Origin of the sequence: Mesobacillus maritimus (assembly GCF_023715205.1) — a bacterium.
Classification (GTDB): domain Bacteria; phylum Bacillota; class Bacilli; order Bacillales; family Cytobacillaceae; genus Mesobacillus_B; species Mesobacillus_B maritimus_C.
Genome location: NZ_JAMBNR010000013.1, coordinates 115,343 through 164,447, shown reverse-complemented (window position 1 = coordinate 164,447; position 49,105 = coordinate 115,343). Strand labels below are relative to the sequence as shown.

Below are 49,105 nucleotides of genomic sequence, written 5' to 3'. Positions count from 1 at the left end.
TGTAAGTGTGGTGTGGTAACTTCATTTTACTAAAAAGGACGATTTTTTTTTGTATTTTTTTTCGAAAAAATACAAAAAGGGGCTCCAAAAAAACCAGCTTTCACTGACTTTTTGGACAGCCCCTTTTAATATTACAATTGCATTTTTATGTTTTATATCAGGTATCGGAACTTATACGATTAGGGACGCTTTTTTTTTATTAAATATTCCTGACCTTCTTCTGTCTCGATTAGCTTCTTACGACAGTTTTTAGAAAGACCTAAAAACACCATAGACATAATTAAAAATACAAAAGAAGTGATAACTGCTATATTCTGATTTATTATGATTTGTCCATCATTAGGGATAATGCTACCAATAAAGAAGAACGCACCAACAGCTAGTAAAACCATTCCAAACTGACGATAATCGATCATATTCTCGTAGATCTTTTTTATAATCAAGTTAATCACCCCTACTAACTCACAAACTATTTTTCTACAATAATAAATGTATCATACTATCCTAGCCTCTTCTTCATGTAAATTGTGGTGAATAAGGAAATGTAAGTTGTCGTCGGCATCATTCTTTATCGGATAGAAAAAAAACACACGAAATTTCTTCGTGTGTTTCAACTCAATCCAAATTCTAAGACAAAACAATGCTTTAATTCTTATCTAATTTAGCTATTATTTTCATAACCATCGTTGCAGAGTTTACCGCTGCTGTTTCTAGAAATTGGTCAAATGAGATATTGGATTCTTTTCCAGCAATATCTGAAAGAGAGCGAATAATCACAAACGGTATACCAAATTGGAAGGCAACCTGTGCGATAGCAGCAGCTTCCATCTCAACCGCTTGTAGATCGTTAAACTTGGAGAGAATGAACTCTGCCTGCTCTGGTTTACTAATAAAGGAATCCCCAGTAGTGATTAGTCCTTTAACTACCTGAATCCCGTTAATTTCTTTCGCACATGTTTCTGCCACTTCAACAAGGCTTGCCTCAGCCTCTAAAGCAGCAGGTAACTGCGGTACCTGTCCATACTCATAACCAAAAGCCGTTACATCAACATCATGATGTCGGACTTCTGTCGAAATAACTACATCGCCTACATTCAATTCAGGATTTAAACCGCCTGCTGACCCGGTATTAATCACATAGTCAGGTTTAAAACGGTCTAAAAGGATAGCAGTCGACATTGCCGCATTTACTTTCCCAATTCCAGAACGTAGAAGAACAACATCTGCACCTTCAAGTGTCCCCGATGTAAATTCGAAACCTGCAATCGTTTCTTGCTCTTTATTGTCAATTTTCTCTCTTAGTAAAGTTACTTCTTCGTCCATTGCACCAATAATTGCGATTCTCATGTTAAAATCCTTTCTTTTGAAGACATCATCTATTGTTTGCAGCCTTTTAATTTGCTAACTCTTCCATTTTAACAGGCTTCCAACCTTCGCCGTCAACCCATTCAATTGCAACACGATAGGTTGTCGAACCTCCTTTTTCAGAAACAGTTCCAATTGCATGCTGTGGACTACCGTTGTTCCCTAAACGCCATACAGTCATGTTATTAACATCAATATTGGTTGCATAAGAAATGGCTTTTAGCATTTCTTGCCAATCAACTGATGAATCATCATATACAGCAGCATGCTCACCCGTTTGTGTTGTTCCAACTGGTTTCCAGTTCGGATCAACAATCGTTTGCTTCACATCTGGACTGTCTCCACCTTCTGTTACAATCAGCTCGCCATCTTCTTCCTGTTCAGGTTCAGGTTCAGCTTCTTCTTCATCTGAACTTGAATTTTCCTCTTTTTGTTCTTGTTTTCCCTCGTTTTCTTTGTTTGTTCCAGCGGTTGATTCCTTTTGTTCATCCGTATTTTCGGCGACTGTAGCAGCTGTTTCTGATTCATTCTGATCACTTTGGCTATCACTAAAAAAAATCCTTACCGTAACAAAGACAATTAATACTAAAACAATCGTAATTAAACCATTTAAGATGAGGTTTGTTTTTCTTCTTTTGGCAAGCTTTTGTGCTCTAGAAGCATCGTTGTCAACTTCATGACCCATTTATTATCACTCCTCAAAATAACATCGTTTACCCTCGATTGAGGTGAGCCTCATGATAAGACTGACAACATTCTACCATGACTTTTTGGAAACATGAAGGATTTTATCTAGATGTGAGGTGGAACAAAGGGTTAATCCGTTTTTTCTTCGGTTTTATCATGAGCGGATACTTCCTTAACCATGTCCGCGAATAAGGGATTAACTCCACCTTCATCCCCGTGAACCCCTAAATTAACAGTGACAAGCGCATATTTCGGATTCTCGTAAGGGAAATAACCTGCAAACCATTTATTATAAGTCTGCTCTCCTTCTTTCATAATACCGGTTTCAGCTGTCCCGGACTTTCCAGCAACAGCATAAGGAAGCTCTTGGAACCACCTTCCAGTTCCTTCTTCATTCACAATAACCTCTCGCAATAACTTTTGAAGTTTCTGAGCTGTAAAAGGAGAAACCGTTTCCCCAGTCAACTTTTTCTCGTTAAACCCAAAGACCTTTGATCCATTCTGATACTCTACTGACTCCACAACACGTACCATTTGCTTGTCCCCCCCTCGGGCAATCGTCGCCATCATATTGGCAACAGCAAGGGGAGTGACTCTTACTTCATGCTGACCAATTGCTGAAAGGGCCACATAGTTATCATCTTTTTTAGCTTCCTCATTATGGAAGACACGACCGGAATCTTCATCTGCCATTTGCTCAAAATCTTCCGTATGAAAAACGGAACCTGTCCATCCCACTTTACCTGTTAACGAAAGCTTTTCTGCATATGCTTCGATAATTCCCTCATCCTTGTCCTTAAGTTCTTTTGCTAAATCCGCAAAAGTACGATTGCAACTTCTAGCGAAACTTTCCGTAAAATCGAGGATCCCGTGCTGATAATTCGGATCTTCTTTGCCATAGATGTTTTGATTACAATCAAATGTTCTCGAAGGAGGCTGTAATCCGTAATCAATGGCTGCTGCAGCTACCACTGTTTTAAAAACGGAACCAGGAATCTGCTGTTTCAACATTTGATTTTGGACGCCTTTATCTCCAAAAGGTTGGGAACGATTCAAATGCGGTCGAGAAACCATTGCAAGTACGGTATTCGTTTCAATATCTAACAGTACTAATCCACCGTTTTTAATTTGATGCTGATCCACAAGTTTTTCCGCCTTCTCCTGTAGATCCTTATCAAGTGTAGTTTTAACATTTAGCGGATAAAAAGGATTAGCAGGTTCGGTGTATTTTACATTAATCCCAAATAAGGGGGAGCCAACACCATCTACATGATAAACAAGCTTCGACTTCCCTTCTCCTACTAAAAATTCATCAAAGCTTTTTTCAAGCCCTGACAATCCGACAAGAGTTCGTGGTGCAAATTCCTTCTCCCCATACCTATCTTTAAGAAGAGTAGAATTTTCACCCGTAATTCCAATTAATTGCTCTGCATTGATATCGGATAGAGGATATTTCTTTTCGACTGCAAACACACCCGGTATTTTAAGTTTGTTAATAGCTTCCATTTGGCTTTCAGAGAGCCTAAATGGTTTTGGGCTCCCAAATGCGATTGGGTTTTTCGCCTTATTTAATGACCGAAGTAACGCTTCATCTCTTACACCAATTGCAGCTGCAACCTCTTCAACAGGCCAATCTAGGTGATTTAAAAAAGGGAATAAAATAAGGACAGGAACTTTTTTGTAAATAAGTGGTTCACCTGATTGATCAAGAAAATTCCCTCTTCCGTTATCAATCACCATTTCCTGTGTTCGCTGAGCAACGCTTTTTTCTAGCAAGTTGACTCCATATTTCGAGAAAGATTCCGTAGAAATCAGCTGAATTTGCGCTAACCTTCCTACTAAAATAACCATGCCTATAATGGCTATTGCTAACCAAATCTTAATTCTTCGCCTGTGCATAAAAAAACACCTCGTCAAAAGTGTTGACGAGGATGTGCTATTTCAAACAATGAGAATGGATAATTACTTAATAGATGTAATTTTAACTACCATTTCGCCGCCAGGAGTTTGAACGACTACTTCTTCGCCAACCTTTCGGCCAAGAAGACTTTTGGCGATAGGTGAATCATTCGAGATTTTCCCTTCAAAAGGATCTGCTTCTGCACTCCCAACAATGCTATAAGACTCTTCTTCACCATCTGGTAATTCAATAAATGTGACTGTACGACCAAGAGATACCTCGTCAATACTTGTCTCATCTTCATTGATGATTTTCGCATTGCGAATCATATTCTCAATCGTTGTGATACGCCCCTCAACGAAGGCCTGTTCTTCTTTAGCTGAATCGTATTCAGAGTTTTCGGAGAGGTCTCCGAAACTACGAGCGATTTTAATTCTTTCAACTACTTCTTTACGCTTAACCGTTTTCAAATGTTCTAATTCTTGTTCTAGTTTTTGTTTACCGGCAAGTGTCATTGGATATTCTTTCTCTGCTGCCATCATGCTTCCTCCTTCTAATCTTCACAAATTCCCCAATCGTTTGATTTATTATGTAGGGTACTTTTTAAAATATACAGTAGCGCGTCCTTTTGAAAAGGGCGCGCACTAGTAACAAATATATTATCTTTTATTTATCCCACATTCTTGAGTGGAAAACCGACTAAATCGTGACAAATCTTTAACAATTATTGGTTATGAGCCACTCGTAAATGTCTGATAGAAAAAGTAGAATGATGTCCTAAGCATCATCCTGAGTAGTGTGAACACTACGATAAGGAAAAGTACCCCTCATGCATGCTCTTTTCACTTTATGCTATTGTGTCACAAAAATGATTTTTGTTCAAGAATTGTTTGGATTTTTGTAACCATTAAATCAATCGCTACGTAATTATGCCCACCCTCAGGGATAATGATGTCTGCATAACGCTTTGTTGGTTCAATAAACTGATTATGCATTGGCCGAACCACGTTAACATACTGTTCAATCACGGAGTCCATTGAACGTCCCCGCTCTTTAATATCACGCAGCAACCTACGAATAATTCGCAAATCCGCATCCGTGTCGACAAAAAGTTTGATATCCATTAACTCTCGAAGCCTCTCATCCTCAAGTACGAGTATCCCTTCAAGGATGATTACATCCTTAGGTTCCACATGGATGGTTTCACTAGAACGTGTATGGATTGAATAATCATATACTGGTTTTTCAATTGCTTCTGAGCGTAGGAGCTTATTTAAGTGTTCAATTAATAAATCATTATCAAAGGCAAGTGGATGGTCATAATTTGTTTTTAACCGTTCCTCTAGCGGTAGATGGCTCTGGTCTTTATAATAATAATCTTGTTCTAGCATTAGAATTGAGTGCCCTTTAAACGTATCATAAATTGATTTTGTTACACTCGTTTTTCCAGAACCCGATCCCCCGGCCACCCCGATTACAACAGGTTTGCGTGTCATTATTTTCTAGTTCTCCTTTCGCATCATGTTGTAAGGGTACACAGGCTTATCCATTTTAAATTTGACGATTTGCAATGGATGACGAGCCGCATCCAGTTCATTTCCTTCTTCATCCCAAATTTTCTCAATGACATATGAGAAGTTTTCAATCTCTGGGCCAAAAAATTCTATTTCGTCGCCTGGTTTAAAATAGTTGCGCTGTTGAAGTGTGACGATTTGATTCTCTGCATCATAATCAAGCACCATTCCAACGAAATCATAAGTTGTCTTTTTGCTATGGTTTCCAAACATTTGCTCTTTATACCCTGGAACTCCTTCAAAGAATGCAGGAGCAGTATCACGATTTGCACATTTGTCTAGTTCATCAAGCCATTCTTGCTTAATTTTAAAGTTGTCAGGATCCGCACAATACGCATCAATAACCTTTCGATAGACACTTATAACGGTCGCAATATAGTGAATGGACTTCATTCGTCCTTCAACTTTCAAGCTATCAATCCCAATCTCAATCATTCTTGGAATGGATTCAATTAACTTTAAGTCTTTTGGACTCATCGCAAACGGAGCATCTTGTTCCCCTGTTAGTGGATTCTCTGCCCCACCCTCAAGTTCAAATAAGTCATAATCCCAGCGACAAGACTGACAGCAGCCACCACGGTTCGAATCTCGGGCTGTCATATGGTTACTTAATGTACAGCGACCAGAATAAGCAATACACATAGCACCATGGACAAATGTCTCAATTTCAATATCTACTTTTTCTTTCATTTCCTTAATTTCTTCAGCACTTGTTTCACGAGCAAGAACGACACGCTCTAAACCTTCTTCTTTCCAGAATTGTACAGCCTTCCAGTTTGAGAGGGATTGTTGCGTACTTAAATGAACTTCAATCTCTGGTGCAACCCTACGGCATGTTTCAATAATCAATGGGTCCGCAACAATAATGCCGTGAACTCCCGCTTCTTTTAGACCCAATAGATAGTCTTCTAAACCATCGATATTTTCATTATGAGCAAATATATTGGTTGTAACATAAATTTTCGCCCCGTATTTAGCAGCGAATTCAACGCCTTCTTTCATTTCTTCAAACGTAAAATTATCTGCATTTGAGCGTAAGCCATATTCTTGACCGCCAATGAAAACGGCATCTGCACCGTAACGAACAGCAATCTTAAGTTTTTCAAGATTTCCAGCTGGCGCTAACAACTCCGGTTTTTTTACAATCACACGTTTTCCATTCACGATCTGTGAAATCGGTTCTTTCACGACTGTCATCCCGTTTTCCTCCTTTTAATAAGCATTCCATTCTCAATCTCTGTTGCTGCGTACAAATTTAATTGCTCTATAAATTTGGTGAAAAGCAACAAACTTTGAGAAATTAGCCTAAATTAATAACATCTACTTTTCCTTAATAGACAGTTTCTTTAAAGAAGAATCCAGTGTCTAATGAACGATGCTCTGGTTGGATTTCTTCTGCTTTTTCAAGAAGCTCATCTTTGATTTCTTCGTACTTGTCAGCATCTTCAACAGCTAAATCAATTGCTTGGCGATATAACGCTGTAACCGCGACTAAATAATCAGTATCTTTTAAAATACCGTCAATTTTGAAAGAATCTACACCAGCTTCGACCATTTCTTGTAGCTCATCAATGATGCATAAATCATTTGGGCTCATGATGTGCGTACCGTTCTCATCTTCAAAAATTGGGTATTTGTTGCCACGATCTTTATCATGTAAAAACATATTTTTCTGTTGTTTACGATTTTCAATTTCCATTGCTTTTCCTTGATATTCAAAGTAATTCCCTAGCAATGACCGTTTTGATTGGAACATACAGAGCATTCCATGGACTTGTACCTCAATTTCTACTTCTGCATGCTCTTTTATCTCGACAACTGCGTCCATACTGATTTCACGAGCAAGTACAGCACGCTTTGCGCCTTTTCTTCCCCAGTAGTTGCAGGTATACCAGTTGGTAGCGGTTGTTTCCGTATTCCAATGCAACTTCATCTCAGGCGCTGTTTCACGAGCAGCCATCAATACTGCCGGGTCCCCGAAAAGGATAGCGTCAGCATCAACTTCTTTAAGAAATTGAATATAATCACTCAATAGTTCAATTTTTTCGTTATGAAAAATGGCGTTCATAGCAACATAAACTTTTTTCCCTTTTGAATGAGCTAAGTCTATTGCTCTCTTTACATCTTCTCTTTTAAACTCTCCGGCCAATCTAAGTCCGAATTTTTGCTCGCCAATAACAAATGCATCAGCACCAGCTTCTATTAATGGTAAAATATCATCCACATTCGTTGGTGTTACTAACAATTCTGGTTTATTCATTTTCTTCACCTCGTTTTACACTAATTGCTACACCATCTCCTACAGGTAATATGACCGTGTCATAATCGGGATGGTTCGTAAGCCAATGGTTGAAATGATCAATTTTTTTTACCAAATTTTGAATTCGTTTTGTCGGGCTATCCTGAGTCGCTACAAGGCCTTTAAATAGTACATTGTCTGTGACGACAATTCCACCAGGCTTTAAAAAAGCGGAATATAGTTCAAAGAACCGCTGATATTGACCTTTTGCGGCATCAATAAATAAAACGTCGAAAGGCCCTAAAGAGCCAGCTTGGTCGACCACTTCTAGCGCATCTCCAAAGACGGTCGTAATTTGATCTTCTTTTTCTGCTCTTTGAATATACTCTTTCGCTTTTGAAAAGCGTTCTTTGTCCCGCTCAATTGTGACAATTTTCGACTTCGGAAGAGCAAAAGCCATTCTCAAAGCGGAATAGCCAATCGCTGTCCCAACCTCTAGGATTGTCTCAGCTTGTTTCATTCTTAATATTTGCAACATCGTTTCAATCCCTGTTGCCTCCATAATTGGGACACGATGCTCATCGGCATATGTCTCCATTTCCGCAAGGATTCCTTGGCGGGGAGGAATCAGTGATTCAATATATTTTTGCAGCTTGTCTTCTTTCACGCTGCAACTCACCTCTATTCATAGGGCATTCTAAAACGGGATTATTACTTAACCGGTAACACCGTCGGCATGACGAATCACCAGTTGGAACGCAACTCCTCACTGATGACATTCTTGTCCTATTCGATTGAGAGAATAAGCAGGTAAGCACCCGTTCAGGTTCTCCAGAAATGGAGCCCATCTCCTGAGTAATAGTTTATCTGGGCTCAGTTTTCTGATTAGAAAACGGATAGTATGTTGGTTAAGTGAATGAGCTTTATTACAAGAAAAAATAGCGTTAACAGATGGAGGAAGAACTCATTTGCAATTCATTGCTCTGGCAAGGTTCTTCAGCACTGTAAAATACGCTATCCCTACATCTATAAAAAACACTTGGACTATTTTAACACAAAAGAAGGAGAAATGCTATTCCTATGCATCTCTCCTTTCCTTGTTAATTATTGGTTTGTTATATGTTCTGCTTTTCGACGATTATGTTCTTCAAGAGTTTTCGAGAACAATACTTCCCCCTCAGGTGTTGCAAGGAAATAGAGGTCGTCAATATCTGCTGGAGCAACTGCTGCCTCAATCGACATGATCCCTGCATTGGCAATTGGTCCGGGAGGAAGGCCATAATGTTGATACGTATTATAAGGGGAATCAATCTCTAAGTCCTTATAATAGACGCGGTCCTTATGTTCTCCATGGGCATACAACACTGTTGGGTCTGTTTGTAGCTTCATTCCGGTTTCCATCCGATTATAGAATACACTCGAGATTTTATCGCGATCTACTTTTGCTGTCGCTTCTTCTTCGATTAACGAAGACATGGTCATTAATTCATGCACACTTAAGCCCTTTTCCTCAGCCAAAGGTAAATAATCCATAACCACTGATTTAGTTTTATCAAGCATGGCGGTAACAATCTCTTCTAGTGGCGGATTCTCCTCATAGAACGGATAGGTTGCCGGGAATAGATACCCTTCAAGTGGGTATTTAATTTGACTATCCAAGATTTTATCCGTCAAGATTTCCGGATACTTCTTCATCAGTTCCTGTATAAAATCTTCATCGTTTAATTGTGCGAAAACATCTTTATAGTCTTTATTTGACTTCTCGGAGATAATCTCGGCAATTTGTGTTAGTTGCTTTCCTTCTGGAATCGTAATTTTCATTACGACTTCTTGCATCATGCTACCCGTTTTTATTGTTTCAATTACAGTTTTTAAATTCATTGAAGGACTTAAAGTATATTCCCCTGCCATAAACCCTGATTCGTTTCTAAACTTCACATAATATTTAAACACGGTAGCATCACGAATTATTCCATTCTCCTCAAGAATTTGTCCAATCCCCGTTGAGGTAGAACCAATTGGAATCTCGACAACTAATTCTTCCTTATTCTCTTCGTCAACTGGCTTTAAGGCATTGCTTATGTAAAAGTAACCACCTACCACAATAATAGCTACCAACAACACCAAAGCAATGGCTAAAACCGAAACTATTTTACGCACTACCTTCGCCTCGTTTTGTTGTTCGGTCATCTTTTCAGCGATATATTGTTTTTTTTCACCAATCTCCAACTTTTTGCTGTTGTTCTTGTTCTTTTTCTCCTTCGCCATCGTTTCCCCCCTGGCTGACTTTAGCTAATAGGAAAAAGAAGATCAAAGATCTTTCACTCTCTCGAACTAAATTAAATCTCCATCAGCTAGTTTCTTTATTTAGGTTATTTTCGTAAAGATTGCTGTTTAAAACCTTTTGCTCTGTTAAACGCTGCTGTCGAATTATGCTCCAGGCACTTCACTTCAATCAACCTGCAACAAATCCACATTAAATTTTAACACAGCCAAAACTTAAAGGTTAGACTAGACTCCAAGCAGTTTCGAAAACAAAAAATAGCAATAGTCACTACGAAAACAACCTTAAATTAATGTAATTTCTCGAATCATTATACTATATTTCCATAATCAAGTCGCAATAAATCTCAAATTTCGTCAAAATTCTCCCGAAAAGCGGAAGCGGCTTTCCAGCGACGTATGGCCTGGAGCTCTCCTACTGAGGCTAAATTTTACATACAATAAAGCTAAACGATTAGAAACTAGTCAGCGGTTTGCCTTCTTTTGTTTCCTGAACAAAAAAAACCAGGATTTTCCTCCTGGTTTTTTTGGTTCATTTTATGTTTGTTTTAATATTTTATTCTTCGTCTTGCTCAGCAAGGAAAGTTTCTAGCATTTCTTCAATCATATCCCACTCTTCGTCGGATTCAATTGGCATTAACTCTCCATCTTGTCCATCTTCTGTTGGAGTGAAAGAAGAAGCGTGAATCTCAATCTCTTCTTCGTCATCCTCTTCTGCACCTATTGGATAATACAGTACATAAGACTTGCCAAACTCTTCAGAGTCAAATGTAAAAAGTACTTCGCAAAGCTGTTCGTTTCCGTTTTCATCTACTACTGTAATATTGTTTTCACCGTGATCCATTCTATTCACCTCATTAAACTATTAAGATAACCTTGTAAAATCATAACAGCGGCCATCTTATCAATCACTTTCTTTCGTTTTTTTCGACTGACATCCGCTTCAAGTAAAACTCTTTCCGCGGCCATCGTTGTTAAGCGCTCGTCCCAAAGGACAGCAGATACACCAAAAAGTTTTTCGACTTCCTCTGCATATCTCTGAGAGGCTTCGCCACGCGGGCCAATCGTACCGTTCATGTTTTTCGGGAGCCCAATAACGACTTTATCTACATTATACTCTTTTATGAGATTCCCTAACCGCTCAAAACCATACTCATTTTCCGCTTCATTAATCTTTAGTGTCTCTAAACCTTGCGCTGTCCAACCAAGTTCATCACTTAGTGCAATGCCGACCGTCTTCGAGCCGACATCTAATCCCATTATGCGCATTATTGACCCTCACGTGAACGTTTCAAATATGATTTCACTAATTCTTCAATGATTTCATCCCGTTCTAACTTTCTGATAATGTTTCGGGCATCACGATGACGAGGAATGTACGCTGGATCTCCAGAAAGAAGATACCCAACAATCTGGTTAATCGGGTTGTAGCCTTTTTCCTGAAGTGCTTCGTATACCTCGAAAAGCACGTCATTCACATTATGCTCAAACGGCTCTTCAGGGAAATTAAATTTCATCGTTTTGTCGAAAGAGCTCATCGAATGCACCTCACTTTTTCTTTAAAGGGAAATTTTTCTTTAATTCACCTTTATTCTACACTACTTTCCCTTTATATCAAATTGATTTTACCCATTCTTCAACAAATTGCAGAGCATTGTCGAGTTTTGACGGATCTTTCCCACCAGCTTGGGCCATATCTGGGCGGCCTCCGCCACCACCTCCACAGATGCTAGCAGCTTCTTTTACTAAATTCCCTGCATGATATCCTTTATCAATTAAATCTTTTGTTACCCCAGCGATTAAGTTTACTTTGCCGTTATCCGCACTACCAAGCAAAATCACAACGGTGCCAAGTTTTTGTTTCAAGTCATCTGCCATATTTCTCAAACTGTTCATATCCGCTGCTTGTACCTTGGCAGCAAGAACTGGTACGCCGTCCACATCTTTCACCTGCGAAGCTAGGCTTCCTGCTTCAATATTACCCAATTTAGCAGCTAATGATTCATTTTCACGTTGTAACTGTTTGTTTTCAGCTAAAAGTACATCAACACGAGAGGCAACTTCCTTAGGTGCTGTTTTCAACTTAGCAGCAGCAGTTTTCAAAATCGCAAGTTGATCATTTAGTGCTTTGTATGCAGCCTCCCCTGTAAGAGCTTCAATTCTTCGTGTACCAGCGCCAATTCCACTCTCAGAAGCAATTTTGAATAAGCCAATTACTGAAGTATTTGGAACATGGCAACCTCCGCAAAGTTCAAGACTATAATTTCCAACTTGAACAACGCGAACGATATCGCCATATTTTTCACCGAAGAGAGCCATTGCACCCATTGCTTTTGCCTCTGCAATTGGTTTAAAGTCGGTTTCAACTGAAATACTGTTCCAGATTTTTTCGTTTACAATCGCCTCGATTTTCTCCAGTTCCTCCTGAGTAATCTGGCCGAAGTGTGAGAAATCAAAACGTAGACGATCAGGTTCTACTAAGGAACCTGCCTGATTAACGTGTGTTCCAAGAACATCTTTTAACGCTTGGTGAAGTAAGTGGGTCGCTGTATGATTCTTAACAATTTGGGACCGTTTTTTATAGTCCACTTTTGCTTGAACTTTCGATTCGTTCTTGAGCGTTCCCTCTTCCACGACTGCATGATGGAGGTTCTGTCCATTTGGCGCTTTTTGAACATCCTTAACAGAGACTTTCACGCCTTCTGCAAAAAGAATTCCTTGGTCTGCAATTTGTCCACCACTCTCAGCATAGAATGGAGTCACATCAAGGATGAAATGGAATTCGTCCCCTGAAGAAACAGCCTCAACCACTTCGCCGTCTTTCACAATCGCAACGACCTTTGCTTCTGTTTCCAAGTTATCATAACCTACGAATTGGCTGTCAACAGTAATGTCACCTAGGACTCCACCCTGTACTTGCATCGAGCCGACATCTTGTCGAGCAGATCGAGCTCGTTCACGTTGTAGCTCCATTTCAGCTTCAAAGCCATCATGGTCCACTTTCATTCCTTCGTCTTCTGCGTATTCTTCTGTTAATTCAACAGGGAATCCATAAGTATCGTATAGGCGGAATACATCGGCACCTTGAATGGTGTCACTGCCCTTTTGTTTTTGTTCCTTAATTAACTCAGATAAGATGGCTAAACCTTCGTTAAGCGTTTCGTGGAAACGATCTTCTTCATTTTTAATCACTTTGGCGATAAACTCAGCATTATCTTTCACTTGTGGGTAAAAGTCATGCATGATTTCTCCTACTACAGGAACTAATTCAAACATGAACGGACGATGAATATTTATTTTCTTCGCATAGCGAACAGCTCGACGAAGCAATCTTCTAAGAACATATCCACGGCCTTCATTGGATGGCAGCGCACCGTCACCCACAGCGAAAGCAACCGTACGAATATGATCAGCTACCACTTTAAACGCGGTATCCTTCTCATTTGTCACACGATATTTTTCACCAGAAATTTCTTCTGTTGCTTTAATAATCGGCATAAACAAATCAGTATCAAAGTTTGTTGGCACTTCTTGAACAACGGAAGCCATTCGTTCTAAGCCCATTCCAGTATCAATGTTTTTCTTAGGAAGCGGCGTATATGTACCGTCAGGGTTATGGTTAAATTCAGAGAAAACAAGGTTCCATACTTCTAGATAACGATCATTTTCTCCACCAGGGTATAGCTCTGGATCTTCCGGATTATCTCCGTACTCAGGTCCTCGGTCGTAGAAAATCTCTGTATTTGGACCACTTGGTCCTTCTCCGATATCCCAGAAGTTTCCTTCTAAACGAATAATTCTTTCTTCCGGAACCCCAATCTTTTTACTCCAAATTTCATATGCTTCTTCATCTTCTGGATGAATTGTCACAGAAAGTTTTTCTTTGTCAAAGCCCATCCATTTTTCATCTGTTAAAAACTCCCAAGCCCAATCAATTGCTTCTACTTTAAAGTAATCTCCAATTGAAAAGTTACCAAGCATTTCAAAAAACGTATGGTGACGTGCCGTTTTTCCAACATTCTCAATATCGTTGGTCCGAATCGATTTTTGTGCATTGGTAATGCGAGGGTTCTCTGGAATAACGCGGCCATCAAAATATTTTTTTAAGGTTGCCACGCCGCTATTTATCCAAAGCAATGACGGATCATCATGCGGAACGAGCGGTGCACTAGGCTCCACAGCATGTCCCTTCTCTTTGAAAAACTCTAAAAACAATCTACGGATTTCTGAACCAGTTTGTTGTTTCATCAAGTGCCTCCTCCTTTTAATAAAAGAAATAAAGTTTTGAGAAAATATTTAAGCTTTACTAGACGCTAACGTAGAATCGAGTACAGTAAGCAGGTTGTCCAAAACATAGGATTCCTAAAAACACAAAAAAGCCCCCATCCCTGGACAGGGACGAGAGCTAACTCGCGGTACCACCCTGATTATGAATGCGTCAGAAGAACATTCATCTCTCATAATGCCTTAACGCGGCATGACGGCAGTGTTTAGCTGCACTCCAGATTAGCCTTCTGCTACCCTTCACAGAGAATTTCTTTCAGCCATGGAAATTCCTCTCTTATCAGTGGTCTGTAACATACTCGATCTTTCAACATTTTCTTCAATTTCAAGCTATAGCCGAATTATATATAAGCACGAATCCTTTTGTCAAATCCGAATTATTGCGCGGGCTTTCTTCTCATCCGTATAAGATGCTCTTTGGCATGAAGAATCGCCGTTTTTATTACGACAAGTACAGGTACGGCTAGAACTAAGCCGATAACACCACCAATCTCTCCGCCCGCAAGTAAGGCAAACATGATCACAAGAGGATGCATGCGTAAACTTCTCCCAACAATAATTGGAGAAAGAATATTTCCTTCAAGAAATTGAAGTGAGAAAACAATGATTATACAAATAACCACCATCTTCCCCGAGATCGTAGCAGCGATGATAACTGCCGGAATGGCCCCAATAATCGGTCCAAAATAAGGGATGACATTGGTGATTCCAACAATGATGCCCAATAGCAGTGAATACGGCATCCCCGCAAGGAAAAACAACAAAGTAGATAAAACGCCAATAACGAGACAAACAAGCAATTGGCCACGGATGTAATTTCCTAACGAACGGTCGATATCGCGCAAAAATAACTTTCCTTGTTCACGCCAACGTGATGGAGTAATATACCATACAGCCCTTTTCATGACATTAAAGTCTTTTAGCATATAAAAAGCAATAAACGGTATGATGGCAAGCGTAACAACCGAATTTAGGAATCCTTTTAAAAAGTTTAAAATACCAGATAAGACTCCCTCTAAATACGACTCAACCGCTATTATGGAATCATCGATTCGATTCTTAACCGCAGGTGGCCAGCGCGAGGTTTCATCCTGGATCCCATCTACCCATTCTTGATAATAAGCTGCAAAAACTGGTGTATTTTCCGCAAGATCATGAAGCTGATTCACAAAGGCCGGCATCCCTTTATAAATGCCGAAGCCTACGCCGCCAAAAAACAAAGAATAGATAATAAACACCGCTATCCCTCTATGAAGCCCCCGGTTATGAAGGTTCTCAATCACAGGATGTAAAAGATAGGTGATGAACGCACCGACCGCAAACGGAATAAATAGTGTCATGAATATTTCTAAGAATGGCGCCCAGACCTGTTGTAGTTTAAGAAAAACATAAATAACAATGAATAATAGTAGCAAAAAGCCTAAACGGTAAAACCAACTCATCCGGATATCCATTCTTTCACCACCTTATGTTTATTTTTAAACGTTAGGTAGAGATTATTCATAAGAAAACGGAAGAATTCGTTAGCTACAGTTACTTTTAGTGAGAGTTGGTATAAGGTCCCATGAATTCCTTGTATTTCAAAAGTCCCCTGTTAGAAACAGGGGACCCACAGATTAGAGAATGGCTTTCGTAATCCTTTTTTGAAGTTTTTTCATTTGGCGTTTGTCCATCATATCGTTTTTCTGCATATAACCATATGCCGCCATTCCGGCACCAAAGACCAATGCTGAGGTTAACATTCTATTCATATCGCTTCACCTCTTGTTTTTATTTCCAATGGCTACCAGCATCAAACACCAAACATACGCTCATCCTCGTCAAATAAATCGTCAAGGGAGCTTAAGGAGCCGTCTTCTTCCACCTGATGAGTATGAATGATTCCCTTAGACAGGGTTAGTTCAATGAAGCAATTCCAACAATAGTATTGATTGATACCAATTTTACCGATATCTTTACTCTGGCAGTTGGGGCATGTTAACATCAATGCTCACCTCGTTAACTTGATTCTCTACGTTAACTATGATGGCATCATTTCTGATTGCAGGAGGTGCAACGGGTTGAACCACACGCTTTCCTTCTGTAATATCGGAAAAAAAGCCATCCGTTAATTCGTACCCTACAATCGTGCCCAATTCTTCCAGAAAATATACATCTTGTAAAAGCCCCAATTCTTCCCCATCTTGAGAATACATCATCCTCCCATTCAATGGTTCACGATGTTCGAAAGTGAAATCAGGTGGAGTCGTTATAGGCTCAATAACGTCCTGAGAGTCAATCAAAACCTCATCCGCTTGATAAGAATGGATATTCTCTACCTTTATCAGGTAGGTCTTTTTAAAGAGTTTGCCTTTTTTTAAAAGCAAACCTTCCACTTTTCCCTCATGCGATACACTCACGTCAGAGACTTCACCAAGCTTGGTTCCACTTTTGAAGTCGATTACCGGAAGACCCTTTAATAGAGAAAATGTCCGCAAAGCGAGCCCACCTTTCCGAACATTTTTAGTTTCCGCTTTCCTCCATAAAATCATAAGGGGTAAGGTTTTCCATTCCAATCATCGGATCAACGGTCATGAGTTGCTCAACTGAATCAAAATCCTCCTTCTTTCCAGATGGTGATTGTATTTCAGCGTTTTGAACTGTATCTTGATCTTTTGTTTCATTATTTCTTATTGGTGATAAAGTTTCGCTTAATTTTTCAGCAAGCGTCGTATTTCGCCTTGTGTCATCCACGCGATCAATGCCTAATCGAAAGGCTTCTTCTTCGCCACACAGAATTAAAAACTGTTGACTCCTTGTGATTGCGGTATAAAGTAAGTTACGACGAAGCATGCGGAAATAACTTTTTACGACAGGCAAAATTACAATCGGAAACTCACTACCTTGAGATTTATGGACCGAACAACAATAAGCATGAGTAATTTGCGACAAGTCTGGACGTGTATAAGTGACTTCATTGCCTTCGTACGAGACCACAACTTGATCTTGCTTTTCGGTATTTTCTTTCGCGTAAAAAATGGCAACAACTTCTCCCATATCACCATTAAAGACATTTGCTTCTGGTTGATTCACTAACTGTAAGACTTTATCTCCAACACGGTATTTGACATCTCCAAACGCAATTTCCTTCCTACTACCATCCTTGTTGGGGTTGAAAATTTCCTGCATTAGTAAATTTAAACGATCAATCCCAGCCGGACCACGATACATTGGGGCTAGCACCTGGATGTCTTTTGACGTAAATCCTTTCTTCTTTGCGTTTAACACTACTTTTTCCACCACTTGGGCAATCTGCCCTGAGGCACAGCGAATGAAGGAACGGTCTGCTTGCTGGGCAACAAGATCTGTTGGCAAGGTCCCTTTTTTGATTTGGTGTGCAAGTTCAATGATAGAAGACCCCTCAGCTTGTCGATAGATATCAGTTAGTCGCACAGTTGGAATACGATTAGAATCTAATAAGTCTTTAAGTACTTGTCCAGGCCCTACAGACGGAAGCTGATCTTCATCGCCAACCAGAATTACTTGAAGGTGATCTGGCAATGCTTTAAACAATTGATGGGCAAGCCAAATATCAACCATTGAGGACTCGTCGACAATTAAAATTTTCCCTTCTAGCTGTCGGTCTTCATCATGATCAAATCCATCGGCCCCGTTCCAACGTAACAATCGGTGGATAGTGACTGCCGGCATGCCTGTCGATTCAGTCATTCGCTTTGCAGCCCGGCCCGTTGGTGCACATAGGATAAATGGGAAAGGTTCATCTTTTTTATAATCATTAACATCGAGTGAACACCCATGGAGCTCTGCATAAAGTTCAACAATTCCTTTGATAACGGTCGTTTTTCCTGTCCCGGGGCCACCAGTCAAGATCATCATTGGTGACATTAATGCGGTTTGAATTGCTTCCTTTTGTGTAGGACCGTATTGAACACCTAAACGCTCCTCAAGGTTTCCCAATGCAAGAAGAAATTCCGATTCAGGAAATTGGTTTTCATATTCTGTCTGTTTGAGAATCCGTCCAATATTATTTACGAGCCCTTTTTCAGAGAAGTAAAGCGATGGAAGATAAATCTTTTGGTCCTCGACAATAATTTTCCCTTCTTCACCTAGCTTGATAATTTCATTCGAAATCTCACTAAACTGAATTTCTTGTGGTTCATTTTGCTCTAATAAGCTTTTCACTTCAGGCAATAAATTCTCTGCTTCAAGGTACACATGCCCACCTTGAACACTAGAGGATTCCAATACATAAAGACAAGCCGCTTTGATTCGGTCTGGATGACTTCCCTTCATCCCCAATTGACGGCCAAGTTCATCAGCGCGACCAAATCCGATGCCCTCAATATCCTCAACCAGTTGAAATGGGTTTTTCTCAATGATTTCAAGAGCTTGTTCACGATAAGCTTGATAAATTTTCATTGATAATTGCGGACCAAAACCATATTGATTCAATCCAACTAAAACTTGCTCGAGACCTTGATGTTCATAGATGGTGTCGTAAAGCGTCTTCGCTTTCTCAGGGCTTAACTTTGGCACCCCGTCTAGGACCGAAGGGTTTTCCATGATTTTTGTAATGGCGTTTTCTCCTAGTGTATCGACAATACTCTCGGCAATCTTTTTTCCAATCCCTTTAAAAAGGTCACTAGACAAATATGTAATGATCCCCTGTTTTGATTGCGGCAAATCTTTACGGAAGTGAGTGGCTTGAAACTGGGGGCCAAACTTTGGATGCTCGGTAAACTCTCCAAAGAAAACATACGTTTCCTGCTCATGAATCGCAGGAAAATAACCTGTGACCACCGCTTCCTTATCATCATATTCATCATTTGTTTCTTCCACTCGAATCCTCATTACCGTATACAAATTCTGGTCATTATGAAAGATGGTGACAATTGGCCTGCCTTTTAGATATTTACCTTGTTCCGAAAATAAATCGAGAGCATCCTGCTTATCCATTCGTTATCCCCCCCCAATCTCGCTCATTTCTGTATTACTGATTCTCTTCAATAGCCTGTTCAATTAATTTCTTACCATGACCTGCAAGTAAATGGTCTGGCTGAATTTCAAGTGCTCGCTCAAACATTTCCAATGCTTTTTCTGCCTTTTCCTTAAAACCAAAGGCTACTCCGAGATTATAAAATGCGTCCGCGTGGGTAGGGTCTAATTCAACACTTTTTTCCAATTGTGAGATTGCTTCATCAATATACTCCGTTTGCGCTAGGCACAAGCCATATTGAAAAAATGCTTCCGCATCGGTTTCAAGTAATTCTGTACTTCTTTGGAGAAACGGCAATGCTAATCGGCCTTGCTCAAGTTGAATTAAGCTCATGCCTAACATAAAATAATTGTCCCCTGTTTGAAGTCCTTTTTTCATCGCCAGCTCGAAGTTCTCTTTTGCCTCAGAAAAACGCTCCATCTCATAAAATAAATTTCCTTTGCTATAATATGCAGCTACAGCATTCTCATCGAGCTCAAGAGCGCGATCAAAAAACTTCATCGCCTTTTCGGTTTCCCCAACAGCCGTTAGGACATTTCCAAAATTAATATGTGCGACGGCATTATTAGGATCCTCTTCAATGGCTTCCACGAACACCTTTGCCGCTTCCTCCCATTTTCCTTGTTGCATATATTCAATACCTTTTTGGTTTTTATCCATCTATAATCACTCCAATCTTTACGAAAAAAGTATACCATATTTTTTCTTTCCACCTGAAAAATCCCTAGTCACCACAAAGGGACCAGGGATTTATTTGATCAGGACTTGTCTTAGACTTTGTTGCTTACTATGGTTTTCCTAGCTAACAGCAACATTTATGAAAAAAGCTTAAAATTTGAGCTTCACCTATAAAATTCCTTAACAACAATCTAAAAAGCCCCTCAATTAACCTACATAGGTTAATTTATTTCCGTCTTTGAAAACCTCGTCAATTGTACCGCCGCCAAGACATTCATCACCGTCATAAAAGACAACGGCTTGTCCAGGTGTTACGGCCCGAATCGGCTCTTTAAAGACCACTTTAACGTTTCCATCTTCGAGTATTTGAACTGTGACTGGGCTATCTGCTTGACGATAACGGAATTTAGCGGTGCATTCAAATTCTTTCAGCTTCGGCTCAGCTGATACCCAACTGACATCCACAGCAAAAATCGAATCCGAATACAATTTTTCATTATGGAAACCTTGTCCAACATAGAGAACATTCCGCTTCAAATCTTTGCCGACAACAAACCATGGTTCACCTGAACCACCGATGCCTAGACCATGTCTTTGGCCAATCGTATAGTACATTAAGCCATCATGTTTCCCCTTCACTTCCCCGTCTAATGTTTCCATAGTTCCAGGTTGTGCTGGTAGATAGTTGCTTAGAAACTCTTTGAAATCACGCTCGCCAATAAAGCAAATTCCAGTACTGTCCTTTTTCGTTGCGGTTGCTAAGTTTGCTTCTTTGGCAATTTCACGTACTTGTGACTTTTCCATATTTCCGATTGGGAACATCACACGCTTCAACTGATCTTGTGTTAGTTGGTTCAAGAAATAAGTTTGATCTTTATTCTGATCCAGCCCACGAAGCATTTTATATTCTCCATCACGATACTCCACTTGAGCGTAATGACCGGTTGCCAAATAATCCGCACCGAGATTTAATGCATGCTCTAAAAAGGCCTTAAATTTAATCTCTTTATTACACATTACATCAGGGTTTGGCGTACGCCCTGCTTTATATTCATCAAGGAAATAAGTAAAAACCTTATCCCAATATTGCTTTTCAAAATTCACTGCATAATATGGAATCCCAATTTGGTTGCAAACACGAATGACATCTTCGTAGTCTTCTGTTGCCGTACAAACGCCATTTTCATCCGTATCATCCCAGTTTTTCATAAAGATTCCGATAACGTCATACCCTTGCTGTTTTAACAGCAAAGCAGCTACAGATGAATCCACTCCTCCAGACATTCCTACAACCACTCTAGTATCTTTAGGTGATTTTTCCATGATTATGACTCACCTCGCTTGTTCTCATACTTTTTCCGATTTCTATTTTACGAGCCGCTTCACTACTTTTGCTGTTTCCTTAGCAGCAGTTTCAATCTGTTCTTTTGTATTGTTTAATCCAAAACTAAATCGAATAGAATTGGTTATGCGTTCTGAATCTTTTCCAAACATCGCTACCAAGACATGTGACGGATCAATCGAACCTGCTGTACATGCGGAACCACTCGAAACAGCCACTCCAGCTAAATCTAGATTTACAAGCATGGCTTCGACATTCGTTCCCGGAAAGCTTAAGTTTAAAACATGTGGCAAACTTTTATCAAGTAAACCGTTCGCTTCAAATGTGACATCTTCACTTTTTAAACAATCAATAAAGAGTGTTTTGAATTCACGGTATAGGTTTTGCTTCGCTTCTTGTTCCTTCATTGCAATTTTTACTGCTACTTGAAACCCAGCAACCGCTGGTACATTTTCTGTCCCAGCCCTGCGTTTTCGTTCCTGTTCACCACCAAAAGCCCTTGGAGACAGTGAAATTCCGTCGGCTACATAAAGAAAACCGATTCCTTTAGGTCCGTTAATTTTATGCGCAGAAACGGATAACATATCAACTTGTAACTCGTTCACATCCAACTTTTCAACACCATAGGCTTGGACCGCATCAGTATGTAAAATCGCTTGATGTTCTTTTAATAGTTCACCGATTTCTTTAATAGGCTGAATGCTACCAACTTCGTTGTTTCCATACATAATGGTCGCTAGGATCGTATCATCTCGTAACGCGTTCTGAAATTCAGCAACCGAAATAACCCCTGTTTCATCAACAGGTAAATACGTTACTTCATATCCCTGCCTCTCTAGTTCCTGACAGCTATGAAGAATAGCGTGATGTTCGATCTGGGTTGTAATGATATGTTTCCCTAAATGTTGATTTTTCTCTGCGTAACCAATGACAGCTAGATTATCAGCTTCTGTTCCACCACTCGTTAAAATAATGTTTGTTGGTTTAGCATGGATACTGTCTGCTAAAACCTGTCTAGTCTCATCAAGAATATGTCTTGTTTCACGCCCGAAGGAATGTATACTAGACGGATTACCAAACTGCGTTTCCATGACGGCTATCATCCTACTAATCACCTCAGGATGAAGAGGGGATGTAGCTGCATGATCTAAATAAATCCTTTCCAAATCTGACACCTTCTTCTGATCAGGCTCTTTTCTCAACACTGAGAAAAGAGCTTATATCACTAATTTTAATGTTCGTATACGTTAAAACCTTTGTAGGTTTATTATTCTTTTACGAGTATAGTGTTTGTTAAATCTTGATTAAATATAGAACATATAGGCATCCGAAACGCCTTGGTCATTCGTATGATTCGCCAGGTCTTCAATCGTTGTATTATCTAGTACAGATTTGATCGAATTGCGAATTCGAATCCATAGTTCTCTTTGTGCAGGGGCTTCATCTTCAATCCCCTCGACGAGGACAATTGGCCCTTCTAAAACGCGAATAATATCGCCTGCGGTAATTTTCGAAGGCTCGTTGGTTAAAACATATCCACCATAAGCTCCTCTAATGCTTCGTACTAAGCCTGCATTTCTAAGTGGCGCAACTAGTTGCTCTAAATAATGCTCAGACAAATTATGTGTTTGTGCAATCGATTTAAGCGATACAGGACCTTCTCCATGATTTTTTGCTAACTCGATCATAATTGTCATTCCGTAGCGACCTTTAGTTGATATCTTCATAAAACAGCACTCCTATTCGTTTTATCTCCTATATGTTTACTTTTTTGTTTTTGTTCCAATTTAGCAAGGTAAAAATCAGTTACCCTCTGACATTGTGGCAAGGCAAAACCGGATATCTGTCCAATCGTTATACTGTAGACGATTGTCCCCCAAAAAACTGGACCGCCTAATCTCCATCCAATAAACAAAGCCACAATTTCAATGATGCTTCGAACGGTCCTGATTTTCCAGCCTGTCCGTTCGGCTAAAGCAATCATTAAGCTATCACGAGGGCCTGCCCCAAACTGTGCTGAAATGTAAATCCCCATTCCATAGCTTAATAACAAAATCCCCACAGAAAATAATATTGCTCTGCCGATAAGGGATTCTGGTGTGACTAGAAATGGAAGGAGTAAATAGAGATCTATAAATGTCCCGACCAATAGCATATTTACAAACGCACCGATTTGAGGAAATTCCTTTGCAATCAATGCTGAAAGCGTAAGGATGAAAAACCCTGCTAACACCGACCAAGTTCCAATCGTGAGGCCGAATTGATAGTATAAGCCTACATGAAGAACATCCCATGGTGCTACTCCTAAATCACTTTTTAACAGTAAGACAATCCCCAGTGCCATCACAAGCAGACCTACTAAATAGACCAAAATGCGCGGAAACACTTGACCTTTTTTCTTTAACATAAAGTCACCAGCATTCTTAATTATTTTTATCCTGCTAGAACAGGCACTAATAACCTATTTAAAGTTTTTTTAATCCTAACTAAAAATCGGTTAACGATGATAAACGGAAGCAAATTGCAAAAACAACGCTCCCCAATTACTTGGAACGATTCATTTTAATAGGCATTAGCCATTATAACATATCTTTAAAGCCATATACATTTGCCTTGTTTTTGAGGTATGGTAGAGTAAGAACATACTTTTGGTGTTGGAGTGAAAAATCATGAGCGTTAAACCACTTGCATTCAGAATGAGACCTAGGACAATTGATGAAGTAATTGGTCAAACACATTTAGTTGGTAAAGGAAAGATGATCTATCGGATGGTAAAAGCTCGCCAGTTGAGTTCAATGATTTTATATGGTCCCCCAGGGATTGGGAAGACATCAATCGCCTCAGCCATTGCGGGAAGTACACAATATGCATTTCGAACCTTGAATGCAGTAACCAATAATAAAAAGGATATGGAAGTTGTCGCCGCTGAAGCCAAAATGTCAGGAAAAGTGATTTTGCTTCTTGATGAGGTCCACCGCCTCGATAAAGCAAAGCAAGACTTTTTGCTTCCCTACCTAGAAAATGGAATGATTACGTTAATCGGCGCAACAACGAGCAATCCCTATCATGCCATCAATCCTGCAATTCGAAGCCGATGCCAAATTTTCGAGTTAAAGCCACTAGAGCCTGAAGACATTAAAATTGCATTACTTCGAGCATTAGAAGACGAAGAACGAGGATTAGGTAAATATAAAGTTCGGTTAACCGAAGAGGCCTTAACACATTTCGCAACTGCTTCAAATGGGGATGTCCGCAGCTCGCTCAATTCCTTAGAGCTTGCCGTGTTATCCTCAGACCCAAATGGAAACGACGAGATTGTTATTGAATTAGACACCGCCGAGGAGTGTATGCAGAAGAAAAGCCTCGCACATGACAAAGACGGCGATGCACATTATGATGTTTTATCGGGCTTTCAAAAGTCCATTCGCGGCAGTGATGTCAACGCTGCACTTCATTATTTAGGCCGCTTAATCGAAGCCGGTGACCTAGTCAGTATTAGCAGAAGATTATTAGTGATCGCTTATGAAGATATCGGACTAGCCAATCCTCAAGCCGGCTCACGAACACTCGCTGCAATCGAAGTAGCTGAACGGGTTGGGTTTCCAGAAGCAAGAATTCCACTTGCTAACGCTGTTATTGAACTTTGTTTATCACCAAAATCAAACTCAGCAATCACGGCGATCGATGCGGCACTCGCTGATATCCGCGCCGGCCTTAGCGGCGAAGTTCCTGACCATCTGCGTGATGCCCATTATAAAAGCGCAAAAGAATTGGGACGCGGCATTGGTTATAAATATCCGCATGATTACGAAGGTGGCTGGGTGAAACAACAATATCTTCCTAATAAATTAAAAGGAAAAATCTATTTTAAACCAAAGAAAACCGGAAAGTTTGAACAAGCAATGGCCGTAGTTTATGAAAAAATTATGGGCATGAGGAAATAAGCTGGCTGGTTTTTTAAGTCCGTTTGGATCAGGAGTAAAGCCCGAGGCTTTGCTCCTTTTTTATGCTGTTTTGCGGGTCTGGAATAGGTTCAAAGAGGTTGGTGTAAGGTTTTCCGGATTTGCTCTACGGTTTTGTACGTCTGCTCTACAGAATCAGTCCCTTTCTCTAAACGATTTGCTCTACGAATACCACGTTTTCCTATACAAAAACACACTTTACTTTACAAACGGAAATTCCTGTAAAAAATAAACCCATCCAAACTAGTGGATGGGCATTTTATCCTTAATCATTTACGCGATGAATCTTGATATCTTTTAACAATTCCTTCACAACATAGCTGGCCATAATCAACCCACAAGCTGATGGCACGAACGCATTTGAGGATGGTGGCATTTGTGCTTTACGAATTGGAGCATTTTCTTTCCCAACGACCTTGTTCACTTCTTCTAAAGGAACAATTGGGCTCTCATCGGAGAAGACAACCGTGTACCCTTTATGAATGCCTTCCTTACGTAAACGGGTACGGATCACTTTTGCTAGCGGATCGGTATGTGTCTTCGAGATATCGGCAATTTTGAACCGAGTTGGATCCATTTTATTCGCTGCCCCCATACTAGCGATAATCGGGATTTCGCGTTTCATACATTCTTTTGCTAAGTGAATTTTATAAGCGATTGTATCGGACGCATCAACGACAAAATCAATTCCATAACTGAAAAATTGTTCGTACGTTTCCTCGGTATAAAACATTTTTAAAGCAATAACTTCACAATCAGGATTAATATCGCGAATTCGTTCTTCCATCAGTTCAACTTTTGGTCTACCCACTGTTGATAACAAAGCAATCAACTGTCGGTTCACATTTGTGATATCCACGTCATCTTTATCAACCAAGATTAGTCGTCCAACACCAGAACGAGCTAGTGCTTCGGCCGCAAACGACCCTACGCCACCGATTCCTAGAACGGCAACCGTACTGTTTTTCATTATTTCTAAGCCTTCGATACCGATGGCTAACTCATTGCGTGAAAATTGATGAAGCATATATGTTCTCACTCCAAACCGGATTAATTTCAATTAATATTCTTATTCCCGGTAAACAATATATCATACTTTTTTTCAAAAGTAAGTAAATATATAGGGATAATGAACTGGAATATTATCATTAGAAGGATAAAAAACTCCATGCATGTTCGCATGGAGTTTTTTCGTATGTATCGAAGAGCCCCGATTATGCCGTTGCTTTTAATCCTTCGTTTTGATCCCGCTCTTGGCAGGTGGGTACCCTGTCCTGAACAGTTGCAAGTCCTCTTAGTCAAGAGGCGTTTGCTTTGTTCAGTGAACTCCGGGCTCCCGAAGGTAAAAAATGTTCGGTCAAAACTTTTGGGTGTACAACGAACATCTCAGGAACTCTTCTATTTAATAAAAATATAGCATAGAGGAAGGGGAGTTTCAAGTTCCCCTCACCTACCTATTCGTCTTTCTTTTGAATATTTAATGACAAATTCAGCTCATTTAACTGTTCAAGACTAACAACACCAGGCGCCTCTGTTAACAAGTCACTAGCGCTTGCTGTTTTAGGGAAAGCAATGGTATCACGAAGATTCGTTCTTCCAGCTAATAACATCACCATGCGGTCAAGACCGAGGGCAATTCCACCGTGTGGCGGTGTTCCATATTCAAATGCTTCCATTAAGAAACCAAATTGCTCGTTAGCTTGCTCTTTTGTGAATCCAAGGACAGCGAACATTTTCTCTTGAATTTCACGTTCAAAGATTCTTAAGGAACCTCCGCCAAGTTCATACCCATTTAAAACTAAGTCATATGCTTGAGCTCGAACGCTTGCAGGGTCTGTTTCAAGGAGAGCCAAATCTTCACGAACAGGCATCGTAAACGGATGATGCGCCGCGTAATAACGTCCCTCTTCTTCATCATACTCAAGAAGTGGCCAATCAGTAATCCAAAGGAAATTGAATTTGGATTGATCGATTAAATCTAAATCTTTTCCAAGCTTTAATCTTAAAGCCCCAAGAGCATCCGCAACAACCTTAGTTTTATCAGCTACAAACAGAAGTAAATCACCGGTTTCAGCTTGTAATAGTGACTGGATCGCTGCTTGAACTTCTTCATCTAGGAATTTAGCAATTGGCCCTTTCAAGCCTTCTTCTTCCACTTTCAACCAAGCTAGACCTTTTGCTCCATAGATTGAAACAAACTCGGTTAAGCCGTCGATATCTTTACGAGAATAATTAGCCGCTGTGCCTTTCACATTTATTGCTTTTACTTGGCCACCATTTTCTACCGCTGCTGAAAATACTTTGAATCCAGATTCTTTAACAGCTTCTGATAAATCGACTAGTTCAAGTCCAAAACGAGTATCTGGTTTATCAGAACCGTAACGCCCCATCGCTTCATCATAAGACATTCTCTTGAAAGGAAGCTCAATTTCAACGCCTTTTACATCGTTCATTACTTTTTTCATCATGTTTTCAGCCAATGATAAAATCTCTTCTTGACTCATGAAACTTGTTTCAATATCAATTTGAGTAAATTCCGGCTGACGATCTGCACGAAGGTCCTCATCTCGGAAACAGCGAGCGATTTGATAATAACGCTCCACTCCACCAACCATAAGCAATTGTTTGAAGATTTGTGGCGATTGCGGCAATGCATAAAATTCACCTGGATGAACGCGGCTCGGTACAAGATAATCTCTTGCTCCTTCAGGAGTGCTTTTCGTTAAAATAGGCGTTTCAACATCTAAGAACCCTTCGCTGTCGAGGTAATCGCGAATCGCTTTCGTCGTTTGATGTCTCATTTTTAACGTTTCAAACATCACCGGACGACGCATATCAAGGTACCGATATTTTAAACGAAGATCTTCGGAAACGTCTGTTTTATCGGTAATCGTAAACGGCGGAGTTTTTGCTTCATTAATAATCGTTACTTCCTCAGCAGCCACTTCGATTTTACCTGTACTTAAATTTTCGTTGACTGTGCCCTCAGCTCTTGCCAAGACTTTTCCTTTAACACTTAAAACAAATTCACTACGAACTTTTTCAGCAATCTCCAATGCTTCTTTTGAAACATCAGGGTTAAAGACGATCTGAACGAGGCCAGTGCGGTCTCTTAAGTCAATAAAAATTAATCCACCAAGATCACGGCGTTTTTGTACCCATCCCTTTAATGTAACGGACTCTCCAATTGCTTTCTCCGTTACTTCTCCACAAAAATACGATCTACCAAACATGGTGCTTCCCCCTTTATTTGCATAACTCTTTAAATTTTTCTAAGAAGGAATCTAACGGTAATTCTGTTTGACCGCCATCTTCCATTGTTTTAACGGTAATTTTATTTGCTGCTAGTTCGTCATCCCCTAATACAGCAACATATTTCGCTTGGTAGCGGTCAGCCGCTTTGAACTGGGCTTTAATTTTGCGATCTAAGTAATCTCGTTCAGCGGAGAAACCTGCATTTCTTAACTGGTGAAGCAGTCCAACAGTATAATCTTTGGCATTTTCGCCGAGAGAAACAAGATAACAATCAATTTTTGCAGTCAGCGGAAGTTCAATTCCTTCTGCATCTAAAGCAGCTAGTAAGCGTTCAATGCTTAGCGCGAATCCAATTCCCGGAGTTTCAGGTCCACCAATTTCTTCTACCAACCCGTTATAGCGACCGCCACCACATAGAGTTGTAATAGCTCCAAAGCCTTCAGCATCACTCATGATTTCGAAAGCAGTGTGATTATAATAATCTAAACCACGAACAAGGTTCGGATCTACTTCATATTCAATTCCAACGCTTGTTAAATACTGCTTTACTTTATCAAAGTACTCTGTTGAAGCTTCATTTAAATAATCCAAAATGGAAGGCGCGGTTTTCATAAGCTCATGATCACGGTCAGCTTTACAATCTAAAATTCGCATTGGATTTTTTTCAAGTCTACTTTGACAATCTTTACAAAACTCACCAATACGCGGTTCAAAGTGAGAGATTAGTGCATCGCGGTGTGCTTTACGACTTTCTTTATCACCCAAACTATTTATGACAAGTTTCAGTTTTGTTAAGCCAAGTTTTTGATAAATTGCCATTGCAAGTGAGATGACTTCAGCATCGATTGCTGGGTCGTTACTTCCAAGTGCTTCTACGCCAAATTGTACGAATTGACGATATCGGCCAGCTTGTGGGCGCTCATAGCGGAACATTGGTCCCATATAATAAAGTTTGACAGGTTGATTCGCTTGTCCAAACATTTTATTTTCCACAAATGAACGAACAGTTGAAGCAGTCCCTTCTGGTCTTAATGTCAGTTCACGGCCACCTCTGTCAGTGAATGAGTACATTTCTTTTTGAACAATATCGGTTGTATCACCGACGCCACGAAGAAATAATTCTGTTTGTTCAAAAATTGGGGTACGAATCTCTTTGTATTGATATTTCTCGCAAATCTCTCTAGCGATATTTTCAATATACTGCCACTTTTCCGTTTCCCCTGGCAGGATATCTTGTGTTCCGCGCGGAATTTGTATTTGTTTCGCCATGCGGATTACCTCCTTCATTTCTGTTCTACTTTTTTATGTAAATATAAAAAAAGCCCCCGTCTCCTTGTCATAAAACAAGGGACGAGAGCTTTGAATCCCGTGGTGCCACCCTAATTGAAGGCAAAGTAATGCCTTCCACTTTTACAGTTAACGCCTGCAACGTCTTTTCCTACTAATCAAAATAATTTTCAGAAAGGAGCCTACGGGGTGTTCATTCATCAAGTCATCATGTAGAAAAGTTTTCAGCCTAAGACTTTTCCTCTCTTTTCATGTGGATCTTCACTACTATTCCCCATCAACGGCAGTATTTCGATATGACATTATATTTTTTTATAATACGTACGAAAAATCTTATTGTCAAGAACGTTCTAGTTGTTTTTTCAGTTTTTTCACATCGCGCAGCGAAAGTCCGAATTCTGATGCTAACTCAACCATGTTTGAACTTTGCTCTTTCTGAATAAAATCATGCAAATCTACACTTAATATTTGGTTTTCACCAAGATGAGCCATATTCCCATTTGCACTGTGCCTCATTTCTCATATCACCTTCCCAATCGTTATGTTCCCTATTGTTCCCATGAGAACAAAAATATTTCATTTCTCATCATGACTTTTTTTTAGAAATCTCTGTGATTGAGAGCTTTAAGTAGGTGGCACTGATAGGTTAAGAAAAGAGAACTTTGTGCAAATGAATCCTTCCTTACCTAACTAAAAGATTACATCCTTGTAAAATTCGTGATTTTGGTTATACAATCCGTTAAAATGGAAACAGAGAAAAATTTACCAGGGGGGGATGAGAACCATTGCTGAATAAAAAAATGGCCCTCTTGTTTTTATGCCTATTATTAATCATCACAGGCAGCATCGAGAAGGCTGGACCAGCAGAAGCAAATAATGGATTTGTTACCATTACAGCATCAAATTTAAATGTTAGAGGCGGTCCTGGACTGAGTTATTCAGTCGTCAGCAAGGTTGACAATGGGGAAAAGTATCCCATCTTAGATCAACAAGGTGATTGGATCCAAATAGGTCTAACAGGTGGGAAAAAAGGTTGGGTAGCAGAATGGTTTACTTCAAAAGATGTTAATGCTCAAAACGGAGCTGTCAACGGAACAACTGGTACAGTAAGAGCCGATAGTCTAAGAGTTCGGACTGGACCTGGGACGAGCTATCCGTTAGCAGGTTCCTTATCACAAGGGCAGAAAGTAACCATCCAAGAAATGAATGGAACTTGGGTTAAAATTCAGGCCTCTTCACTCGAAGGTTGGGTAGCTAATGAATTTCTACAAACTAGTCAAAGCCAAGAATCGATTCGCCAAACAGGCAAAAATACTTATGTGACAACATCAGGTCTAAATGTTCGCAGCCAACCATCTTTATCAAGCTCAATAGTAGGCAACCTTGATCAAGGTACAATGGTAACTGTACTTTCTGAATCTGCAGGATGGTCCGAAGTGCTCTATAATGGGACAAGCTCTTGGGTGAGTAGCCAATATTTAGACAACAATAAGCCTACTCAAGCGAGTAGAAGTACAACCAACACTGCAAAAGCGACGGTATCCGCTACTTCCCTATATGTCCGGGACGAAGGGAACCTAAACGGGAACGTTGTAGGCCAAGTCTTCAATGGCCAAAGCTTTAACATTTTAGAAGAAAAGAATAATTGGATAAAAGTTGAATATCAGCCTGGCAAAACAGGTTGGGCAGCCAGTTGGTTCTTTGACCAAGCTGAAACAACTGCCAGTGTGACATCCGCAGAAGTGAACAATCAAACCCTTACTATATTAAGCGACGGGACGAATATTCGGAGTGACAGTGGTACTCATGGTTCTGTCGTGCACCGAGCTGATAAAGGAGAAACTTTTGAAGTGGTGGGTGTCCAAGGAGATTGGTATCAAATTAAACTAGGGAGAAATCAAACAGGTTATGTTGCTGGTTGGATTGTATCCTTAAATGGCTCTGGAACTCAAATTGAGAAACCTGGTCCTAGTGCTTACACAAAAAAGAAAACCATTGTCATCGACCCAGGCCACGGAGGAAATGATAGCGGAACAATAGGTGCTAGAGGTACGTACGAAAAAGACCTTACAATTAAAACAGCTAGACTTCTAGCGAACAAATTAAGAGCAGCTGGCGCAGAAGTCATCATGACAAGAAACACCGATACATATGTTTCGCTAGATTCAAGGACGACTACCTCTCACTATCATAATGCAGATGCGTTTATTTCCCTTCACTATGACAGTATCGATGACCGAAGTGTACGTGGAATGACAACCTATTATTACTATGGCAAAGATCTTGCCAGCGCAGTCCATAAGGGCGCTATTAATCAAACGAAGATGAATGACCGCGGCGTCCGCTATGGGAACTACCATGTAATACGGGAAAATCAACAAAAAGCGGCCCTGATTGAATTAGGATATTTAAGTAATCCTGCAGAAGAAACACTCGTAAACTCTGACTACTATCAACAAGCAGTTGCTGAAGGAATTTACGAAGGACTCGCAAGATTCTTTAAGATGGAATAAGAAAAGCGCAATTGCCCTCGAACAGGCATAAGACAAGCCCAATATACAGAAAAACGGGACCCCACAGATTGAGGGATCCCGTTTTTTCTTTAAGGCTGTTTTCGTAACGATTGTTGTTAAAATCTTAAAGCCGATTTTAACGCAGAATCAGCCATTTTGTTAGTTCGTACTAAGTTTGCTGGCCCTTTTCTCCTAACCTATATAAAGTGATTTCTCTTCATTTTATCCCGAAAAGCACCAAAGTTTGAGAAAAGAGCCTTCTTTAAGGACTATCAATAATTAATGTGACTGGGCCATCATTAGTAAGCTGTACATCCATCATCGCTCCAAATACGCCTGTTTCCACTTTAATTCCTTTTGTACGTAGTTGTGAATTAAAAGCTTCATAAAGGACATTGGCCTGCTCTGGTCGAGCCGCTTCCATAAAATTTGGTCTTCTTCCTTTGCGGCAATCACCATATAAGGTAAATTGAGAAACAGATAAAATTTCACCGCCAACATCAAGTAATGACAAATTCATTTTTCCGTTTTCATCCTCAAATACTCTTAGATTTGCAATCTTTTCGGCTAAAAAAGCAGCATCCTTCTGCTCATCTTCATGTGTAACTCCGACTAGAACGACAAAACCACTTTTTATAGCGCCAGTCACTTTTCCTTCCACAGTAACTTGAGCTTCCTTACTTCGTTGAACTACAACTCGCATCCTAACAAACTCCTTAAACAGTTTGACCCCTAGCACAAGAAGTACTGGGGGTCAGAATTATTTTAATTGAGTACCCTTCGAACAGAGTAAATTTCGGAAATCTGCTTAATCCGATCGACCACCTTATGCAAGTGGTTCACATTGGTAATGCTTATCGACATATTAATTGTCGCCACTTTATTACGATCCGATTTACCAGATACCGCTGAAATATTTGTTTTCGTTTCATTAACAGCTTGGAGCACCTCATTAAGTAGGCCTCTACGATCATAACCTGTGATTTCAATATCCACATTGTATTCTTTCCGGTCGTTTAGCGCCGTTTCCCATTCAACAGGTATTAACCGGGCCTGGGCATCATCTGTATGGATGTTCGTACAATCCGATCGATGGACCGAAACACCTCTTCCTTTGGTAATGAAGCCAACAATATCATCACCTGGAATTGGATTACAACAACGCGATAATCGAATTAATAAATTATCAATTCCTGCAACTCTTACTCCGGATTCCCGCTTTTTCACAGATGGAAGTGACTTTAATTCTGACACAGCTTTTGCAAGATCTTTCTCTTGTTCCATGTCACGTTTTTTGCGCCATTTTTCTGTTAAGCGATTGGCTACCTGGAGAGCAGTAACCCCATTATATCCAACAGCAGCAAACATATCTTCTTCGTTTGAAAAATTGAATTTATCGGCCACTTGCTTCAAGTTCTCAGCTGTGAGGATCTCTTTTAAATCAAAATCCATTGCTTTGATTTCTTTTTCAACAAGTTCTCGACCTTTATCAACATTCTCATCTTTTCGCTGCTTTTTGAAGAATTGCCGGATTTTATTTTTAGCTTGAGATGTTTGTGCAAGCTTTAACCAATCTTGGCTTGGACCGTACGAATGCTTCGACGTTAGAATTTCGATGATATCGCCGGTTTTTAACTTATAATCGAGCGTCACCATTTTTCCATTCACTTTGGCGCCAATCGTCTTGTTTCCGATTTCGGAATGGATTCGGTATGCAAAGTCAATTGGAACCGAACCTGATGGCAACTCAATGACATCGGCCTTCGGAGTAAACACAAACACCATGTCCGAAAACAAATCAATCTTCAAGCTCTCCATAAACTCCTCAGCATCTGCTGTTTCGTTTTGGAATTCAAGAATTTCCCGGAACCAAGTAAGCTTCTTATCAAACGATAAGCCCTCTTCAACACGCTTACCCTCTTTATAAGCCCAGTGAGCTGCAACCCCGAACTCAGCAATACGGTGCATTTCAGTTGTCCGAATCTGCACTTCAAGTGGATCCCCTTTCGGACCAATTACCGTCGTATGCAAGGATTGGTACATGTTCGGCTTAGGCATCGCAATATAATCTTTAAAGCGTCCAGGCATCGGCTTCCAACAGGTATGGATAATACCGAGTACAGCATAGCAGTCCTTAATGCTATTCACGATAATCCGTACAGCTAATAAATCGTAAATTTCATTAAACTGCTTGTTCTGCAATGCCATCTTCCGATAAATACTGTAGATATGTTTCGGTCTACCGTTCAATTCAGCCTTGATGTTTACATCCTTCATCTGATTGCGAACTTCTTCGATAACTTCTTCTAAATATTGCTCCCGTTCGGCACGTTTTTTCTTCATCAAGTTTACAATCCGGTAATATTGTTGTGGATTGAGGTACCTTAGAGCCGTATCCTCTAGTTCCCATTTAATCTTCGAGATTCCGAGTCGATGGGCAAGTGGAGCAAAAATTTCAAGAGTTTCGTTCGAAATTCTACGCTGTTTTTCTGAAGGAAGATGCTTGAGCGTTCTCATGTTGTGCAGTCGGTCCGCTAATTTTATTAAAATGACCCTGATATCCTGTGCCATCGCGACAAACATTTTACGATGGTTTTCTGCTTGCTGCTCTTCTTGAGACTTATACTTGATCTTCCCAAGCTTTGTGACACCATCTACAAGCATAGCCACCTCAGGAGTAAAAGCTTCCTCAATATCCTCAAGCGTTATTGGGGTATCCTCGACAACATCATGAAGAAACCCAGCCGCCACTGTCGCAGGATCCATCTCAAGGTCAGCTAGTATCCCTGCAACTTGAATTGGATGAATGATGTAAGGTTCACCGGATTTTCGAAACTGGTCATGATGAGCAGCTTTAGCGAATTCGTACGCTTTCCCAACCATTTCAACATGCTCTTCATTCAAATATTCACTTGTCATTTTAATTACTTGTTCGGCGGTTAACACTTCATCATTCGCCATGAAATCACCTTTTATCATAAAAATCTGAAGATATACTTATCTCCAGCTAGAATTTTTCAATAATGAATAAATTTTTCTTTTTCTTTGCCAATGCTTTGCTTACAGAATCTAAGGATTGTTATTATTATCAAAGAAAAATTACAATATGTAAAGCAAAGAATCCAAATTCAGCAAAGAATTTTAAAATTTTTGTCGAAAAAGCTGTTTATCATGATATGGAAAAGGCACCTCAGAGTGAAGTGCCTGTATCCTAATATTCTAATAATGATAATACATCGTAGTTTTCGAGCTTTTCGCGGCCGTTTAAATACGTTAATTCGATCAGGAATGCAATTCCAGCGACAACTCCACCTAGCTCCTCAACTAATTTAATGGTTGCTTCAATCGTTCCACCTGTTGCCAGTAAGTCGTCAGTGATTAATACTCGCTGACCAGGTTGGATTGCATCTTTATGGATTGTTAACACATCTTTGCCATATTCGAGACCATAATCGACTTTAATGACATCACGAGGTAGCTTTCCTTCCTTACGTACCGGAGCAAAGCCCACTCCAAGTGAATAAGCAACTGGGCAGCCAATAATAAACCCACGAGCTTCTGGACCTACAATAATGTCGATTTCTCGATTGCGTGCATATGCAACAATCTGATCGGTTGCATACTTATACGCTTCTCCATTCGCCATTAAAGGGGTAATATCCTTAAATTGAACCCCCGGCTTTGGCCAATCGGGTACAATGGCTACGTATTGTTTTAAATCCATGTTGAAATTGCCTCCTCATTTTGCACCGACCCTTGAATGAATTGGTCGAACCAGCTCTTCAACTGCTCATAAGATGAATAAAGCAGTTCATTTTCAAGAGTAAATGTTGCTTGTTTATTCTGATAGGTTTTAGATTCAGATAAGTCCCGTTTAGGAACATTCTTTTCTAAGGAAATAAATCCATTGTTTATTTTAACAAACTCTAAGTCAAAAAACACCTGTGACATGAATTCTATCGTTTCTTTTGTCCAACCACGATATTTTGCAAGCTCTTCACCGTATCGATTTAAGTCAAACGGACCCTTTTTAGCAAGGAAGGCATAGAACCATTTAAAATGCTCTCTTGTTGGCATTGTACTAAAGAAATCACTGTTCTCTTTGTAAAAGTGAACATATACCCGAGCCGGCTTTTTCCCTGAAAATAAGGTTTTAAGCAGATTCATGGATGGTGGTAAGTTTAAAAGGACAATATTTTGCCCATCAAGTTCAATCATGTTTGCTTCTTCTTCCGTTTCAACCTTGATTACCTGATCTTGGCCATACGGTCGGAAATTTTCCTCATAAGTTGATCCAAATAAAATCCATTTCGTTTCCTCAGCTGGAACCATTTCCGGAAGTTTTTCGTGACGCCTTAAACCACGAATATCAAATAATTGCCAAGACTTAACAGCTAGGTCTTGAAGAAAAATTTGTGGTTTCCTCATGTTATTCCACTCATTAATCGACAGCTCTCCAATGACAGACAAGGATGAAATCGGTGAAATCTCCTCATGCAATGACCCGAGATTAAACCCGATTCCATCTAGTGACCCATCTTCATTAGCGAGGGTAAGCTTCAAATGATTTTGATTGGCCCCGATTTTCCGCATGGTTGAAATTTGCGCATCTTTTATAAGCACTTTTGGTTTTGGATTATCAATACCATATGGAGCAAGTTTACCCATTTCTGAAATCGATTGAACAGAAACTTCATTTAGATTAACTTCTAAATCAATCTGAGTGATTGGTACTAAGTCTTTCTCCGTTAACTGTTCTCTCGCCAATGTATTTAACCTTGCTCTTAATGTATCCACATCTTCTATCTTCAATGTCATTCCTGCCGCCATTGGATGTCCACCAAAATGAGGAAGAATATCACGGCAAGTCGATAGATTTTTAAATAAATCAAATCCTTGAATGCTTCGAGCTGAGCCTTTTGCCAGCCCTTTTTCCTTATCATAACTGAAAACGATTGTTGGTCGATAAAATTTTTCAACAAGGCGAGATGCTACAATACCAATTACCCCTGAATTCCAACCTTCCTTGCCAATCACAAGGACGTGATTTTCACTAATAGGATAATTTGCTTCTACCTCCGCAATGGCTTCATCCGCAATTGAGCTGACTAAAGCTTGTCTCTCTTTATTCAAACCATCAATTTCTTCAGCTAACATCATAGCTTCTTCTCGGTCATTTGTTAACAAGAGCTGCACCGCTGGGTCAGCACTGCCTAGGCGACCAGCTGCATTGATACGCGGCCCGATGGAAAAGCCGATCGTTTCTTCACTAATCGCCGGCAATTCGGTTTTCGTTAAGGATAGCAAGGCGCGAAGGCCAAAGTTTTCCGTCTTTTTCATCTGCTGAATCCCTTTTTTCGCAATCAAGCGATTCTCATCTGTTAACGAAACAAGGTCTGCAATCGTCCCAATACACGCAATTTCGAGTAACTCTTCTGGAACAAATCCATATAAAGCGTGAGCCACTTTAAAAGCGACGCCCACACCCGCTAACTCTTTAAATGGATAGACGCTATCTTCAAGTTTTGGATGTACAATGGCATAAGCATCTGGAAGAACAGGCCCTGGTTCATGGTGGTCCGTAATAATTAAATCGATGCCGATTTCCTTTGCGACATCCGCCTCATGAAGTGCAGAAATTCCTGTATCCACTGTAATAATTAAACCTACGCCATTTTCAGCCGCTTGGCGAAAAGCAGGTTCATTCGGTCCATAACCTTCTGTAAAACGATTCGGAATATAATAATCTACGTTTGCACCTAAATCTAATAATACTCTCATCATTACCGTCGTTGAACTAACACCGTCGGCATCATAATCCCCAAAAATTAAAATAGGTTCTTGAGAGTCAATCGCCTCTTTTACCCTATTTACGAGTTTATCCATATCTTTTAATAAAAACGGATCATGAAAGGATTGATTTTCTTCAAATAAAAAATACCGGGCAGTTTCCACGGTATCAAATCCGCGATTGACAAGCAAAGCAGCTGTCAAAGGAGCGATATTTAAGGCAACTGCAAGTTCTTGCGCTTTTACGCGGTCGGTCTCTTTCACAACCCACCTCGTTCTGGATTTTAACATTCGATCACCCCTCAGCCTTTCTATTATACAGAAGCGGGGATATCGTTTCAAATGGTGAAAATATGGATATCCGTGTTGGGTGGGCGTTTTGAATGATTAATTTGGTGATTGGTTGTTTCTAAATTAAGGTGATTGTGATGGATTAAGGGGGTGGATTAGTGACCGTTTTTGGGCGGTATTTATTTTAATTCGGTTTTGTAAGGGGCGTCGTTTCAATCGGCTAGATTCCCATAGACTGGTGTTTGTAGAGTGAATCAGCTTTTTTATCGAGCAAATGCTTATTTTGCAGAGAAAGCGTTGGTTCTGTAGAGCAATTCTCATTTTTGTAGAGGAAATAAGTGTTTTCGTAGAGTATAGGATAACCCCCGTGATTTTGTATACCAGGATAGCAACTTCTATGGATAATCAACCTGGTTGTTTTACTGAAAATAGCCTGGTAATTACATCCTCTCCTCTTTTTATTTACAAAGCCCACTTATTATTAAAATAACATCACTTTTACCACATACATGCGTAGAAAACAGCTAAACCCCATGACCCTATTTCAGAAATAAAAAAAATCCGTAGGTACGAGCCTACGGATTTTCAACCTATCTTTATACTTGTGGTTCATCAGAGATTTTAGGTTTTTCTTTATACGTAATGATTGTCCCTTTTTTCTTCAACTCTCTCACTTTTAACACATAATAAAGTTGTGCAGCGATGAGGAGTGAAGAATAAGTTCCCGCTAATAATCCAACGAGTAGTGCTAACGAGAAGTTCCAAATGGACTGACTACCAAAGATCAATAACGCAACAACAGTAACAACGACGGTTAACACGGTATTAACAGAACGTCCCATTGTTTGTCGTAAACTTTGGTTAACGATATCAGCAATTTCTTCTGCCGTTTTTAGCTTACGTTTTCTTCTTAGATTTTCACGGATGCGGTCAAACGTAACGATTGTATCGTTAATTGAATAACCGATAATGGTTAATATAGCTGCGATAAACGTTAAGTCTACTTCTAAACGCAATAAACTAAATACCGCAATAATTAAAAAGGCATCATGTAACAGCGCAATAATTGCCGGTGCAGCCATTCGGAATTCAAAGCGAATCGTTACATATAACACAATTCCGATTGAGGCTAGAACGAGAGCAATAAACGCATTTTTAGCAAGCTCCTTCCCAATCGTTGGTGACACAGTACTTACATTTGGTTCAGAACCGTATTTCTCCTTAAAGTCCGCTTTTAATGCAGCAATTTCATCCTTGGAAAGCACACCTTTGTACCTTGCAACACCAATTTCATTATTGTTACCTGAAATGACGATATCATCGGTTTCAATACCATGTTTGGCAAAATCTGTTTGCAGCGTTTCAGTTGAAACTGCTTCAGTCGAGAGGACTTCAATTCGCGTTCCGCTCGAAAAGTCGATTCCTAGATTTAAACGGAAGACCGCAAGAATAATAAGTCCTGCTGCAATAATTACACTCGATAGAATAAAGAACTTTTTGCGTCCTTTTACAAAATCCAAGCGATCGAATTTCGTTTTCAAATCTAGTGTATCAACATTCTCGGCAATATTATGGATTTCTGATTTCTTCACACCGAACCAACCAGTTTTTCCATCTAGAAGTCCACTATTCACCCATAAACCGAGGAAGACCCTAGAACCAAATACAGCTGTAAAGAAGCTCATCAAGATACTTAAAATTAACATGGTAGCAAACCCTTTAACCGAGCTTGTCCCATAAACAAATAATACAAATGCGGCAATTAGCGTCGTAATGTTCGCATCTAAAATCGTCGATAATGAGTTTTTACTTCCTGCCGCAAACGCCGCCTTTACATTTCTACCAACTTTTAATTCTTCCTTTATTCGTTCATAAGTAATGATATTGGCATCTACAGCCATCCCAACTCCTAGAATTAACGCAGCAATACCTGGGAGCGTTAAGACCCCGTTCATCCAATCAAATACCAAGAGAATCAAATAAATATAAATTGAAAGGGTGACAACTGCAATGAAGCCTGGGAATCGGTAGTAAGCAAGCATAAATACAAAAATGGCAATAATCCCAATGATTCCAGCCAAGATTGTTTCATCAAGCGCTTGCTCCCCAAATTTGGCCCCAACAGAAGTTGAATATTGTTCTTCTAGCTCAACAGGTAGTGCTCCTGCATTTAATAAACTTGCAAGTTCCTTTGCCTCTTCAACTGTAAAATTACCCGTAATCTGCACGGTATCGGTTGGTAATACTTGTGTAACATTTGGAGCAGAAAGAAATTTTGGAGTTGGTTTCATTCTTTCTTCTTTATAAGAATCCACGCCTTCCTCATAATCCAACCAAATAACAAGTTGATTATCTGGCGCCATTGCTAAAACTTCTTGTGTGATTTTCCCGAATTGTTCGCCACTCTTTAGGGTCAAAGAAACACTAGGAGCATTGTTTTCATCGAAGCTCTGAGAAGCTCCGTTTTCAGCAAGATCTCCACCATCCATCATTAAATTGTCATTTGCATCACGGAAACTTAGATTCGCTTCAGTCGAAAGGATTTCACGCGCTTTTGCTTGGTCCGTTACGCCTGCAAGCTGAACCCGAATCCGGTCCTCACCTTCAATTTGAATGACTGGCTCGCTAACCCCTAAAACATTGACACGTCTGTCAAGTGCTTCTGCAGTGCTTACCAGAGTTTCCCGATCAATGACTTGGCCTTCTTTTGCTGGCTTTACTTCATAAAGGACCTCAAATCCACCTTGTAAGTCCAAGCCCAGCTTAATATTGCCTAAAATGTTTTGAGTTGTTAATCCCATGGCACTTCCAATTAAAATTACAATTAAGAAAAATGCCAGGATCCTGCTGCGTTTTACCATTAAGTATAAGTCCTCCTTAACTATCTCCAAAAAATAACATGTATGTAATGCTAGAAACTTATAAAAACACAAGTTTATTATGAACTTGCAAAAGTTTCCTGTCAATTTATCCCTCAGTTGTTTGAAAAATATTCACTGTTTATTTAAGAGTTCTTTTTAGAGTGAACCGAGCTGTAAAAACAGCTAAGCTTTATAAGAAAAAAGAGCCTACCAATTCAAAAACTTCCTTCTCCCGGAATCAAGTCCGAGTTTAGGGTTATAACTCTTTACAAGTCCAGCCTTATTTTAAGAGCTCATTACGTTCCTCTTCATCCGAAAGGTTCATACTGCCAAGCTTAAATGCTTCAACAGTTGCATAATTCATATATTCCCCAGGTTGAACAGCTAAAATATCGGCCACAATTTCATAAACGCGGGCATCTTCTTTTGGCTTCTTCCACTTTTTATTGACTAAAAATCCCCACAACTCTTTTTCCGTTATCGACCCATAGCCGAACATTTCAAATTCTTCAAGTTTGCTTTTCATTGCCGGACGAACATCATCCCGAAAAGCCTCATATTTATGCACGTGCTCCATGCACTCCGCCTCCCTGGCTGAACATTGATTTTTTAAAAATCTTTTTAGCTGTCATGCTTTGTCCACTCTTTTGCATATAGATTATTGTAATCGAATTTAGCATTTTTGAGAAGGCGGGAGCAGGATGTCGAAGTTTTTAAAAGGAACAATGATCTTACTCATAGCAGGACTCATCACAAGGGTTCTCGGATTCATAAACAGAATTGTACTTGCAAGATTTATAGGTGAAGAAGGAGTCGGACTATACATGATGGCCTTTCCGACCTTCATTTTAGTTGTCACCATCACTCAACTTGGACTTCCTGTCGCAATTTCAAAACATGTTGCAGAGGCAGAAGCAAAAGGGGATTTTCGTAAGATTAAAAAAATCCTAGTTGTATCCTTGGCTACTACTATTAGCTTATCTGCGATTTTCACTCCAGCATTATTTTTCTTAGCACCCAAAGTATCGCAGATTTTGTTTACTGATGAACGAACATTGCTCCCTTTATTAGCGATTACACCAATTATTCCAATCGTGGCGATTTCGGCAGTTCTTAGAGGATACTTCCAAGGCCGACAAAATATGAAGCCTGGTGCTATATCTCAAGTAATCGAACAAGTTATACGAATTGCGTTAATTGCGGTTCTCACCAAAACCTTCTTACCCTATGGAATTGAATACGCAGCAGCTGCGGCCATGGTTTCAGCCGTGATCGGTGAACTCGCTTCACTCATTTATTTAGTAACAGCTTTTAAAATCAAGAAAAAGTTCCGTGTTCGCAGAAACTTTTTTCAATTCGTTCATTCTGGGAAATCAACATTCAAAGAATTAATGAGCATCGCCATTCCAACAACCGGAAGCCGGATGATTGGATCTATTTCTTGGTTTTTCGAGCCAATCGTTGTTGCTCATAGCCTTGCCTTGGCTGGTGTCGCAGCATCAGCTGCCACGAAACAGTACGGAGCATTAACCGGTTTCGCTTTACCCTTGCTAATGCTTCCGTCATTTGTAATGAATTCATTATCAACATCATTGGTTCCTGCTATAAGTGAAGCACATTCTAAGAACGATTATAAAATGATTGAACATCGACTTCAGCAAGCGATGCGTTTTTCTTTTTTAACAGGAGGATTGTCAATCATCATTCTCTATGTCTTAGCAGAGCCACTTATGAGGGTTATGTACGGTTCCAATAGTGGTACTCAATTCATTGTATTGATGGCACCATTTTTTCTATTTTACTATTTTCAAGCACCTCTTCAAGCTACGCTTCAAGCTTTGGATCTTGCAAGAGCCGCGATGATTAACAGCTTAATTGGGAACGTGGCAAAAATAGCCGTTATTTTTCTTTTGGCGAGCCAACCTTCTTTCGGGATCATGGGAGCTGCACTCGGAATTACGATGGGGTTTGTTTTAACCACTACACTCCATTTTGCTACTGTGATTAAATCGATTTCATTTACCTTCCATGTTCGTGAGTATGTGAAAACATTCATTACCATCGCAGGTTCCATCTGGATTGGGTTGGAAATATGGGACAGACTTGGCAGCGAAATGGCTTTATCGCTAAGAGTGCTAGTGGCAACCATTTTCATCTCGATTCTTTATGGTCTCGCTGTCTTGCTAACAGGTTTAATTAAAAAAGAAGAACTGATCCGAATACCGGTGATTGGAAAACCACTCTCACGTTTCGCATTTAGTTCAAAAAAATAAATGTAACGCACCTTGGCTATGGTGCGTTACTTTATCTCATCTTTCAAATCTACAAAAAACTTTTCATCATCTTTGCTGTAATTACAATAGGATATATCTTTTAAATTATCATAACCCAATTTCTTCAATTCCGTTTCTAACCATTCCTGATCTTTTCCTAATTCGCTTAAATTGCCTTTATCCACTTCGCCATCTAATACGACTGTTAACGCAAGCTTTGACTTACTGCTTTTCTTAAAAACAGACAGCTTACCGGATGTTTCCAGGATTGCGTAACTAACATCCTCGATGTCAGAAATTCCATACTCCCTTAATTGCAAAAGCAAATCATCGAAATTATACCGTTGCTTTCTCATTTCATGCTCATCAATTTTTCCTTCGCGAATAATCACGCTTGGGGTGCCATCCACAAGAAGCCTAAAGCGTTTGCTTTTTAAGGAGATGAACGCGAGTAGAAACTGCACAACAACGAGCAAAAACATCGGGACCAACGATTTAATCATTGGTTCATCGGTGTTCTCAATGCCGATTGCCGCCATTTCAGCAAGCATCATAAAAACCACTAAATCTAACAGGCTCAATTCACCGATTTCTCTTTTGCCCATTACCCGGAAGATGGTTAAGATCGCCGCATAAAGAACCAAGGTTCTAATAATAATCGATGCATACTCTTCCATGTACCGTATCTCCTCCGTTTCATGACATTAAGATTTAGGATTCACATTCCCGATAAAAATATTACGAAAAGAAAAGAAAAGGTCACTTCAAAATTGATGAAATTTTAATTCTATTTTTAGGACTTCAGAATATGCTTGTACTAAGCGAATATAGACAACATTGGGGTCAACCAGTGTAGGAAGGGGAGAAAATTATGGAGTCAAGGAGTTTGGGTCTTTCAGTTCTCTACGGTGTGATTGCAATTTTTGTGTTAGCGATTATAAGCAGTTTAATCTTTTCCTTATTGTTAACCTTTACATCTCTTCGTGAATCATCCATGCAGTATATCGTCACTACCGTTTCTTTTATCTCATTGTTTATTGGGGGATTTATTACGGGGCGAAACGGAAAACAAAAAGGTTGGTTGATTGGTGGTGTCACCGGGCTAATTTACAGCATCATTATTTTTCTATTCCAATATCTCGGACATGATTCTCTTTTTTCTTCAGAACAAATCATCTACCATACATGTTATATCCTAACCGCGATGATGGGTGCCATTCTCGGTGTGAACACCGGCTCGTCCAATTCGCGAAATTAACACGATAACCGTATAGAAACTGAGTGAAAGTTTGAAACACACTACTCACTACTAAAGTAAATGATTTACGACAAAAAAAGCAGATGCATGATGCATCTGCTTTTTTTCTTATTCACTAACGACTTCACGAATGGCGTTACGGTCATATGTCAGTCGACTTCCGTCTCCACACTTAATCACGACAGTACCTTCGTCTAGTGCGTCTACAAAACCATGAAGACCACCAATAGTGACAACCTTGTCGCCTTTTTTAAGGTCACTCTGCATTTGCTGAACCGCTTTTTGCCTCTTTTGTTGAGGACGGATCAACAAGAAATAGAATAGCACAAACATTAAAATCAGTGGAAAAACTGTTCCTAATAAACCTTCCATTTATTCTCCTCCTTTCGCTTTTTCAAGCCAGCTGCTATTAAAAGTTCTTTGCATTCGGCTTATTAAAGCCATAACGCTCAAAAAATTCTTCTCTGAAATCGCCTAAACGGTCTTCCATAATTGCTTGTCTGACTTGCTCCATTAATTTTACCAGAAAATAAAGGTTATGATAAGAAGTAAGCCTTATTCCGAATGTTTCATCACATTTAATCAAATGACGAATATACGCTCGTGAATAATTTCTACAAGTGTAGCAATCACATTCTGGATCAATTGGTCCAAAATCACGGGCATAGGCAGCATTTTTCACTACAAGGCGCCCTTGACTTGTCATTAATGTTCCATTGCGGGCAATTCTCGTTGGCAATACACAGTCAAACATATCAATACCTCGGATTGCTCCATCAATTAAACTATCTGGCGAACCTACCCCCATTAAATATCTCGGCTTGTTTGTTGGCAATAACGGCGTTGTAAATTCTAGCGCCCGATTCATGACATCTTTCGGCTCACCAACAGATAACCCGCCTACGGCATAACCAGGAAAATCAAGTGAAACAAGGTCCTTAGCGCTTTGCTTACGGAGTTCCTCATATTCGCCTCCTTGGACGATTCCAAACAAGCCTTGATCCTCAGGTCGTTTATGAGCTTTCAAGCAGCGCTCGGCCCATCTAGATGTTCGCTCTACAGATTTTTTCATATACTCATATGTCGCTGGATATGGCGGACATTCATCAAAGGCCATCATAATATCCGAACCAAGAGCATTTTGAATTTCCATCGCTTTTTCAGGAGATAGGAAAAGCTTGTCTCCATTTAAGTGATTACGGAAATGAACGCCTTCTTCTTCAATTTTACGAAACTCACTCAAACTGAAAACTTGGAATCCACCTGAATCGGTTAAAATCGCCCGATCCCAGTTCATGAACTTGTGTAGACCACCAGCTTCTTTGACAATTTCATGCCCAGGGCGAAGCCATAAATGGTATGTATTACTTAAAATAATTCCGGCACCCATATCCTTCAGTTCCTCTGGGGCCATTGTTTTAATAGTTGCGAGCGTGCCAACGGGCATAAAAACAGGAGTATCAAAAGAACCGTGTGGTGTGTGAACTCGCCCAAGTCTTGCACCGGTTTGCTTACATGTTTTAATTAATTCATAACGAATTGCAGACAATTTGTGTTGCTCCTTCCATGATGAAATCGAAAAGCGGAGGCGGCTCGTTCAACTCCGACAGGCATAAGACAAACCTGAATAGAAGGCTTCTTTGCCTTCATTTCAGGGGTGGCTTATGTCCCGAGGAGTTAGCCGCCGCAGCTAGACAGTGAAAAGCGAAAGCGCCTTGCCCAGGGGCGACAGGCATAAGACGAGCCGGAAAGAAGGTTGTTCTTTAACCTTCTAGCCGGATTGGCTTATGTCCCGAGCCCCTAGGCGCTGCAGCTAGACAATGAAAAGCGGAAGCGACTGTACAGCCCCGACAAGCGCTGGAGGGCTGGCAGATGAAGTCGTTCTTTGACTTCAACTGACAGACCGAAGCGACTCGAGGGGCTAGGAGCCGCAGCTAGACAATGAAAAGCGGAGGCGGCTGTCCACCTCCACCCCAATCCATTCTTTATTAGTGAGCTTCCCCCACTTATTTAATAAACATTGCATCCCCAAAGCTGAAAAAGCGATAGTGTTCTTTGACCGCTGTATTGTAAGCATGTAGAACATTTTCACGACCAGCAAGGGCACTAACCAACATGATTAAAGTTGATTTTGGAAGATGGAAATTTGTAATCATTCCGTCAATCGCTTTAAATTCAAAACCAGGGAAAATAAAAATATCTGTCCAACCACTTGATGGGACGAACTCCCCGTCGTGGTCACGCGCAATCGTTTCTAGAGTTCGAGTTGAAGTGGTACCCACCGAAATAATTCTTCCACCTTGTGCACGAACATCGTTCAATAAACGCGCTGTTCCTTCCGACATGATATAAAATTCGGCATGCATCTCATGCTCTTCAATGCTTTCTGCACTAACAGGCCGAAAAGTTCCTAATCCAACATGCAACGTGATAAACGTAATGTGAACGCCCTTCGCTCGAATTTCATCAAGCAAAGCCTCTGTAAAGTGAAGTCCAGCCGTTGGAGCAGCCGCTGAACCGCGTTCCTTCGCATAAACGGTTTGATAACGGTCTTGGTCATCCAATTGCTCCTTGATATAAGGAGGTAAGGGCATTTCTCCTAATTCATCGAGGACTTCGTAAAAGATCCCTTCATAGGAAAACTCAAGAATCCGACCACCATGATCCGATTCCCCTGTACAAACAGCCGTTAACAGCCCATCACCAAATGTAATTTTCGTACCAACTTTGACCCGCTTTGCTGGTTTCACAAGGGTTTCCCACTTGTCCCCTTCTTGTTGTTTTAACAAAAGCACTTCAATCTTTGCACCAGTGTCTTCTTTCAGCCCAAATAGTCGAGCTGGAAGAACACGAGTATCATTGAGGACTAAACAGTCTCCAGGCTGAAGATAATCGGTAATGTTTTTAAAAATAGTATGCTCTAAATCGCCCTTATTCTTGTCCAAAACCATCAGTCTACTTTCAGACCGGTTTTCCAATGGAACTTGTGCAATTAATTCTTCGGGCAAATGAAAATCAAATAAATCTACCTTCATGTTGTTCTGTCACCTATATTCTTTTATGTATTATTGAGGCTCTTTTCTCATGTATTCGAGTAAGTGACTTTCTTTCATTTTTACCAACAACGAAAAAGAGAAAAGAGTATACTAGTTGATCTAATAAAATAATTTCTCTGACGTTAAAATTGGAGAGGATTTTCACCACAAGCTTAACGAAAACGACCAATAAAATAGAAAATTAACGACAAGAGAATACTTACAACGATTGAGGTTACAATTGGAAAATAAAACGTTGTCCCACCTTTTTTTATGACAATATCCCCTGGAAGTTTCCCTAGATTAAAAAAGTGCACTAGAAAACCAGCTATGAAAATCACGGCTCCAAGAATCATCAGCAGTTTTCCCATCCCTGTCATTCAGATGGCACCTCCATTTGAAAATGGTGATACACAGCATGCGTAACCACCCTACCTCTTGGCGTTCGCTGTAGAAAACCAATCTGTAATAAATATGGTTCATAAACATCTTCAATGGTATTAGCTTCCTCACCAATCGTTGCTGCAATCGTTTCTAACCCGACTGGACCACCGCGGAATTTTTCAATAATTCCTTTTAATAATTTATGGTCAATATGATCAAGACCTAAACGGTCTACTTGCATCAGCTCAAGCGCTTCATTTGCTAGCTCATAATCAATTGAACCATCGCTACGAACTTGCGCAAAATCTCTAACCCTTCTAAGAAGACGATTGGCAATTCTTGGGGTTCCTCGAGATCTGCGCGCAATTTCAATTGCCGCGCTGTCCTCAATTTCCGTATCAAGTACTTCAGCTGTTCGTAAAACAATCTCTCTTAAATCCGCTTCCTTATAATACTCTAAACGGCTTAAGACACCAAAGCGATCTCTCAACGGAGCCGACAAAGAACCTGCCCGAGTTGTTGCTCCAACGAGCGTAAAAGGTGGCAAATCCAAGCGAACAGACCGCGCAGATGGTCCTTTTCCAATGACGATGTCCAAACAAAAGTCCTCCATCGCTGGATACAAAACTTCTTCAATCGAACGAGGTAGGCGATGGATTTCATCGATAAATAGCACATCCCCAGGCTCTAGCGCCGTTAGGATTGCCGCCAAATCACCGGGGCGTTCAATCGCTGGACCTGATGTCGTACGGAGGTTAACTCCCATTTCATTGGCAATAATCGCAGCCAATGTCGTTTTCCCAAGTCCAGGCGGTCCATATAACAACACATGATCCAAGGTTTCTTGG

44 protein-coding genes, 1 other RNA gene and 2 other annotated features (1 of these 47 only partly in view) are annotated in these 49,105 nt (G+C 40.1%); of the genes, 4 read left to right on the top strand and 41 right to left on the bottom strand.

The genetic code is table 11. The annotated features are described in order from the left end of the window. Window positions 1-179: 179 nt before the first annotated feature. From M3182_RS18535 to M3182_RS18420, 24 genes are all read right to left on the bottom strand, one after another. Window positions 180-443, bottom strand: a complete 264-nt coding sequence (locus M3182_RS18535; protein ID WP_285868745.1) for a YrhC family protein — start codon at window positions 441-443, stop codon at window positions 180-182. 202 nt (window positions 444-645) lie between these two features. Beyond that, window positions 646-1,347 carry a 5'-methylthioadenosine/S-adenosylhomocysteine nucleosidase gene (mtnN, locus tag M3182_RS18530; RefSeq protein ID WP_251559453.1) on the bottom strand — a complete coding sequence of 234 codons (702 nt, stop codon included), beginning with the start codon at window positions 1,345-1,347 and terminating at the stop codon, window positions 646-648. 46 nt (window positions 1,348-1,393) lie between these two features. Further along, window positions 1,394-2,050 (bottom strand): YrrS family protein, encoded by a 657-nt coding sequence (locus M3182_RS18525; RefSeq protein ID WP_251559451.1) that lies wholly within the window; start codon window positions 2,048-2,050, stop codon window positions 1,394-1,396. Window positions 2,051-2,181: 131 nt separating this feature from the next. Beyond that, complete coding sequence (locus M3182_RS18520; RefSeq protein WP_251559449.1) at window positions 2,182-3,951, bottom strand: peptidoglycan D,D-transpeptidase FtsI family protein; 1,770 nt, start codon at window positions 3,949-3,951, stop codon at window positions 2,182-2,184. Window positions 3,952-4,014: 63 nt separating this feature from the next. Next, entirely contained in the window at window positions 4,015-4,491 is a 477-nt protein-coding gene (greA, locus tag M3182_RS18515) for a transcription elongation factor GreA (RefSeq protein ID WP_251559447.1), read from the bottom strand. A 321-nt stretch (window positions 4,492-4,812) separates the two neighbouring features. Then, the gene (gene udk / locus M3182_RS18510; RefSeq protein WP_251431443.1) at window positions 4,813-5,448 is read right to left on the bottom strand and encodes a uridine kinase; all 636 of its coding nucleotides are present in this window, start codon (window positions 5,446-5,448) and stop codon (window positions 4,813-4,815) included. 6 nt (window positions 5,449-5,454) lie between these two features. Next, window positions 5,455-6,723 (bottom strand): peptidase U32 family protein, encoded by a 1,269-nt coding sequence (locus M3182_RS18505; RefSeq protein ID WP_251431441.1) that lies wholly within the window; start codon window positions 6,721-6,723, stop codon window positions 5,455-5,457. A gap of 133 nt (window positions 6,724-6,856) precedes the next feature. Beyond that, a complete protein-coding gene (locus M3182_RS18500; protein WP_251431438.1) occupies window positions 6,857-7,786 on the bottom strand; it encodes a peptidase U32 family protein in 930 nt (309 codons plus the stop codon). Next, window positions 7,779-8,432: an O-methyltransferase gene (locus tag M3182_RS18495; protein WP_251431435.1), complete on the bottom strand. Its 654-nt coding sequence runs from the start codon at window positions 8,430-8,432 to the stop codon at window positions 7,779-7,781. Before M3182_RS18495 ends, M3182_RS18500 begins: the two co-directional genes overlap by 8 nt. Before the next feature lie 437 nt (window positions 8,433-8,869). Continuing rightward, complete coding sequence (mltG, locus tag M3182_RS18490) at window positions 8,870-10,033, bottom strand: endolytic transglycosylase MltG (protein WP_251559445.1); 1,164 nt, start codon at window positions 10,031-10,033, stop codon at window positions 8,870-8,872. A gap of 571 nt (window positions 10,034-10,604) precedes the next feature. Beyond that, entirely contained in the window at window positions 10,605-10,892 is a 288-nt protein-coding gene (locus tag M3182_RS18485) for a DUF1292 domain-containing protein (RefSeq protein WP_221872042.1), read from the bottom strand. A gap of 5 nt (window positions 10,893-10,897) precedes the next feature. Next, window positions 10,898-11,317: a Holliday junction resolvase RuvX gene (ruvX, locus tag M3182_RS18480; protein ID WP_251431430.1), complete on the bottom strand. Its 420-nt coding sequence runs from the start codon at window positions 11,315-11,317 to the stop codon at window positions 10,898-10,900. Beyond that, a complete protein-coding gene (locus M3182_RS18475; protein ID WP_251431428.1) occupies window positions 11,317-11,586 on the bottom strand; it encodes an IreB family regulatory phosphoprotein in 270 nt (89 codons plus the stop codon). Before M3182_RS18475 ends, ruvX begins: the two co-directional genes overlap by 1 nt. Window positions 11,587-11,662: 76 nt before the next feature. Further along, complete coding sequence (gene alaS / locus M3182_RS18470; protein WP_251559443.1) at window positions 11,663-14,296, bottom strand: alanine--tRNA ligase; 2,634 nt, start codon at window positions 14,294-14,296, stop codon at window positions 11,663-11,665. Window positions 14,297-14,439: 143 nt separating this feature from the next. Continuing rightward, window positions 14,440-14,652, bottom strand: a binding site (T-box leader). Window positions 14,653-14,709: 57 nt separating this feature from the next. Beyond that, window positions 14,710-15,786: an AI-2E family transporter gene (locus M3182_RS18465; RefSeq protein ID WP_251431423.1), complete on the bottom strand. Its 1,077-nt coding sequence runs from the start codon at window positions 15,784-15,786 to the stop codon at window positions 14,710-14,712. Between the two features lie 162 nt (window positions 15,787-15,948). Next, window positions 15,949-16,083, bottom strand: coding sequence for a YrzQ family protein (locus M3182_RS18460; protein ID WP_251431421.1), 135 nt, complete (start codon window positions 16,081-16,083; stop codon window positions 15,949-15,951). Between the two features lie 41 nt (window positions 16,084-16,124). Next, complete coding sequence (locus M3182_RS18455; protein ID WP_251431418.1) at window positions 16,125-16,316, bottom strand: YrzR-like zinc ribbon domain; 192 nt, start codon at window positions 16,314-16,316, stop codon at window positions 16,125-16,127. Then, window positions 16,288-16,809: a PRC-barrel domain-containing protein gene (locus tag M3182_RS18450; RefSeq protein WP_251559441.1), complete on the bottom strand. Its 522-nt coding sequence runs from the start codon at window positions 16,807-16,809 to the stop codon at window positions 16,288-16,290. The genes M3182_RS18455 and M3182_RS18450 overlap by 29 nt, the downstream gene beginning before the upstream one ends. A gap of 25 nt (window positions 16,810-16,834) precedes the next feature. Continuing rightward, window positions 16,835-19,288 (bottom strand): SF1B family DNA helicase RecD2, encoded by a 2,454-nt coding sequence (recD2, locus tag M3182_RS18445; RefSeq protein ID WP_251559439.1) that lies wholly within the window; start codon window positions 19,286-19,288, stop codon window positions 16,835-16,837. Between the two features lie 34 nt (window positions 19,289-19,322). Further along, a complete protein-coding gene (locus M3182_RS18440; protein WP_251559437.1) occupies window positions 19,323-19,988 on the bottom strand; it encodes a tetratricopeptide repeat protein in 666 nt (221 codons plus the stop codon). 225 nt (window positions 19,989-20,213) lie between these two features. Then, window positions 20,214-21,329, bottom strand: coding sequence for a tRNA 2-thiouridine(34) synthase MnmA (mnmA, locus tag M3182_RS18435; protein WP_251559435.1), 1,116 nt, complete (start codon window positions 21,327-21,329; stop codon window positions 20,214-20,216). A 42-nt stretch (window positions 21,330-21,371) separates the two neighbouring features. Next, window positions 21,372-22,514 (bottom strand): cysteine desulfurase family protein, encoded by a 1,143-nt coding sequence (locus tag M3182_RS18430; RefSeq protein ID WP_251559434.1) that lies wholly within the window; start codon window positions 22,512-22,514, stop codon window positions 21,372-21,374. Between the two features lie 138 nt (window positions 22,515-22,652). Then, window positions 22,653-23,075 carry a cysteine metabolism transcriptional regulator CymR gene (gene cymR, locus M3182_RS18425; protein ID WP_251559432.1) on the bottom strand — a complete coding sequence of 141 codons (423 nt, stop codon included), beginning with the start codon at window positions 23,073-23,075 and terminating at the stop codon, window positions 22,653-22,655. Then, the gene (locus M3182_RS18420) at window positions 23,072-23,755 is read right to left on the bottom strand and encodes a YczE/YyaS/YitT family protein (protein WP_251431397.1); all 684 of its coding nucleotides are present in this window, start codon (window positions 23,753-23,755) and stop codon (window positions 23,072-23,074) included. Before M3182_RS18420 ends, cymR begins: the two co-directional genes overlap by 4 nt. A 262-nt stretch (window positions 23,756-24,017) precedes the next feature. On the opposite strand from M3182_RS18420, the gene M3182_RS18415 reads away from it, so the two are divergent. After that, a complete protein-coding gene (locus M3182_RS18415; protein ID WP_251559430.1) occupies window positions 24,018-25,292 on the top strand; it encodes a replication-associated recombination protein A in 1,275 nt (424 codons plus the stop codon). Between the two features lie 283 nt (window positions 25,293-25,575). On the opposite strand, the gene M3182_RS18410 is transcribed toward M3182_RS18415, so the two are convergent. The 5 genes from M3182_RS18410 to M3182_RS18390 form a co-directional block, all read right to left on the bottom strand. After that, window positions 25,576-26,337: a tRNA threonylcarbamoyladenosine dehydratase gene (locus M3182_RS18410; RefSeq protein ID WP_251559428.1), complete on the bottom strand. Its 762-nt coding sequence runs from the start codon at window positions 26,335-26,337 to the stop codon at window positions 25,576-25,578. Between the two features lie 176 nt (window positions 26,338-26,513). After that, window positions 26,514-26,706: non-coding RNA, 6S RNA (gene ssrS / locus M3182_RS18405), on the bottom strand. A 58-nt stretch (window positions 26,707-26,764) separates the two neighbouring features. Then, window positions 26,765-28,543, bottom strand: coding sequence for an aspartate--tRNA ligase (gene aspS, locus M3182_RS18400; RefSeq protein ID WP_251559426.1), 1,779 nt, complete (start codon window positions 28,541-28,543; stop codon window positions 26,765-26,767). Between the two features lie 13 nt (window positions 28,544-28,556). Further along, window positions 28,557-29,834 (bottom strand): histidine--tRNA ligase, encoded by a 1,278-nt coding sequence (gene hisS / locus M3182_RS18395; RefSeq protein ID WP_251431385.1) that lies wholly within the window; start codon window positions 29,832-29,834, stop codon window positions 28,557-28,559. 74 nt (window positions 29,835-29,908) lie between these two features. Continuing rightward, window positions 29,909-30,142: a binding site (T-box leader), on the bottom strand. A gap of 49 nt (window positions 30,143-30,191) precedes the next feature. After that, window positions 30,192-30,368 (bottom strand): hypothetical protein, encoded by a 177-nt coding sequence (locus M3182_RS18390; RefSeq protein ID WP_251431382.1) that lies wholly within the window; start codon window positions 30,366-30,368, stop codon window positions 30,192-30,194. A gap of 269 nt (window positions 30,369-30,637) precedes the next feature. Here M3182_RS18390 and M3182_RS18385 point away from each other — a divergent pair, with 269 nt between their 5' ends. Beyond that, window positions 30,638-32,365, top strand: coding sequence for an N-acetylmuramoyl-L-alanine amidase family protein (locus M3182_RS18385; RefSeq protein ID WP_251559424.1), 1,728 nt, complete (start codon window positions 30,638-30,640; stop codon window positions 32,363-32,365). Window positions 32,366-32,627: 262 nt separating this feature from the next. Here M3182_RS18385 and dtd read toward each other — a convergent pair whose 3' ends face one another. The 6 genes from dtd to M3182_RS18355 all read right to left on the bottom strand — a co-directional run bounded on the left by dtd (window position 32,628) and on the right by M3182_RS18355 (window position 41,884). Continuing rightward, window positions 32,628-33,068 (bottom strand): D-aminoacyl-tRNA deacylase, encoded by a 441-nt coding sequence (gene dtd / locus M3182_RS18380; RefSeq protein WP_251559422.1) that lies wholly within the window; start codon window positions 33,066-33,068, stop codon window positions 32,628-32,630. Between the two features lie 62 nt (window positions 33,069-33,130). Next, the gene (locus M3182_RS18375) at window positions 33,131-35,326 is read right to left on the bottom strand and encodes a RelA/SpoT family protein (RefSeq protein WP_251431376.1); all 2,196 of its coding nucleotides are present in this window, start codon (window positions 35,324-35,326) and stop codon (window positions 33,131-33,133) included. A 250-nt stretch (window positions 35,327-35,576) separates the two neighbouring features. Then, window positions 35,577-36,089: an adenine phosphoribosyltransferase gene (locus M3182_RS18370; protein ID WP_251431374.1), complete on the bottom strand. Its 513-nt coding sequence runs from the start codon at window positions 36,087-36,089 to the stop codon at window positions 35,577-35,579. Next, window positions 36,080-38,446, bottom strand: coding sequence for a single-stranded-DNA-specific exonuclease RecJ (gene recJ / locus M3182_RS18365; protein WP_251559420.1), 2,367 nt, complete (start codon window positions 38,444-38,446; stop codon window positions 36,080-36,082). Before recJ ends, M3182_RS18370 begins: the two co-directional genes overlap by 10 nt. Before the next feature lie 596 nt (window positions 38,447-39,042). Next, a complete protein-coding gene (gene secDF / locus M3182_RS18360) occupies window positions 39,043-41,307 on the bottom strand; it encodes a protein translocase subunit SecDF (RefSeq protein WP_251559418.1) in 2,265 nt (754 codons plus the stop codon). Between the two features lie 280 nt (window positions 41,308-41,587). Further along, a complete protein-coding gene (locus M3182_RS18355; protein ID WP_251559416.1) occupies window positions 41,588-41,884 on the bottom strand; it encodes a post-transcriptional regulator in 297 nt (98 codons plus the stop codon). A 124-nt stretch (window positions 41,885-42,008) separates the two neighbouring features. On the opposite strand from M3182_RS18355, the gene spoVB reads away from it, so the two are divergent. Next, window positions 42,009-43,580: a stage V sporulation protein B gene (gene spoVB, locus M3182_RS18350; protein WP_251559414.1), complete on the top strand. Its 1,572-nt coding sequence runs from the start codon at window positions 42,009-42,011 to the stop codon at window positions 43,578-43,580. A 26-nt stretch (window positions 43,581-43,606) separates the two neighbouring features. On the opposite strand, the gene M3182_RS18345 is transcribed toward spoVB, so the two are convergent. Beyond that, window positions 43,607-44,257, bottom strand: a complete 651-nt coding sequence (locus M3182_RS18345) for a DUF421 domain-containing protein (protein ID WP_251431365.1) — start codon at window positions 44,255-44,257, stop codon at window positions 43,607-43,609. Between the two features lie 194 nt (window positions 44,258-44,451). Here M3182_RS18345 and M3182_RS18340 point away from each other — a divergent pair, with 194 nt between their 5' ends. After that, window positions 44,452-44,838 carry a TIGR04086 family membrane protein gene (locus tag M3182_RS18340; RefSeq protein ID WP_251431363.1) on the top strand — a complete coding sequence of 129 codons (387 nt, stop codon included), beginning with the start codon at window positions 44,452-44,454 and terminating at the stop codon, window positions 44,836-44,838. Between the two features lie 108 nt (window positions 44,839-44,946). On the opposite strand, the gene yajC is transcribed toward M3182_RS18340, so the two are convergent. The 5 genes from yajC to ruvB all read right to left on the bottom strand — a co-directional run. Next, a complete protein-coding gene (yajC, locus tag M3182_RS18335; protein ID WP_251431361.1) occupies window positions 44,947-45,210 on the bottom strand; it encodes a preprotein translocase subunit YajC in 264 nt (87 codons plus the stop codon). A gap of 37 nt (window positions 45,211-45,247) precedes the next feature. Then, complete coding sequence (tgt, locus tag M3182_RS18330; protein WP_251559412.1) at window positions 45,248-46,387, bottom strand: tRNA guanosine(34) transglycosylase Tgt; 1,140 nt, start codon at window positions 46,385-46,387, stop codon at window positions 45,248-45,250. A gap of 457 nt (window positions 46,388-46,844) precedes the next feature. Beyond that, a complete protein-coding gene (queA, locus tag M3182_RS18325) occupies window positions 46,845-47,873 on the bottom strand; it encodes a tRNA preQ1(34) S-adenosylmethionine ribosyltransferase-isomerase QueA (protein ID WP_251431358.1) in 1,029 nt (342 codons plus the stop codon). A 173-nt stretch (window positions 47,874-48,046) separates the two neighbouring features. Next, window positions 48,047-48,253: a DUF2905 domain-containing protein gene (locus tag M3182_RS18320; protein WP_251431356.1), complete on the bottom strand. Its 207-nt coding sequence runs from the start codon at window positions 48,251-48,253 to the stop codon at window positions 48,047-48,049. Continuing rightward, window positions 48,250-49,105: the 3' portion of a Holliday junction branch migration DNA helicase RuvB gene (gene ruvB / locus M3182_RS18315; protein ID WP_251431354.1), read on the bottom strand. It continues 146 nt past the right edge of the window; only the last 856 of its 1,002 coding nucleotides appear in the window; the start codon falls outside the window, past its right edge — the gene reads right to left on this strand; it ends in the stop codon at window positions 48,250-48,252. The genes M3182_RS18320 and ruvB overlap by 4 nt, the downstream gene beginning before the upstream one ends.

What these genes read in the sequence shown, in the direction of transcription:
- dtd (WP_251559422.1), bottom strand. Translation starts at nt 33,068, where the DNA reads ATGCGAGTTGTAGTTCAACGAAGTAAGGAAGCTCAAGTTACTGTGGAA.
- secDF (WP_251559418.1), bottom strand. Translation starts at nt 41,307, where the DNA reads ATGGTAAAACGCAGCAGGATCCTGGCATTTTTCTTAATTGTAATTTTA.
- mtnN (WP_251559453.1), bottom strand. Translation starts at nt 1,347, where the DNA reads ATGAGAATCGCAATTATTGGTGCAATGGACGAAGAAGTAACTTTACTA.
- M3182_RS18485 (WP_221872042.1), bottom strand. Translation starts at nt 10,892, where the DNA reads ATGGATCACGGTGAAAACAATATTACAGTAGTAGATGAAAACGGAAAC.
- aspS (WP_251559426.1), bottom strand. Translation starts at nt 28,543, where the DNA reads ATGTTTGGTAGATCGTATTTTTGTGGAGAAGTAACGGAGAAAGCAATT.
- M3182_RS18420 (WP_251431397.1), bottom strand. Translation starts at nt 23,755, where the DNA reads ATGTTAAAGAAAAAAGGTCAAGTGTTTCCGCGCATTTTGGTCTATTTA.
- M3182_RS18525 (WP_251559451.1), bottom strand. Translation starts at nt 2,050, where the DNA reads ATGGGTCATGAAGTTGACAACGATGCTTCTAGAGCACAAAAGCTTGCC.
- alaS (WP_251559443.1), bottom strand. Translation starts at nt 14,296, where the DNA reads ATGAAACAACAAACTGGTTCAGAAATCCGTAGATTGTTTTTAGAGTTT.
- spoVB (WP_251559414.1), top strand. Translation starts at nt 42,009, where the DNA reads ATGTCGAAGTTTTTAAAAGGAACAATGATCTTACTCATAGCAGGACTC.
- M3182_RS18440 (WP_251559437.1), bottom strand. Translation starts at nt 19,988, where the DNA reads ATGGATAAAAACCAAAAAGGTATTGAATATATGCAACAAGGAAAATGG.
- M3182_RS18410 (WP_251559428.1), bottom strand. Translation starts at nt 26,337, where the DNA reads ATGCTTCATCAATTTTCACGCAATGAGTTAGCCATCGGTATCGAAGGC.
- M3182_RS18465 (WP_251431423.1), bottom strand. Translation starts at nt 15,786, where the DNA reads ATGGATATCCGGATGAGTTGGTTTTACCGTTTAGGCTTTTTGCTACTA.
- M3182_RS18340 (WP_251431363.1), top strand. Translation starts at nt 44,452, where the DNA reads ATGGAGTCAAGGAGTTTGGGTCTTTCAGTTCTCTACGGTGTGATTGCA.
- greA (WP_251559447.1), bottom strand. Translation starts at nt 4,491, where the DNA reads ATGGCAGCAGAGAAAGAATATCCAATGACACTTGCCGGTAAACAAAAA.
- cymR (WP_251559432.1), bottom strand. Translation starts at nt 23,075, where the DNA reads ATGAAGATATCAACTAAAGGTCGCTACGGAATGACAATTATGATCGAG.
- mltG (WP_251559445.1), bottom strand. Translation starts at nt 10,033, where the DNA reads ATGGCGAAGGAGAAAAAGAACAAGAACAACAGCAAAAAGTTGGAGATT.
- M3182_RS18505 (WP_251431441.1), bottom strand. Translation starts at nt 6,723, where the DNA reads ATGACAGTCGTGAAAGAACCGATTTCACAGATCGTGAATGGAAAACGT.
- M3182_RS18520 (WP_251559449.1), bottom strand. Translation starts at nt 3,951, where the DNA reads ATGCACAGGCGAAGAATTAAGATTTGGTTAGCAATAGCCATTATAGGC.
- M3182_RS18390 (WP_251431382.1), bottom strand. Translation starts at nt 30,368, where the DNA reads ATGAGGCACAGTGCAAATGGGAATATGGCTCATCTTGGTGAAAACCAA.
- queA (WP_251431358.1), bottom strand. Translation starts at nt 47,873, where the DNA reads ATGAAGGTAGATTTATTTGATTTTCATTTGCCCGAAGAATTAATTGCA.
- M3182_RS18475 (WP_251431428.1), bottom strand. Translation starts at nt 11,586, where the DNA reads ATGAGCTCTTTCGACAAAACGATGAAATTTAATTTCCCTGAAGAGCCG.
- M3182_RS18455 (WP_251431418.1), bottom strand. Translation starts at nt 16,316, where the DNA reads ATGTTAACATGCCCCAACTGCCAGAGTAAAGATATCGGTAAAATTGGT.
- yajC (WP_251431361.1), bottom strand. Translation starts at nt 45,210, where the DNA reads ATGGAAGGTTTATTAGGAACAGTTTTTCCACTGATTTTAATGTTTGTG.
- M3182_RS18375 (WP_251431376.1), bottom strand. Translation starts at nt 35,326, where the DNA reads ATGGCGAATGATGAAGTGTTAACCGCCGAACAAGTAATTAAAATGACA.
- M3182_RS18500 (WP_251431438.1), bottom strand. Translation starts at nt 7,786, where the DNA reads ATGAATAAACCAGAATTGTTAGTAACACCAACGAATGTGGATGATATT.
- M3182_RS18355 (WP_251559416.1), bottom strand. Translation starts at nt 41,884, where the DNA reads ATGGAGCACGTGCATAAATATGAGGCTTTTCGGGATGATGTTCGTCCG.
- recD2 (WP_251559439.1), bottom strand. Translation starts at nt 19,288, where the DNA reads ATGGATAAGCAGGATGCTCTCGATTTATTTTCGGAACAAGGTAAATAT.
- M3182_RS18345 (WP_251431365.1), bottom strand. Translation starts at nt 44,257, where the DNA reads ATGGAAGAGTATGCATCGATTATTATTAGAACCTTGGTTCTTTATGCG.
- udk (WP_251431443.1), bottom strand. Translation starts at nt 5,448, where the DNA reads ATGACACGCAAACCTGTTGTAATCGGGGTGGCCGGGGGATCGGGTTCT.
- recJ (WP_251559420.1), bottom strand. Translation starts at nt 38,446, where the DNA reads ATGTTAAAATCCAGAACGAGGTGGGTTGTGAAAGAGACCGACCGCGTA.
- M3182_RS18320 (WP_251431356.1), bottom strand. Translation starts at nt 48,253, where the DNA reads ATGACAGGGATGGGAAAACTGCTGATGATTCTTGGAGCCGTGATTTTC.
- M3182_RS18370 (WP_251431374.1), bottom strand. Translation starts at nt 36,089, where the DNA reads ATGGATTTAAAACAATACGTAGCCATTGTACCCGATTGGCCAAAGCCG.
- mnmA (WP_251559435.1), bottom strand. Translation starts at nt 21,329, where the DNA reads ATGGAAAAATCACCTAAAGATACTAGAGTGGTTGTAGGAATGTCTGGA.
- M3182_RS18460 (WP_251431421.1), bottom strand. Translation starts at nt 16,083, where the DNA reads ATGAATAGAATGTTAACCTCAGCATTGGTCTTTGGTGCCGGAATGGCG.
- hisS (WP_251431385.1), bottom strand. Translation starts at nt 29,834, where the DNA reads ATGGCGAAACAAATACAAATTCCGCGCGGAACACAAGATATCCTGCCA.
- M3182_RS18415 (WP_251559430.1), top strand. Translation starts at nt 24,018, where the DNA reads ATGAGCGTTAAACCACTTGCATTCAGAATGAGACCTAGGACAATTGAT.
- ruvX (WP_251431430.1), bottom strand. Translation starts at nt 11,317, where the DNA reads ATGCGCATAATGGGATTAGATGTCGGCTCGAAGACGGTCGGCATTGCA.